This window comes from Vibrio sp. 10N.261.51.F11, assembly GCF_041471665.1.
Classification (GTDB): Bacteria; Pseudomonadota; Gammaproteobacteria; order Enterobacterales; family Vibrionaceae; genus Vibrio; species Vibrio crassostreae_C.
Map to the genome: position 1 here is coordinate 1 of NZ_JBFROW010000037.1, position 57,671 is coordinate 57,671.

The window sequence follows — 57,671 nt, forward strand, 5'->3', positions numbered from 1 at the left end:
GTGCTTATTATCCATACAAAGCATTTAAGAGTGATTCCCAACGCTTGGCATTTTTCATTCCATCGTTGGGTTTTGTGTTTACGGTGGTATGGTTGGGTTTCGTGGTTGCGTTGCTCACACCTTAACAGGGCGATATGACCCCCTCTGTCAATAAGAGCGTAGAAGTTTCTGCTCCCGCATTTATAGAGCCTTTCTTGTTATTTAAGGGATAGTGTTATTACATAGATGAAGCAAGTAATGTCGTCGGTTCTCATGCTGATATACGTGGATTGCTCATCGTTTGATGAGTAGAGCCTACCTTACTTGTTCCGTCGTAGCACCTGTCTTCAGTCTATGCTCGTGGTTCAATATAGCCGAAGCTATATTGCCTAGCTTGTGTTCTAAGTCTTCCGTTACATTGGGTTTATGAAAGTCTGAGTCGTCCATCGAATAGTCGTGTAACAAGGTCATTTCTCATGCCGTATTTTTGGTAATTAGTTCTTCCTGTCGATTATCGAATTTGTCCTAAACCCACTATTAAGGCAGGGAACCCCAATGAATAGAACACTATGGTTCGCACTCATTTCGCTTTTGTTTTCAATGACAATGGTATTTTGTACATACAGTTATGGCATAGAGAGCCACGTTGAAGTAATCACACTCACTTTAGTACTGTCTGGCCCTCTGATTTTTACCTTTGCGCTTGTTGTCATTTTTTGTGGCGCACCAGTCATTAACAGGTACAAGTTACTTGGAACCGTCGCAATTTGTGTGCATGGATTTACAGCCTCACTGCATGTGCTGTGGAACGGATTTATGTTCGTCGATGTGATTAATAAACAAGGCTTAGGTCCGGGACAAGGTTATTCTGGCTTGATACTTTGGGTTGGTAGTATCAAGGCGATGCTACTTGGTTTGGTTGTGGGAGTATGCCTGCATTACTTGCTACGATTATTTAGAAAGGCCGCAGTAAGATAGCTGTTGGCTAGTTAATGGGTTGTTCGTTGTCTATAGGAGTTGTCGCTGTGTTTTATAGTAAGGAATTCAACAAGGGATTGCTGCTTATCCTCGTTGCGATAAGTGCTTTCATTGTCGTTACCTCTGATAGTAACCCTGGGGCATTAATCGCTCACGCCATCAATGGTTTAATTGCTTTGCTCTTTTTCTCTATGACCATTGAGGTCAAAGACAATGTACTAAGCTGGTATTTCGGCTTTGGTTTTTGGCGTAAGAATGTAGAAGTGTCAGGCATTACCGAGACATCGTTCTATCAAAGTAAATGGTATCAAGGTATTGGCATCCGAATGCTGAGCGATGGCTGGTTGTATAATGCATCGATAGGTTCAGCGCTGAAGTTAAGCTTAAGTAATGGAAAGCATGTTTACATTGGTTGTAAGGATACGGACGGTTTAAAGTTGGCCTTGCAAACCGCTAACGAACAGATAACTCAAAATTGATTTACGAGGCTTGGCACTTTTCGTTTCAAGTTGGACTAATGTTTCAGGTTCTATGCTTTAAGTGAGCTGGACTTTAATATCACAACAAATGAATCGGAGGTTGAATGGACAGAGCAATCAAAACACATTTCGACGAGTATCCCGATGATGTTCGAGCTCGGCTTGAAGAGTTGCGTTCATTAATCTTTGAGCTTTGCTCTGATTTGGATTTAGGTGACGTCGAAGAGTCTCTGAAATGGGGCGAGCCGAGTTACAGCGTTAAGACGGGCAGTCCAATTCGAATCGATTGGAAATTAAAATCGCCAAACAACTATTACTTGTTCTTTAACTGCCAAACGAAGCTAATCGACACATTCAGAGAATTGCACGATGGCACATTGGTATTTCAAGGTAATCGTGCAATCGTCTTGAAACTGACTGAACCACTTCCCAAGGCACCAATCAAGCAGTGCTTGGAGTTAGCCTTAACTTATCAGCAACGAAAACATCTCCCACTTCTTGGCGCGTAGTTCTTATATGTTGTCATTATATTTCTTAAACAGGTTTTCTGTGTTCTAGCTATCACTCTTTAAAGTGCTAAGACTGTACCATCTTGATTAGTATCAAGAGGCTAGGGAATCTCTATAACCAACGCTGATTGTATTGCTTACCGTTTAAAAAGGTGTTCTAGTCACCTTGTATTTCAAACTTAAAAGGAAGTTGTATGAATTTAGATAAAGCCAAAAAACGTATCGCAAAGCAGGTTAAAAAAGGCGACCACGGATACCCAAAAATCACGTTAGCGTATTACGGGACGACCAAAGATCTCGCAACGGAAGTCGCGGTTCAATTTATGCTGGGTGAGGGCGATGGTGTTCAAGAAGAGCGTTTTTCTTGTGAAACCGAAATCCGAGATAATGAATTAGTTCAAACGACGTTACTCAAGATAATCGAGCGAGCAAATGTTAACTCAGTGATTGAAGTTGAAGGCGTGGCTGTTCTTTAGTTTGCTTTAGCCTGGAAACGAAGCCAACACGAGAACTCAGGTGTATAATCCACATTTTTATCGAATTAGGCAGGACACATGGCGATCTCGTTTGAAACTCAAAGACTAAAAGTAGAAGAAGTCGCAGGTGAACTTACTGTTCCTGAACGTTCGGCTCTGCTTGAGCGAGTACCTGGCATTCTAATCCCGTCAGTCGTTGAAAACCTTCCACCATACTTTCACGGTATTGTGTCACGTGAACTGGCTGAAATCTGGCTCGATCGAATGTTGTCGGGGAGCCGCTTACTTCAAGTGAAATCCAACGATAATCAATTGATTGGTTTTCTGTTCGCTTATGTAGAAGACGAAAGTGATGCTCATATTGGCTACTTGCTTGCAGAAGAGTTTTGGGGCAAGGGTTTAGCGAGTGAGTTACTGAAGAGTTTCATCACAGAAGTCGCAAAAACGGAGTCATGGTCAACACTGATTGGCGGTGTCGATCGTTCAAACATAGCCTCTGCCAACTTACTTAAAAAGCTAGGTTTTGTTGAGCAAGCCTCTGACGAAAGTGCTGTGGTTTTCTATGAATATAAGCTTTCTCGTCTTAACTCTTAATTCTTAACTCTGAGCTCTCAGCTCTTAATTTCTAATCCCTAACTCAAGCCACATCTGCGTTATACATTCATTGCCAATGTTTACGTCAATTGATAGGGAAGAAACCTTATTACACCATTCAACTGAGAACCGAGAGCAGCGAGTCTAGTTAACGTGGGCTAATTCGGCACTCTGTGTTTCATTAGCGACTTTCCAATCGCCCCCTAAGGCTTTATAGAAAACAGGCTTTGTATCCACATTAGACCATACTGGTTTAGCGACCTCTACCATCTACCATTACGATGATTGTTTTAGAGATGATGCTGAGATCAGCGGCAATCCAAGACTTAACCGAACATAGGCTTAGTGCATAACTGTGGTCAAAACCTACTTTACGACGTACATCATCAATACAGGTGTCGTAACCTTGATTTACTTGTGCAAGCCCTGTAATACCAGGCATTACACCGTATGTGCGGTCGGCAAAGTAAGGAATTTCGTTCTCTAGTTTGGTGTAAAAAGTAGGGCGTTCAGGGCGCGGGCCAATTAGAGACATTTCACCTTTCAGTACATTGATCAGTTGTGGCAGTTCATCAAGACGTGTCTTTCTCAAAAAGCGGCCAACAGGTGTGATTCGTGGGTCATTCGCGGTAGCCCAAACTGCACCAGAGCGAGTTTCTGCATCCTCGTACATGCTACGGAATTTCATGATCTCAAAGATTTCCATTTTCTCCGGTGTCGATTTACCAACGCGCAATTGACGGTAGAAAATAGGGCCACGAGAAGTGAGTGCAATCGCCATCGCAATCAACGGAAATACGGGCGCTAGCAAAATCAAAGCAATCAGTGAGCTTACAAAATCGAAAGTACGTTTAGCACGTGAGATTTTGTATTGGTATAGGTTTTGGGTAGATAGCTGTTCGATGTTCATCATAATAAGTCCTTAATGATTTGCTCGTGTCCAAGGTGAGTTTTCTAGTCCGATTAGGTAACGAATGCCACCAATGAAGTTGGCGTAGTGTCCAACTATCAAATAAGAGATTAATGAAATAGGTTTGTTTACTAGACGCTTTGGTAAGATGCAGCCAAGGACGCCAATGGTATAAACGGCAACTTGAGCCCATAACAGCGCTTCAAATACCAAGTAGTTGCTAAGTAAGATTGAGCACACTAAGCACACAATCATTAAATATGGAGTGAGTAGGCGAAGTCCTTTTCCTGAAAAGAACGCAAACGCGATGCCTTTAAACTTCGGGCTGAACAAGGCAAATAATCGAATCGCTTGTTGCATGTTGCCCGCTGAAATACGAAGTCTTCTTTTGAAGTCTGTTTCTAGGTTCGATTCTTCTAGCTCTAATGCAACCATTTGGGTTTCGTATTCGGCGATGTAACCTTGTTTAACGATTTGCATCGGTAAGATGAAATCATCATTAATAGTGTTGAGTGGAAGCAGTTCAAACAGGTGTGTTCTAAACAAGTAGAAAGCGCCATGAGAACCCAAGCTAGAACCTAACGAAGCCTCAGACTCTTTAACCGCGGTTTGGTACTGCCAATACGTGTTTTCGCCTTCATTGCCTGTTGGACAAAGTTGATACGTTGCGTTTACCACTCCAACCTTGTCACTTTCAAAATGAGCGGCAGCTATAAGCAAAGCATCCAATGAAATAAGGGCAGAAACATCACTCATCGCCGTGATATCACTGGTTATACGTGTCACTTCTTCATTAACAACCGCGACTTTACCTCGGTTTACTTGATGGTCATGTATCTCAAAATAGACATCACTGCACATCGCTTCTTGTATGGTCATTTGTGCAATGGCGACTGTGTTATCAGTGCAACCATCGCAAGCGATAATGACTTCCAACTTCTTTTTTGGGTAATCGAGTGAAGCAAGGTTACGAATCTTGTCTGCGATCCACTGTTCTTCGTTAAATGCAGGAACAAGAACGGTGATGGTCGGCAACGTGCAATCTTGCTGTTCCTCTTTGTAGCAACGATGACTCTCTTCAACTTTGCGTGCGGGGTGGCTTTTCGCATACCAACGCAGTAACAAAGGGTAGGCTGCGTGATGATAGACAATCAACGCACCTGAAAACAAACAAAGTCCCGCAAGCAACCAATCAATCATGCGTAAGCTCCTTCTGATATATCGTTGTAAGACGAAACCATTTTGATGATGTCGAAGTTTTCGAGTACGTAACGACGAGGTGACAAAAAGCGTTCATTTTGCTTTTCTAATAGCGCACTAGCTAACCCCACAATGCTGCCGCTTTTGACGAGGGCGCCGCTGACTGGACATAAGGTTTCATCGACGGCACCAACGTCCATTGCGACGGTTGGAATATTGCATGCTTGAGCTTCAAGTGTAGAAAGCGGCAGCCCTTCGTGGCGTGAAGGTAGGCAGAACGTATCCAACGCTCCGTAAAACGTGGTCATGTCTTCAACTAAGCCAAGAAAGATGACTCGGTCACTCAGATTCAAGCGGCTAGTCAGTTGCTCTAGTTGATTGCGTTTAGTACCGCCGCCAGCCAATGCGACAACCATGTTTGCAGGTAAAAGAGTCAGTGCTTTAATAAGTTGGTCTTGGCCTTTGACATGTTCTAGTCGACCTGCACAACCGATGATGTGTTTGTCTGTCGGCAGGTTTAGTTTTGCTCTCGCGTGTTCTTTCGACATTGGCTTAAACTTCTCACAATCAACGCCATTTTTGATGGTAATGATGTTCTCATAAGAAAAAGCAGTGCGTAGTTGGTTATAAACACGTGTCGCGTCGGCAACTAACGTTGGTTGAGCAGCTTTTAAAGCAAGCGCTTGTAATCGACGACGTTTGTTGTTGTTCAGATGCCAAGCGTCATGTTCGGTATGGATTCGAGTTGGAACCCCGGTTACGCGAGCGGCATAACCAGCGTATAACAGTGGGCCAATATGATGGGTATGAACCACATCAGGGCGAATCGCATTGAAGGCTTTAATTAGCTTAATAATGATATTGAATTGTACGCCTGGTGCTTTATCCAAAAAGACGATTTGCTTTTTGTATGGCTCTAGCTTCGGCCAGTTGTTTATAGACTCTTGTTTAGTACCCTCTAAACTGACAATCAACACTTGGTCTGTTGGTTTAGCAAGGCGCAGCAAATCCAGAGTTAGGGTTTCTAATCCACCCGGTGCAAGGTGCTGAACAACGTGTATGATCTTTTTGCCATGCTTCGTTAAATGCGTATTCATAATTTGGACCCTGCCTTTATAATTGTTGTTTCGCCTTTCTGACGTTTCTCTTGAAGTAACTTCTTTAAAACGTTTAACTACACAAGGAGATTGCAGGAGTTGTGCCAATTAAATAACCGTTATTTTTCAGTTGTTTAGACTATTTAATTCTAGGGCAGTTTTCATTTCTCAAAATGGGAATCAAAACAAAATACAATTGAATGGCAGTTTGAATCATAGGGCTTGGGTAAATCGAAAGTAGCATTAGAACTTGGGGCTCTAAATAAACAAAACGCCAACCGAGTGTTGGCGTTTTGCTCTAGGATGCACGAAGCTTGGAAACTAGAAAGCTGTGAATCTAGCAAGTCAAAAATGGCTTTGAGGCTGACTAGCTCATTTTAGGGATCACCGTTATCACAGGGACACCCAAGATATCTTCGATTTCGTCTTTGCGTTTGATTGAAGAATCAAACAGTTCAAACAATACCGCTAAACCAATACCCAAACCGATACCTGCAACGAATCCAGCCAGAATAAAAACAAAAGTCGGCATGTTAGATTTGACACTCGGTGTGAAAGGCAAATCGATAATCTTCACACGTTTGTTTTGCTCGAATACACCAAGCGAACCCGTTAGTTGAGCCATTTCATAACGCTCTGTCAGTTCATCATATAGTTGACGTTTGATTTCAACTTGACGTTTAAGGCGGTACATCTCTTTTGCATTTTCGCCGAAGTTATTGGCCTTGTGTTCTAATTCGAAAATCATAGTTCGAAGGCTTTTGGTCTCTTCAGTTAAAGACTCAAAGCGAGCACGAACCAGCTGTAGGCTGTGTAATTGAGTGACCAGAAGAGGTTGGGTATCAGAAAGTTTGTTCAGTGTCGTACTACTTGCGATGTCCCAAAGCTGGTCGCTGTTCATCGTTGGCTGGGTTACCTCGAGCAAACTCTTACGTTCATTCTCTAGTCTGTCTAGCTCACGCACTTTAGCTTGCACAACACTGTGCTTGTCCGTGTATTTAGCTTGTAACAAGGTAAGGTCGCTACGAATGTCGATGATCTGGTCTTCTAATTTACCGATCACAGGGTTGGTTCTTGAAAGTTGTTGGTCGATTGACCCTAAACTTTTTTCGACACCCGATAACTCGGCCTCTTTTTCTGCCAGTGTTTGTTTGAGTGAAGCTAAGCGATTCAAACTTTGGCTCTGTACCTCCGGTGTCGACTGGACGTTTTCGTTCATGTATGCAGCTAGCGCTTCTTCTGCTTCTTCAAGTTCCACACTCCGTTTGTCGATATGAATTTTTAAGAAGTTACTTGAGTCTTCAATTGACGAACGTTCCGGCGCGAGCAACTGTTCAATGAAATGTTCACTCACCGAGCGCAGCGTTTGTTCCATTCCATTTGGTGTGTTCGACGTTAGACTTATCTTCAGAAAATCTTTTCCAAGTTGAGTCACCGTTAGACGTTGAGACAGGTCAGTAATGATCTCTTGTTTCTCAATTTCAGGCATATCTGGCGTGGTTAATTGCAGTTCATCAGCGACCGAGTAAAGCACATGTCGACTGTGAAGCAGTGTTCTCAATGCGTTAAGTCGATCTTTGAGCATCGTCGAAACGGCAATGTCTTCCAAGAATGGATTCATCTTGGCCGTTTCTTGAATCAACATACTGGTATGCGCGTCATATTTAGTTGGAGCCAACTTGCTCACACCAAAACCTACAAAGGGCAAAATAAGCATTGGCAGAACGATAACGTAGCGTTGGCGCCACATCGCATTGATGATGACTAATAACCGCAATTTCAGATTATTCATAATAGCTCCAACATCCAATGTACAAAGTTACCACGGTTCTCCCAGCTCTCTTGTTCGACGACAGAGATAGGTGAATTGCTTAGTTGGCGCGCATGATCAAGCGCCCAAATCATTTGGTTCGCACTGCCAACCGTGGTCACGTGCTCTTGGTATGGAACCAAAGCAGGGAACGGTGTTGTGATAATTGGTGTGCCCGCCGCAAGGTATTCCATTAGTTTGAGTGGGCTACACGCTCGGATCTGCTCATTATCAACAAACGGCAACAAGCTCACATCCCAGTGTTGAGAATAGCTTGGTAGTGTGTGGTGTGGACGAGGGCCAAGGTAATGAACGTTACTCAACTTAGGCAGCATGAGCGTATCAAGCTCGTTTGGACCAATGAAAACAAAGTCCCATTCCGGCATCGCATTCGCAACATGATCAATCATTTCATAATCAAGCCATTTAGAAAGACTGCCATAAAAACCAGCAATAGGGCGGTGGTTGCTTGGTAAATCTTTTGCTCTTGGTGCGGGTGTTGAAAACAGGTTTACGTCGACACCATGTGGTAGCAAGTGAGCTTTATGCTTTGGAAATTTATCCATCAACTTTTTGCTAGCCGCGAATATAAGCGTCGATTTATCGATCAGTTCCGATTCGTGCTGTGCAACGGTGTCATGATCAACACCAGCCAGCGCGCTAAAATCATCGCCGCAGTAATAAACCACAGATGACTCGCCTAAGTGCCCGCACAGATCAACAGCGGTCGGAAGAGAAGTCCAAAGGATAGGCGCTTTTAGATTAAGCTCCGCAATAACGGGTTTTAGTTGGTGCAACATCATTTGCTGAGCCAACTTTCTAGAAAATTTAGAAGCAGGCGCAGGGATTGTCTTTAAGTTAACGATAGTAATGTTGTCGTGTCCCTCAGAGTCGAGCATGTTTTGAGTTACGGCCTTGGTTTTACCAAACAACTTGTTGAACGCTCGGCTAACATCTTTGGCGGACAGCTTCGGTTGTCTTAAGCCAATAGAGTTGATCCATAAGACTTTGTGTTGCTTAGCAAGGTGACGAACTAAATGTTGAGTCGATGAAGGTAGGCCACCAAAGTCTTCACCAAATACGATTAAATCACGCATGGTCACCTCCATGAGTCTCTAACGAATCGAACATATCGGATTCTGTCACTTCAACGGGTTTGATGTGACCGACAACTCGAGCTGGGTTGCCACCTGCGATTGCGAAGGCAGGAATATTCTTTGTTACTACGCTGCCTGCGGCTATTACGGCACCTTCGCCGATGGTTACGCCACCTTTGACTGTTACATTCGTGCCCAGCCATACATCGGGTTCAAGAATGATGTCACCGATTTGCTGAGGGTCGTCACCTTCACCTAGCGCTCGGCGTTTTGCATCAAGCGGGTGTCCAGAGTATCCAAATAGAAAAGCGCCGCCTGCGATTCGTACGTTGTCAGAGATAACCACTTTACCTCCAACAGCGATAGTCGACTGCCAACCAATGTCGACGTTGTTGCCAATCGACAATAGTGGGTGTTCCAAGCCTTCAAGTGGCTGAGTACAACCAGAGAATGTCGTGTGGCCAGAGATACGGCAGTTGTCGCCAATCGTAATTTGCACCGGACCGCTGACGAAAGGCAGTCCACCATACAAATACAGGCGTTTGCCACATTGAGCCACACGACCTTTGAAAGCCGGAGTCCAGTAGAAGAATCGCGTAAAGCCAGAAACCAGATTCACCACTAGCTTGTGCGCTTGATATAGACAGCGATTAAATAGTTTAGGGGTAGGTAGCTCTGCGCTTCTGATGTTTTTCAAAATGAAAAACACATTTCTAATTCGAGAATTAGGATGAAACTTAAGCCAATGTTTGAATTGATGTATAGATACTGACGTCATAATGAAAATCCTCTTTTTTGTTATATAGAAGTACTTTCATATATTGTGCCATCTGATAAATATAATATTTTCAATAGGTTAAAATGTGTCTTTTAGGTTTTCTCATTTTGACAGGCAGTTTGAGATACATTTGAGACGCAAACTGTGAGTGCTGCGAGGATATAAATCGGCCAGTTGAAGCCTTGAGTCAAAAATGTACCCGACACGATTGTTCCAATCAGACCTGCATAGATCGCATAGGCGACCGCATTGAGTTCGGGGGCGATTTCTGTGGCCGAGTTTTTTAACCTCGTTAGCGTAGAGCGAGAGGTTTTGATCAAAGCAACGATAAGGCAGACAAAAATGATCAGACCAATAAAGCCTGTTTCTGCCAACACACCAAACCAGGTACTGTGAACGGCGTGATTCAGTCCGTCCCAATGCGAACTGTAAAAGAAGTAGTTCGAGAAGAAGTTGTTCAACCCTACGCCGGTCAGTGGATTCTCAACTGCCATCTTTATTGCTGCTTCCCAAGCATAGATTCGACCCATTGCAGATTCATCGATACCTTGTTCAGCGGCACCACCAGAAGATCTGTCTGAGATACCAGCAACTAAATAGAGCACCACGGCCGCGACAGTTCCCACTGAGATTAAGAGAACTTTAGAGCGCACTAGCTTCCACGCAAAAATACCAATCACCGCAATACAACCCAGTAATCCGCCACGGCTTTGAGTGGCAATAATGGCGGCGAGCAGTAACAGACAAACTAAGGCACTGATTAAACGTTTGGATCGTGAGATGCCAGTCGTGGTGGCTTGGCTTATTGTAAAGGCGAGTGGGAACATCAGTACCAGTGCTAGGTCGTTCGGGTCACCTAACATAGAGCCAAAATCGCGGCCAATAGTCACGCGTGAGCCCTCGACAAGCCCAATACCATTTACTGAGTTGTACACGGCAATAGAGCTGACTAAAGCGCCAGCGTAGATAATCGTCATCGCGGTTTTTGCGAGATTTTCCGTGGTGTTTACTAGCCAAGTAATCGCAAGCGTCATCACTATAATTTTCCAATAAACGCCCTTGAATTCTGCTAGTGCTATTGGCCTATTGGACGCGAAGATAATACCAATGAAAACCAATACCCAAAATATGGCGAGCCAATTTAAACAAGGGTGCCAGAAGATTTTAAGTTCTTTACTGATTAATGCATGCCATAGAAGAGCCGACAGAGCGCCTAATGAAAGCATCAGCGGTATTTTTAGCGAATAGAGCTGAGGTATAGCTTCGTGAATTCGGAAAAATGAAAAGACAACGAACAATAGAACTAACCAGAATGTTTTGTTTAACACGAATAACCCGGCCAATGGCACAAGAGCGAGCGCCACAATGACAGCAGGGTGAGGCACAAAGTACCAAACAACACCAAGCCCAACACACAAGGTGCTGATCGTGATGATGACTGGCAATCTATTGGCTTCAGGGTTGACCATTGTGACCTCTATTGGCAAATAAACTCTTTAGGACTCGGCTCGTAATCTTTTTAAGACGTAGTTACGCCTGATGTTAAAGATTGCAAAGTGAGTGCCAGTTATGCATTTTATTTAACTTACTGATTTAATGTTGGATTATTAAGTGAGGGCGTAGCCTTGAGGTGAGTTTTGTCATTTTGAGAATCAGTATAAAACTGACTAAAGTACTTAAATCATCAAGCCCAAATAACCAGTTATCGACTAAGGCTAGAATTAACGGTCGAGTTGATAGATTTCCAACAACTGCGGGACAACGGCTTGTGGAGAGTATTGGTTTTTCACGGTTTCTATCGCATGACTCTTGAGAGAGTTACGTTGCTCGTTCGTCAATGACATCCACAAAGATAAAAACTGTTCTAGCTCAGCTTCTGAATTTGCAAGGTAGCCGTTAACTTGATGCTCGATGAGTTGAGGCAAGTTACCAACTGAGGTGGCGAGAACGGGAATGCCACGAATCATGGCTTCTAATGCCGCCATAGGTAAGCCTTCAAAGCGAGAAGGGATGATTAACAGATCGATTTGGCTCCAGACGTCGTCCATATTGGTCTGATGCCCATGAAAGGTCACATTATCAGGCTGCGATTTAACTAAGATGTCCATTTCTGGCCCGTCACCAAAAAGCTCAAACCGAACATCAGGAAACTGTTTGGCTAATGCAACAAATCGATCAGGCGCTTTTTCATGGCTCAATCGCCCCACAAAACCAACATGGAATGGGCTTGATGAAGGGGAGCTTGTTAACCCGGTTGGCATTTTAACAAAGTTATTCAATTGATGGGTTTGACTCGGCACTTTCGCTTTAATCTTTTCACTGACCACGAGCGACTGATCAGAAAGAAAACTGCTGTAACGGTCGAGCCAATCATAAAGCCATACTTTGCCTGTTGGGGTTTCACCTGCGTGATAAGTGGTGATTTGCTTTGTGTTGTTGAAACGAGGCGGAAGCTTGATTAATTTGCTGACCAAACTGGCTTTGTAACCATGAGCATGGATAAGCCTTGGTTGATAATGTTGAACTGCACGTTTCAGCTGTGTCGCGCTATTGCCATTTGAATCTACAGAACATGAGGCTAAATCGGAGAGGTAACTAAAAGGGATGTTCAGCGCATTCAACTTTTCAACGATGATCGCTTCAGGATTAAACTTAGTCAAAAGAACGATACGAACAGCCTCTGAATACTGAGCGCTTTCCGATATCAGGCCTTGTGCTAATTCTAAAACATGCGTTTCTATGCCTCCAAAAGTTTGGCTGTCGATCAACAGCCAAATCTCATGAAGGTTTATGTCGAGTACACCTTGGTTAGGCTTGATTGTACTCATCTTCCGATTCCCAAGCCTGTTTCTTACGATAAACAGTAGAAGGGCTAAGTTCTAACAGCACAGCAGCGTTTAACACATTCCCATCGCAATGATTGATGGCATGTTGAATGGCTTCACGTTCTATTTGCCACATTGGACGAATAGCACCTTCGCTTGTGGTAAATGCAGGCGTCATCGGCTCGTTGTGAGCTTGAGCAACTGACGATTGTTCCAACTCTTCCGGAGTAATCGGTGGCAACTTAGCTTCTGGTGCTTCAACAACTGCAGGTTGAGGCGCAGTTACTCGAATTGGTGTCACTGATTTAGATGATGGAGCGGCATCTACTTTATTAATCGGAGGCGGTAACATGTCTTTAGTCACGCTCGTTTCATTGTTCAACACCACTATGTTACGGATGATGTTTTGCAACTGACGCACATTGCCTGGCCACGCATAACGTTTAAGTAGATTCTGCGTTTCTTTGTCTATTGATTTAAACTTCTTCTTATCTTGCTTCGCGTACAGCTTCAAGAAATGATTGCAAAGAGTGACAATGTCACTCCCTCGCTCGCGAAGCGGTGGCATCTCGATAGGCACAACGTGAACACGATAGTAAAGGTCTTCTCTAAAACGTCCTTCTTCTACTTCAACCAGTGGATCGCGGTTGGTCGCACAGATAATTCTGACATCCACTTTAATCTCGCGGTTGCCACCGAGTGGAGTAAACGTACCAGTTTGCAAAAATCTGAGGAGCTTCTTCTGCATCTCCAGTTCCATTTCACAAAGCTCATCGAGAAATAGGGTACCGCCATGCGCTTGCATTGCTGCACCTTTACGGTCGGTTGTCGCACCGGTAAACGCACCTTTAACGTGACCGAAGATTTCACTCTCCATTAGGTCTCGAGGGATAGCGCCGCAGTTAATGGCCACGAAGGGTTTACCATTACGCTGACTCTCTTGGTGAATCGCTTCCGCACACACTTCTTTACCTGTACCACTTTCGCCGTTAATAAACACGCTGGCAGTGGTTGGTGCTACCGAATCAATGATCTTGTAAACCGCCTGCATGGGTAGGCAAGAGCCAATGAAATTATGAAAACGATCACGATCGAATTTGCTTTGCATGTTATCGACGAGGTTTTCGAGTTTCGCTCTTTTTAGATGCAAGCTAACAGAGGTCTTGAGTCGATCGGCTTGAATGGGTTTCTCTAAGAAGTCTTCTGCACCGCGTTGGATAAGGTCTACCGCGATGTTTACTGAACCATGCGCTGTCGCGATGATGACAGCGGTCGGTATTTCGTTAGCAGTAATCCAATCTAAGACTTCTTCGCCTGGCATGTCAGGAAGCTTAAGGTCGAGAATCACAAGCTGTGGAGAGTGCCTTTCAATGAAGGTCTTAGCTTCCGCGCCGGTTTCGACGTGGAAAATATCATAGGGCTCGTCTTTTACGTACTGCTTGTAGAGTACAGCGAGTGAGGTGGAGTCTTCAACTAACAATACCTTAGGGCGCATTGTGTATTCCTTTTGAAACTTTATCCTAACCAATCAATAACATAGTGATATGCAACCATCAATACGAGTCTTGTGTATTTGTTATCTACCACATGCAATCTTTTAAGAAGCGGCCTGTATAACTTCTCGCATTGCTGTTCATGATGGAGCCCATCTTATGGCGACTATATTAATAACGACTGTTTTGAGTTTTTAATCTGATACCGATAATGAACATGCAAAGCTAGCTGAAGCCTGCCTCTTTCCTTTCAAGCAAGGCTTTTATTGAACGCTCTGCGAGCTCTAGTAATTCATCAACTTGTCGAAATGCCGCATCATGACTCTGTTCTAAACATAGCTTTTCTAAAGCTCGAGCTAATTCACCCAAAGGGCGATTACCTAACGAAAGCGCTGTGCTGCCGAGAGTGTGGACCTCGAACTCAAGTGTTTGAGCGTCTTTCTGCGTGACTGCCTCTTTTATAGCGACCAAGCGTGTTTGTGATTCTTCGACATAATGGTCGATCAAGATAGGGATAATGTCCGCACTTGTATCGCGAATCATTTGCTCCAGAACGCTTTCATCGACAAGCTCGCTCACTTGTTGTGAGTTTAGATTTGTAGCTGCGTCTGACGCTAAAGTAGAATTCATCAAACTAAGTCCTTTTATTGAGCTTAATATCTGTTAATACTATTAAGTTTTAGTCATTTTCTAGAATAATTTCAACTGGTTGCCGTACAAATAGAGCATTTAATTGGCATCTCACTCATCTTGCTATTGGGTTTGTGACAAACCTAACGGACTGATTTTATTTTGTTTTCTCTTATGAAATATAAACTTAGGTGCCTATAAAGCCTAAGGTGCGGGTAGATCTCAGAAGAAAACGAGCCCGATACAAATAAAAAAGACCACTGCAGTGAATTAACAACAGTGGTCTTAGAGCGGGGTAAGCAGTTTGGGCTAATCTAAATAGCGATAACGCAAATAGCGATAATTTAAACAGCCGAGCTTTAAATCACGAAAAGTAGGACTACGAAGCTTTATCAATCTTTGGCTTTGGGTCGGCTTCTACTTCTTCCTCGCTACTTTCTGAGAAGATATCAGCAACAGCGCTTCTCTCGAGTTCACCTTTTAGATTACCGTCTTCATCAACAACTGGAAGAGAGTAGTCACAAGACATAGTGTCCGGTAGCACTTCTTCAATCACCGCATCTGGTAAGACGGCAGGGACTTCTTCGTATATCTCATCACTAAAATCATGTACCGATGAATCTTCAACTGCGTCTTGTAGGCTCTCTTGTGTGACTAGGCCTTGATAGCCGTCATCCGTTACGTGATAAGCGTAATCGTTTTTCAGCATCTTCATCTGTGCCAGAGCACCTTCAATCGTTTCTGATGTGATTCGATACAGAGGAGGCTGCATAACGGTTTCAACGGTCAGTGCACGAGCACGGTTTACGTCTTTCACGAACGCTTCCACGTAATCATCGGCTGGATTTAACAGAATCTCATGTGGTGTGCCTTGTTGTACTAACTCGCCGTCTTTCAAAATTGCGATTCTATCGCCTAGGCGGAGTGCTTCGTCCAGATCATGAGTGATGAAAACAATCGTCTTATGAAGCTTCTCTTGAAGTTCGATAAGCTGATCTTGCATTTCACTTCGAATCAAAGGGTCGAGTGCCGAAAAGGCTTCATCCATTAACAAGATTTCAGCGTTAGTACACAGAGCGCGAGAAAGGCCAACACGTTGTTGCTGACCACCTGAAAGTTGCGCAGGGTATTGCTTGCCGTAACCTTTCAAGCCCACGGTTTCTAACCATTCGTTGGCTTTTGCTAAACGGTCTTCTTTTTTGATGCCTTGTACTTCCAACCCGTACGCAACGTTTTCAACCACAGTGCGATGAGGCATTAAGCCAAAGCGTTGGAATACCATCGACATTTTATGACGACGGAACTCTTCTAGCTGTTTAGTGTTGAGGCTCATCACATCAATGCCTTCAACCATGATTTTACCTTGAGTCGGGTCAATCAAACGGTTGAAGTGGCGAATCAGCGTCGATTTACCCGAGCCAGAAAGCCCCATGATAACGAAGATTTCACCACGGTTAATCTCAAGGTTGATCTCTTTTAAACCAACGGTATGACCCGTATCCGCAAGAATCTGATCTTTGTGTTCGCCGTTTTGAACTCGGTTCATAACAGACATTGGTTTCGGTCCAAACACCTTGTACAGACCACTAATTTCAATCAATGGTTTAGTCATGCTTGAATCCTCCTAAATGCGCATTAGTTCTTCTTGCGTACGCCTGAGAAGCGCGGTCAAAAAGGATTGCGAGGGCAACGATGGCGAAACCATTCATCAAGCCTAATGTGAAGTACTGGTTAGTAATCGATTTGAGAACCGGTTGTCCTAGGCCTTTCACACCAATCATGGATGCGATAACAACCATAGACAGTGCCATCATGATGGTTTGGTTAATACCCGCCATGATCGTTGGCATTGCTAGAGGAAGTTGAACACCCCATAAGCGTTGCTTTTTGCTCGCACCGAAAGCGGTAGCGGCTTCAAGGACTTCTTTATCAACTAAGCGTATGCCTAGGTTAGTTAGACGAATTACAGGTGGGATCGCGTAGATAACCACGGCGATTAGCCCTGGAATCTTACCGATGCCCAGTAGCATTACCACTGGAATCAAATAAACGAACGCAGGCATGGTTTGCATGATATCGAGCATCGGCGTAACAATTGACTGAGCTCGATTTGAACGAGCCATCGCAATACCAATCGGAATGCCCAAGAATATTGAAACCAAGGTACATACAGTGATGATACTGAGCGTCCGCATGGTGTCTTCCCACATTCCAAAGTAACCAATGAGAAGTAGAGAAGCAACACAGCCTAGAGCCAGTTTCCAAGAACGGCTTGCTGCGTAGACAAGGCTGGTACACACAGCCAGGACTATAATCCAAGGTGTTGAGATAAGGAGTTTTTCAAACCAAACGAGGAATGAAAGAAGAGGGTCAAAGAGAGATTCAATCATTTCGCCGTATTCACGGGAAAATTCACGGTATGCGCCATCTAGCGTCTTTTTTATGGTTCGTAAATCACCGCGTTCCATCTCTGGAAAGCTTGATAACCAATTGCTGTCAGCCATTTTATATCCTTATAGTTCGGAGCCACTTGTCCATGCGATAAGAAAATCGCTAATGAAAAGGGCTCCGAATCATGAATAACATCAAGTATAGCGACGTTATTTCTGTTTTATTGTTGAAGCGTAATTACTTGTTATTAAATCAAGCTCTTACAGCTGAGCTTCAACTTTCTTAGCCACTTCTTCAGAAACCCATGGGTGCCATACTTCTGGGAATTCACTTAAGAAATGCAGACTCGCTTCTTCGCCATCAGCTTGGTTGTCTTCCATCCAAGCAAGTAGCGAGTTCATTTTGTCGTTTGTGAAACCACGTTTAGTAAAGTAGTCGTACGCTTCAGGAGCACGTGACGCAAAACTTTCAGTGGTAATCGTGTGGACAGGTGAAGGCGGGTACATGGTTGCTTTTGGCGATTCACAATCTTCTTTGGTGGTACAGTTAAGGAACTCTTCCTCATTAACGCCACTGCCAAAGTCGACTTTAACCATGTCGTATTTACCTAGAACAGCGGTCGGTGCCCAGTAGTAACCAAACCAAGCTTCTTCACGTTCATAAGCTTTTGCGATAGAGCCAGATAAGCCGGCACTCGAGCCTGGATCAACAATCGTGAAACCGCTGTTTTCTAGCTCAAGAGCATTAAACAAGTTTCCGGCGCTGATCTGACAGTTCCAGCCTGCAGGGCAGCTGTAGAATGCAGATGTATCTGGGTCTTCAGGGTGTTTAAATAAGCTTGCGTTTTTGCGTACGCCTTCGATGGTTGCCATTTCAGGGTACTGTTTTACTAGGTAAGTTGGAACCCAAAAGCCTTCTTCGCCGCCGTTCACAAGTGCTTTACCTGCGTAGCGAAGACGTTTTTCTTCAACACCTTTATCTAATGCGTCTTTTAAGCTGTTGCTCCAAAGTTCAGGTGCAACATCAGGCTGGCCTTTTTCGATCATAGACGTGCCTGTTGGCATAGTGTCGCCAGGGATAAGTTCAGCATCACACCCATAACCATGTTCAAGGATGAATTGGTCGATATTGGCGATCAGTGTTGCAGAGTTCCAGTTCATATCTGCGATTGTTACGCTGCCACATTCTCCAGCGTTAGCATTACCGCTGGCTGCTGCTACTAACAAAAATACGGAGCTTAACTTGTATTTCATATTGAGTTTCCTTTCTCTTTAATAATACAACTAAGGTAACCAAGGTAAATTGATTATCTAAATTGCTCGATGGTGATCCTTTCCGTGTATTTGAACCATTTGAGCAGAAGGAGGGATGGGTGAAGTTTGAATAGATAAACGTGCAAAGTCAGTGAAGTGTGATTTGCCAATTCATCCACTGTGTTTCAACAGCCATCGGATAACTTTGTCAAACTATTACAAATTCGTCAAAAACCACCTCTATTTATAATCTTAGGGAATAATCGTACGAATTCCATCTTTGATGCGATTTACATGGCACTTTAACCGTCTGTGTCACATTACCGCTAAAGTTAGGTGTGGGGCTGTTTATTTTTGAAGGGATTTAAAGGTGGTAAGACCATGAATGACGTGTGTGAAATGCGTTGAATGGTTTTTAAAATCTTATTTTTAATAACAATTTCGCCAAAAACACCCAATTTGGTTTTGGGGTGTTTGGGCGTAAAGTCCAATAGGAGCGGTGGCTGTCAGGGTTTAATGACAGCCATACAGCTGCACAAGAAAGCTATAGTTGTACAAAAAAGCTATAGTGGCACAGAAAAGTTACATCGGTAGGTTTAAAAACTCATTTTGGTAAAGCTTATTGGCCAAGCTATTGCGAAGTTTAGTTGGAAGGAATTTCATGCGATTGATTTGTCTTACCAACTCTTGTGCAAAGCTAGGTGTTTGTTTCATGTTCATCACACAACCCATAAGGTTGATACTCTGCGCATCAAGCAGGTTTTTCGCTTGCTCTAGGTGGTGACTAGAGGTTTCACCATAGGCGACAACCATCAATGTACTATCACAAGCACTCGCGACGGATTGCGCCGGAATGTTGCCTTTGTTTATGTTGAGAAGCGGTGAGGTATCAATGATGACTCTGTCGTATTTCTCTAACCATTTGTTGACCACTTTTTGTAACGTTGTCGGATCTTTATAAGCCAATTGCGTTGAAGCAACTTGTGGAGCAGGGACACCGATAAACGTACGCTGAGATTCAACATGTTCTATCAGTTGACCTTGCTGATTATCTTCTAGCATATTCAAATCTTTGAAAGCAGGGTTGAATAAGTTGAGATCAACATAAAGCGTTGAATGACCCGCAAGAAGAAAACGCTCGGCTAATGCGGTTGCAATAGATGTTACGCCGTCACCTGAATGGCAGGCGGTGACGCATATTGATTTTTGGCCGTTAAGTTCAGAAGCTAAATACAGTTGCTCGACTTCGGCATGGGTCGCTGAAATTGTCATTATAAAGCTCCTATTAATACGATGGTGGTGGTGATACGCAGTATGTCATCAAGTCCGACGCGTGCTTTTTCAATAAAGCTTTCGCGACGGTCTGGGATGTAAATCGTGTCACCAGCGCGTAGCACCGGCAAGTTGTAAATGTTCGCCGTTTTGCTGAATTCAACAAGGTCAAAAGTACGAGCCTGACCTTGGCAGCAAGACATATTGACGATGGTAATTTTTTCTACATAAGCATTGTCGGTAGGTCCTGCTGCTTCTGCCAGAATATCTAGAATGGTCATGTTGTCGTTGAACACATAACGCCCCGGATTGTTAATCGCACCAAGCACACGAACGGTTTCTTCTTTCGGTGTATCTAACCAGTTTTTGCCTTTCTCTGGGATGTAAATCGTGTCGCCAGTGGTTACGTTTGGCAGTAACGATTCGTCACCGGTTTCGAAGTACAGTGATAAGTTAAGTTTGCTTACTTGCGAATAGGTTTTGTCACGATGCGTTACTCGAACGTTGTGGATGTCGGCATCCTTTGTTGGACCGTCAGCCGCAGACAAGATATCAAGGAAGTGCATGTCTTTGGTGAAGCGGTAACGACCGGGTGCATTCACTTGTCCAAAGATGTAGATCGAAGCATCAGAGCTTTGACGAACCCATTGTGATTTATTGTCTGAAGGATCTTGTGGCAAGTCGTGAACACGCACGATAGAGCCCGCTCGAATTTGTGGCATTTGGTCACGTGGCGCACCATTTCGAATAAAATCATCAAGGTTAAACACAACTAGCTTTCTACCAGTAACAACTTCGATTTTCGATGTGTCAGCGCGTAGCGTAGGGCCACCGACGTGTGCCAATAATCCCATGAAATTCATTTCATCTGACCATTCAATACGACCAGGTCGATTCACCTCACCAATCACGTTAACTGCTCTGTCTGGCGTGATTTTCAACCAAGACTTCTCGTTCATGTCGGTTTTCTCGGGAACGAAAATCGCGTCACCAGCTTTGATGCTAGGAGGGTTAGAGTTAGGTAAGCCTTCAGTGTAAGCCGCTAAATCGAATTTAAGCACTCTGCCATCTGCTTTGATAACACGGATTTGTCGTGACTCTGCAAATCGAGTTGGGCCGCCCGCATTCGCCAAGATATCCATAAAGGTCGCGTCTCTTTTGCCTTCAAAAGCACCAGGGGCTGCGACTTCGCCCATTACGTAAACCATGTTGGCGCCGGATTTGATCTCTTCTTCTTGCTTGGGAACGAAAATGGTCGCACCCGGGCGTAAAATTGGAAGCAGACTTTCGTCACCAGAATCTAAGTAACGTTTTAGGTTGAATAGCGTTGGGGTGTTGTTCGAAATCACTCGGATTTGCTCAACACTGGCATAACGAGTTACGCCGCCCGAACGCATAAGTACGTCGACAAGGTCGGTGTTCTCTTTGTAAGTGAACGAACCCGGCGCGTTCACCTCACCAAACACTTTGATGGAGTTACGAGAATCAGCACTGTCACCTGAGTTAGCAAGCTTTGCTGCGTCAAACTCTTGCTCGATGTTACCGACTAATGGAGAAGCTGGAACGAATAGTGAATCCAGTGATTGAAGAGTAGGTAATGCTGACTCGTCTCCTGAATCAAGGAATCGTTTGTAGTTAAACTCTTTCTTATCTGCGCCTCGCTTAAGAATCAGCTTATCCAGTTGCGCGCCCGGGCGTAAACCACCCGCAGCGTAAAGTGCCATTTGGATGCTAGAACCTAATGAGAGCGTGTATTCGCCAGGCTGTTCTACATAACCTTGCACGTAGATGATGATTTGCTGCTCTTTTACATACACTGAAGCGTTCGAAAGATCTTTGTAAGCGGTTGCCAGCGACCCTAGAACGACTTTGTTAAGCTGTTCGCTGTCGTAACCTGCAACAAACACAGCGCCTACTTCTGGAAGAGTAATACGGCCACGCTTATCCACTTGGAACCCCGTGTTTAAGGTACTTTCACCGGGTACGTTAACTTGGATTAGATCACCGACTTGAACCGCATCTGAAAACTCGTCGTTAGCATTGACAACATTCGCAAAGCATAACGATAGGGTGATGATAAAAGCGATTAAGGATTTCATATTCCACCTCCCATTTTCTCGGCATTCTTAGGCGAGATAATTTCAATACTTACTCGGCGGTTCGTTAAACGAGTTCCGTCAGATTCACCTTCAAAAAGAGGGACGGTTTCGCCAACAGAGACGGCTTTGATTCGTTGAGCGCCTAGTCCAAAAATAGTCAGGTAGCGTTCGACTTGTTTCGCTCGTCCAAGCGCTAACTTGTCGTTGTATTCTTCGGCACCCGTTGCATCAGCATGGCCGGTAACAACAAGGTCTAGGGATTTGTGTTCTTTAAGTAAAGTGGTCGCCTCGGCCAGTCTTCCCATATATTTAGGATTTACTTCAGTCGAGTTTTCCGCAAATTGGTTGTCAACATTAAGTAGGTCATACAACTGTTCAATAACCGACAGTTGCATTCTAAATTGATTTTCATTTTGTGGTGGCTCACAGCGGGCTTGTGAAGTTACGTAATCCAGTTGGACCTCAAGTTCATTTAGGCGTTTTCTTTGGATCACTAAGTCGTTGGCTGCATCCAGTAGTAGACCGCCTTGAAGTTCACGAGCAATACGATTTTGCTTTTCGATTGCTTGAACAACAGCAGCGGGGAAACACCAACGAGCACCTTCTTGGATCAAAGCATCAAGGTGCAATTTAGCGAGCTGCCAATCAAAGCGTAATCCATGTTCCGGACCAAGAGGCTCGTCTGGCATGACAGGAGAGAAGTCTGAGTTTTGATAGTTAATAGAATCGTAACTTTCAGCCAAACCCCCTGTGCCTTGTTCAGGATAGCTAGTACAGCCACCCAGAACGAGAGCGGACAGAGAAAGGGCTATGTAGTTTTTCAGTATTTTCATGCCAACGTCCTATGTTTCTAATTTTTCTTATTATTTTTTGTTACTTCTAGCTTAGTGGGTCTTCATGAATTTGCAGGATTTTTTGAGTTTACTGGGATAGCGTGGCCAATACGCAGCAAGTTCATAATTTCAAGCGGTTGCCCCGTCACATTTTCAAGCCGCATATTGCGCTCGCGTTCAGTCAGACGTTTGAACATATAAACAATCGCGCCCACCCCAGATGAATCTAAAAACTCAACCTGGCTAAAATCAACTTCGATTTCAGGGTGACCATCGTTAGAAATCACATCATCGATGTCGGTTTGTGCATCACGACTGCCTGCTGCATCCAGATCACCGAAAATAGAAAGTGTCAGTGTCGTTGTGTTTAAATCAATCTTACGTAGTTCCATAGCGATATCTCCTTTTAAGTATGTATGGACAATTGCACTGAATGTGCCAACTTTTATATTGTTATTTTTCAATGGCTTATATTTCTCATGAATTCCTATCTCAAATTGAGAAAAGGCATTTCTCAATTTGAGAACTAAAAACGGCGGACCATATGAGAGCTATAAGTCATTAATTTAATGAATAAATGCAAAGATTAGATAAGGTTGATGAGTGGATCGCATCTTCTAGCAAAGGTTGTCTACCTACGTGTCAGAACGCTTAGGATTAAAGGCGTTTGTTGACCACTACAGATATTAATACGGAGCAGATGATGAGATTAACCAAACTGGCTTTAGCCACTCTATGGGCGTGTTCGCTTTCATCTCATTCATCCTATTTGCCTCCTGACCATTTGGTGCTTGCAAACTCCTACCAGCAAGGCATAGATGTTTCTGAATACTGGAAGAGTGAAAAACTTGATGGGATTCGGGCTCTATGGGATGGACAACATCTTTATACACGCAATGGTAATCGTATTTACTCACCGAAGTGGTTTACGGAAAACTTACCTAAGGTCCATCTCGAAGGAGAGTTGTGGGCAGGAAGGGGCAAGTTCCATCTCGTTCAATCTACCGTTCTCGACCATACGCCGAGTGACACAGCATGGCGCCAAATCGATTTCATGCTGTTTGATATGCCAGGCGCCGCAGGAGATTACCAAAAGCGCTATTACAACATTTTGCATTGGGTAAGCGTGATTGGAGAATCTCATGTCAGCTACATAGAACATGTACCAATTCACAGTGAAGAGGCTTTATTTCATCAACTTGATAATGTCGATGAGCGTAATGGCGAAGGTTTGATGCTTAGAAAGATCACCAGTCGTTATCAAGCAGGCCGAAGTAATGACCTGTTAAAGCTCAAAAGGCATCACGATGCCGAAGCCACAGTTATTGGCTACAAGAGCGGGACAGGGAAGTACAAAGGGATGATGGGGTCAATTTTGGTTCACACAGAAGAGGGTGTGGAATTTTATATAGGCAGCGGGTTCAGTGACCAAATGAGACTCGCACCGCCAGAGATCGGAAGCCGTATTACCTTTCGCTACAATGGTTTTACTCAAAACGGAAAACCCAAGTTTGCGCGCTTTGTTCGAGAGAAGAGTGAATACTAAGGCAGATGCGATCTACCTGACCATTAAACGAAAAAGAGCCCTGAAAATCAGAGCTCTTTTTTTTATTCGAAATCAGATAGACCGACTTAGCGAGTACGAATCTAGCGAGAACTAAATTCTAACTGAACGTCATCGTCCTGCTTGTGCATCCAGTGTAGACGCATACCCAGCATAATCGCGGCTGACGTTAGACCGACGATGAAACCAATCCAGAAGCCGTGCGCACCCATAGGGTCAACAATCCAATCTTTCATACCCAAGATGTAACCGATAGGAAGACCAAGCAACCAGTAAGCCACAAAGGTGATGTTGAAGATTGAACGCATGTCTTTGTAGCCACGCAGAGCACCCGCAGCGATAACTTGGATGGCGTCAGTACATTGATAAACCGCCGCGAACAACAGCAACTGCATTGCAACGGTAATTACCGCGGTGTTCTCTGTGTAAAGTAATGCAACCTGTTCTCTGAACAGGACAGTTAACGCCGCTGTCATTAAGGCTGTCACTAAACCAACAATGATACCCACGTGTGTCGCTATCTTAGCGCCTTCGGTGTTGTTTTCGCCCAACTTATGCCCAACACGAATACTCACGGCTGCCCCGATACTCATCGGAATCATGAAAACCAGCGAAGAGAAGTTGATCGCGACTTGGTGCGCGGCAACAATCAATGAACCTAATGGTGCAACTAACAGAGAAACCACCGCAAACAGAGTTACCTCGAAGAAGATAGCGGCCGCCACTGGGAAACCAAGTCTAAACAGACGAATTTGAGCTTTAAGTTGCGGCTTATGGAACGTACCGAAGATGTTGATTTTCGATAACCGTTTTGAAGTTAAAACGTAAGCGAATAGCAGTGCAAACATCACCCAGTATACGATAGCCGTTGCAACGCCACAGCCAACACCACCCAATGCAGGAGCACCAAGTTTTCCGTATACGAACATCCAGTTAAGCGGGATGTTTAATAACAAGCCAATAAAACCAATCACCATTGCAGGCTTGGTTAAAGACATACCATCGGTAAAACTTCGCAATGTTTGGAACAACAAGAAAGCGGGTACAGCAAACATCACCGCATTCATATAGCCGATGGTCTTTTCCGCCATGAGTTGTTCAATGTCCATCCACTCCAATATCAATTGTGTCTGGAACAGTACGCCAATGATTGGAAGGGAAATGACGAGCGCTAAAAACGCTCCTTGTTGAATCTCAAATGGAATTTTGACTTGTCGACCAGAACCATTCAGCTGTGCAACGACAGGAACCAACGCCATCAACAAACCGACACCAAATAAGATTGATGGTAGCCAGATACTTGCTGCAATCGAAACCGCCGCCATATCGATAGCACTTACGCCACCGGCCATTACAGTATCAACAAAACCCATTCCAGTTTGTGCAACAGATGCGATCAAAACTGGGGTCGCAAGTTTGATTAGATTCGAGGATTCTTCTTTGTAACGATGCACAAACAACTCCAAATAAGAGGGAAAATTAGAATAATAGTGTAGGAAAGGACATTCTGAAGGAATCAGAGACAATGATCTTAAGCTTCCACTGGACGAATCATAAAGAAATGTCACAATAACTGCTATGTAAAACTGTTATTAGGGCGTGTTGATCTTTCGAGCTGATTTTTGCAGCGAGTTGCTGGGCCTTTATACAGGCAGAGGCTTTGATGTGTAGCTAGCCTACATGAGAAGCCGATAACGCAGTAGAAATGGCCAGCAAACGCTGCCCGAAGGGTTCAGCTAAAAGCGTTTTACTCTTTGTTGAGGGGGATTTGCTTAGAGTGATTAGGCTACTTCCCCCTCGCCGCGATTAAAACGCTTTTGACTAGGCGTCCCCATCCGAACAAAATTTAACCACGAAAGGTCAGCACGCCCTAGAATGCTAAATAGGAATCTTATGTTTACAGGTATCGTTCAAGGCATGGCAACACTGGTTGCTATAAACAAAAAAGAGTTGTTTCAAACTCATACCATTGAGTTAAGTGACGAAATGGTTGAGGGGTTAGCAATTGGCGCTTCAGTAGCTCATAACGGTTGTTGCTTAACGGTAACGGAAATTTCTGGCAACCAGATTGCTTTTGATTTAATGCAAGCAACATTGCGATTGACGAACTTAGGTCAGCTGAATGTTGGTGACAAAGTGAATATTGAGCGTGCAGCAAAGTTTGGTGACGAAATTGGTGGGCATAGCATGTCTGGCCACATTACTCTGATGGCTAACCTAGTCGATGTGATTAAAACAGAAAACAACCGTACGCTTTGGTTTGAGCTGCCTCAAGAATCAATGAAGTATGTGCTGAGTAAGGGTTACATCGGCGTTGATGGTTGTTCATTGACGATTGGTGAAGTGGAAGAGAACCGTTTCTCTGTTCACCTGATCCCAGAAACACTGAATCGTACTCTGTTTGGCGGCCGTGAAGTAGGCGACCAAGTAAACATTGAGTTCGATCCACAAACGCAGGCAATTGTTGATACTGTCGAGCGTGTATTAGCGAACCAGAAATAGCCACTAAGCGCATTGAATCGGTGGCAATAAAATCACACCGATGACCAAATTAAAAAAGAGCACGTGAGGTGCTCTTTTTTGATCATGGTTTAAACGAGAAACTGATTGTCAGAATACTTGTTCATCATCGGCATCAATCGAAAGGTTGATTCTGTCTCTTACTTCGTCAACCTGCATATCCAAATGAATGGCATTGCAACACGCTGGACAATCATCATAGAAGTCTTGGCTACCATTAGATGCATCAAGCGTGATGTTAATACCGTGCCCACAATGCGGACAGGAGACATGTTTCTCTGTGTATTTATGCATGGCAAATTCTCCTCACTGTAACTGATACCAATCGTATTCGGTTATAAACAGCTGTAATTGGTATTAAACGGCCTGTATCTTCTGAATGCATGCTTCAGTATGTGCTAAATATTCGCCGCCAAATTGATTGCAGTGGTTAAGAAGATGGTACAAGTTGTAAATGTCTTTCCGATCAGTATAGCCAACGTCGAGTGGATTGACGCTCTGGTAACCTTCATAAAACTCTTTAGGGAAACCTTCAAACAATTCAGTTAACGCCAAATCACACTCATGGTCCCCCCAGTAACAAGCAGGGTCGTAGCAAATTGGGCCAAACGCAGAGTTAGCAACATTGCCATTCCAAAGATCCCCATGAAGCAAAGAAGGGCGAGGGTTGTGGCCAGCAAGACGCATATTCACCACATCAACGATGTCATCGATATCACCAAACTCGATGCCTTTCTCTTTGAGCAGTTGCAGTTGGAAACCAATGCGTTGCTCAGAGAAAAAGCGACCCCATTTCTTATGCCAAGGGTTGGGTTGAAGTGTGCTGCCGATATAGTTGTCTTGGTCGCAACCAAACTCTTTTTGCTCGCCCCATTGATGAAGCCGCGCAAGCTGAACGCCGAAATCGAAGCTATTGTTGCCCGTCTCGAGCGGTTTGGTCGGCAAGTAATTCAGAATAATGAACGAGCACTCTTTGGTTTTGCCAATAAGCACCAACTCAGGAACGTAAACAGTGGAGGTTTCTCTTAACAAGCGTAAGTTCTCAGCTTCAATTTCAAACTTAGGTAAAAATTCTCGCTGATTCACTTTCACAAAGTAACGCTCATTACCATCGCTGATCATATAGCAATCGTTAATGTCGCCACCAGAAACCTTGGTACGTTCAGTAATCTGAAAGTTAAATAGAAGAGTATCTGAAAGTTGTTGAGAAATGGCCTGCCACATAGGAAATCCTCAAAGACTGAAAGTTAAAAAGATTGAAGGTTAGAAATACTGTTTGTTTAATAGCAATAGTTTAGGATAAATCTGAACAATTTATAGACGCACTCGTCAATGTTCTTAGCTCTTCTTCATCTTACGTAGAATCAATTGGCCGAATTGTGAACTCGAACTGATTCAAGCTCTTTGAAATACAAACATAAATTGAAAACCTGACGTGATGAAATAGTTTGGAACTGGTCTCACAATCGAAACGGTTTTGAACGCCACAAACTGGAAAAGAGGTTTGAGCTTGTTATTGTCTAGCGACTAAATCAAATGAGCTTTTAGAGTAAGTTGAAAGGGCTATTGTTAACTGGCGCAATACTTTGCTTCAAAGTTTGTCTTACACTTCTTTAGCGTGAATTTACTTATGTCGTAAGTAGGCAGGTATACCACATAAAGCTATATCGATTTAATTTTAAGCTGAAATACTAACTAGGATCATTTAAATGTGGTTTTGGGCAATAAAGTGATGACAAATAGCTTCATTTACATAGTATTAGGCAAGTACGTATTAATCTGCTCTAGAGCTTAAAACGGAGAATTATTGTGGTTGTAGAAACCGATGGCTATTTGGCTTTAATCGAGCACCTATCATTCAACCTTGATGTGTTTACCAATAGTAATGGTGATACTGGAAACGAAAGTGTCGAAGACATTGTTACCGACATGATTTCAACAAACATCATGGCTATTTTCGAGCAAAACCCAGAGTTGCATTCGAGCGTTCGTTTTCAACTTTTGAAAGAAGCAGATGCCGTAGTAGCGGATCTTGGTGAAGTATTAGCGGGTGTGTGGGCTAAGAAAGCGACTAACGAACAAATTGTATTCCTCGATGAGTACATCGCGTTAGTGAAGAACCTGTTTGATACTGCTGTTGCTAAATACGATTAACGGTTTGTTTGCTCATTTATCGTCGTAATTAATCAGCATAATAACAACGGGCGTTTAAGTCGTATCTTTCTAGAGTTACCTCGCTCAGCGGTTTATCTTTCGAACCGCTATAAACGCCTAAAGTGCCAAAACTTGGATGCCCAGTAAGGGTTATCTAACCTAGAAATAATGACACCTTTCGATGTCGAGGCATGTAGAAATTGGTTGTTTCCTAAATAAACGCCTACATGTCGCACCGTCATCGAAGTCTTGAAAAACACCAAGTCACCACTTGTTGCCTGCCCATACGCAATTTCTTTTCCCTTTTTACTCTGGTCTTTTGTGGTTCTTGGTAGAGCTTGTTGAGTCGCATTTTGCACGGCGATTTGAACAAAAGCAGAGCAATCTATACCTCGAAATGAGGTCCCACCGAAATGGTATGGCACGCCTTTCCACTGTTCATACACGCTCATATAAGCGTTTGTAGTCAATTGTTCTGACTTTGATAGGGGTTTCTGTGCGGTTTGACTAAGCTGAGAAGGCGAAGGTGACGAGCTACAAGCAGCCAATGTTGCTAAAGTTATTGTAACTACAGCCATTTTTCTGATTTTCATATGTAACTCTTCTGACAAAAAACTGAAATAAAAACGTCATCAAGGACTTCTAGTATACGACCTAACTTAAGGATATCTCTTTTCGTAGTCAAACTGGATTTCACATGCCCGACACAAATTTATCAATAAAACCCTCACGTTATACATTCTCGCTCATTCAAACCGTCACTGCTGTATTTATTTCCATTCTTTTACTTGTTACTTTTTTATCAATGGTTAGCATTCGGGGCGTTGAACGGGTCGGGGGACATTTTGATGCACTCTCGGAACAAGCATTACCCCTTGCTCTACATAACGCCGAATTAACGCAAAGCGTATTAGAACAAGTAAAACTTCTCACTTACAGCACCCAATCAACCGACTTAGATACACTGAATGCCACAAGGGGCTCAATTGACCAACTCGCGACAGAGAGCAATACCACGCTAGAGGAACTTCTTTTTATTTCCCAATCTTTTCCTGATGCGATCTCTTTAGAGCAACAACAAATCCTTGTCGATGACATGGCGCAACTGCAAGCTATGACCAACACGGTACTGCTGGCGCAGATTGAGATTCAAAGTAAGCAAAATCTGATCGACAGTAAAATGGGCGAGTTCCGTTATGGCGTTGGATCTATCGGACCAGAAATGAATCGAATCAGCTCATTCTTGGTTGAAGACAACCCAGAAGCGAGCGATGCAGCGAACCGATTTACATCCAGCGCGTCTGCTATGGCGAACACCTTCTTGATGCTGATGATGCAATCTGACATTGATAAAGCACAAGACGAATACCGTCAATTGAGAAACCGAATCGCAGGTCTGAACTTGGCTTACAGCGATTTTGCCGATTGGCACCCAGACATCGCTGAGTTCGCGAGCTTGACGGCGCCTTACGAGATGGTGAAAGAAGGCTTTACCGAAGAAGGCGTAATCAAACAAATCCTCTTGAAACTCGAACTGGTTCAGCAGCAAGAGCAAAACTTAACGCAAGTCATTAACTTAGCGAACACCGTCATTAGCACATTGAATCAGCTGTCTTCCACCGCTTCCCACCTGATTGATGAAAGTGAACTGGTTGTAAATCAAACCATTACCAATATTGATCGTGTGTTGTTTATCAGCGGGCTAGTGATTGCCGTAATCATTGTGATTTCATGGTTCGTGTTACGCCGTTGGATGAATAAAGGGCTTAAAAACATAACTCAACAGTTGAGTTCACTGGCAGATCATGACTTCTCTAAACAGAGTGAATTACTGGGGCCGCTAGAGCTGCAAGTTATTACTTCAAAACTCAATACGGTCGTTGATTCAACCGCAGATTCGGTTCGTTTAGTAACGCGCAACTGTGAGACGCTTTATCAAACGGCAGAAGTAAGCCACGACGCTGCAGAGCAAACCAATTCGAGCTTGAACGAGCAGAACGAATCACTTCAGAATATGATCACCACCATTACGGAGCTGGAAGCATCGATTGGTGAGATTGCTCGTATCTCTAACGCATCGAACGACGATGCTCAAATAGCAGAAGATGAGTCAGTGAATGGCAGCCAAGTGGTTGGCCTTAACCAACAACGATTACAAGCGCTTGAGCACTCTCTTAGCATGAGTGAAGAGTCGATGGCTGACTTGGATGGTCGAGTGAAACAGATTCGTGAAATGGTCGACATGATCAGTGGTATCGCTGAAAACACCAACTTATTGGCACTGAACGCTGCGATAGAAGCGGCGCGAGCAGGTGAACAAGGTCGAGGTTTTGCGGTAGTTGCAGACGAAGTGCGTAAATTGGCGAGCGGCACATCCCAGCAAACCACCAATATTCGTAGCATGATGAACGAACTAGTAGCGGCAGCCGATCGCTCACGTGCTTCTGTAACGGAATCGAGAAGTGAGATGGCCAATGCACTGGAAACTAGTGGCGATGTAAGACAAGCCTTCGAGAAAATCGAATTTGCGGTTAGCCAGATCAAAGGGCGTGTTGAGCAAATCATGGTGGCTACCGAAGAACAAGCTCGTGCAACTGTCGATGTTACCCATTCAATCACTCGAGTATCTGAGCAGGGCGAGAATACTAAGCTGCAACTTGAATCTATGATCGAGAGTTCAGAGCAAGTCGGAGAGATAGCAGGGCACCAACAAGCCATGCTTCATAAGTACGTGCTGAAATAGACGAGCGTGATAGTTAAGCTAGTGTGCGAAAGAGTTTAAGCACTAGCAGTACTTAATCATTAACTACGCTTATAACGACTATCGATACAGAAGCGCCCTTAAATTCTCACAAGAATCTAAGGGCGTTTTGTTTTCGGATTAAGATAACTTTGGTATTAAACTAAGGTTGGTCTCAATATAAACTTGAGACTCAACTGAATTCGAACCTAGTCTTTCGTTGTCTGGAATCGTGCAAATGGCTGACGCAGCATCAAATCCAACCGTTGTTCTTTACCATCTTGAATCTCGGGAACACCAATATGCACCTTATCATGGCCAAGCTTGGGTTGGGCGCGGTAAGTCTTAAACCAGATGTCCCACACAGATAAAAAGAAACCAAAGTTTGAATGGGTTTCTTTCACAATGACCGAGTGATGAACGCGGTGCATGTCTGGTGTCACAATCACTTTTCTTAGTTGCTTATCGAACCATAGCGGAAGACGTGCATTGCTATGGTTAAACATTGCGCTCGCGTTAAGTACAATTTCAAAGATCACGACAGCAATGACAGGCACACCAAGCGCGATCACCAAGCTCACTTTGATAAGCATTGAAAGAATCATCTCAATAGGGTGAAAGCGCGTTCCGGTTGTGACATCGATATCGAGGTCCGCATGGTGAACTCGATGTAGCTTCCACAACCAAGGAACACGGTGAAACACCAAGTGCTGTAGGTAAATGGCACAATCCAAGAGCAATACACAGATCAGAATGGTCAATTCTTTCGGAAGTGACAGGGTATTGAACAGACCCCATTGGTTTTCTTGTGCGATAACCGCCGCTTGAAATGCTGCGATAGGAATTATAGTGGCCAATAGAAAGCTGTTCAAAGCGACTAACGCAAAGTTGTTTCCCCAGCGAAACCATTTGCTTTGAGTCAGTGCTTTACGTGGAAAACGGTATTCCCAAAGCGCACACAATCCAAAAACGATAATAAAACAAACAAGGCGAAGCAGTGATGGGTCTTGCATGGGAATTCCTTCTATCATTCTAGGGACACTGTAAGTACAATCGTGCCACTTTTCTAGATTTATCGTTATTGTCCATGAGAATCCACGCTTTTCACCGTTTATATCAACACCGTTTGTCTCTTTCAACCAAGCCGTTTAACGCGCGCGGGTGTAAAGTGGTTCGATGTCAGTTCTGTAAAATCAAACAAGACAGCTGTATCTGTGAACATCAACCAGACGTAAATACGAACGTCGCGACCATGTTGATCTTATCGGACAACGAAATACTCAAACCAAGTAATACCGGCCGTTTAATCCTTGATACCGTTAAAGACAGCTATGCCTACCTTTGGCACCGCACTGAACCGAATCAAGAGATGCTTGATGTGCTGAAAGACGATAAATATCAGCCAGTCGTGGTCTTTCCTGAAGATTATACCGATGACAAATCGCGTGTGGTTGCAGATCTTGCTGAAATGCGAGATTCGAACAAGACGTTGCTGCTGATCTTTATTGATGGTAGTTGGCGTGAAGCACGACGTATTTTCCGTCGTTCAGAGTATCTGCAAGACTTACCGGTGTTGTCGATCGAACCAGAATCGGTTTCGCAATACATGATGCGTAAGTCAGACAACGAACAACATCTCTCGACTGCAGAAGTAGCGAGCTTGGTTTTGAAACAGGCTGGTGAAGAGCAGGGCGCAAAGACTTTACAGCTGTGGTTTGAGACATTTCGTGAAAGCTACATGCTAAGTAAGACGCGTTATAAGTCCGATCCAACCAAACCAAGCCTGAACGCTTTCATAGAGCACACTAAAAATGAGACGTCACTCTAACCTTTAACCGCTTTGTGCTGACTTGTTGTTCAAACAGATTCGAACACGAGATAAGTTTGTTATCCATCACGGTTTGTAGGGGGGGTGTTATGGATAATGCGTCCTAGATGTTTAATTTGAAAAATTTATTTGCCCGAATTTAGGGAAAAATTGGAGAGATTTCATGTATTACGGCTTCGATGTTGGCGGCACAAAAATTGAATTTGGTGCGTTCAATGAAAAACTTGAGCGAGTAGCAACAGAACGCGTACCAACGCCTACTGAAGATTATCAACTGCTACTTGATACGATTGCCGGTTTGGTGAAGAAGTACGACAGTGAATTTTCTTGCGAAGGTAAAATTGGTCTTGGTCTTCCTGGTATGGAAGATGCTGACGACGGCACAATGCTGGTTGTTAACGTGCCAGCTTCAACGGGGAAACCACTACGTAAAGACCTAGAAGCACTTATTGGTCGTAGTGTGAAAATTGAAAATGATGCGAATTGCTTTGCGCTTTCAGAAGCGTGGGATGACGAGCTTAAAGACGAACCATCAGTAGCAGGCCTAATTCTAGGTACTGGTTTTGGTGGCGGGTTAGTTTACGAAGGCAAAGTGTTCTCTGGTCGTAACCACGTTGCTGGTGAACTGGGCCATATGCGTCTTCCTATTGATGCTTGGTTCCACCTTGGCGACAACGCACCGTTACTCGGTTGTGGTTGTGGCAAGAAAGGTTGTCTAGACAGCTACCTATCAGGTCGTGGCTTTGAATTGATTTACGAGCACTACTTCGGCGAGAAGAAGAAAGCAATCGAGATCATTCAAGCGTACAACGAAGGTGAAGCAAAAGCGGCTGAGCACGTTGATCGTTTCATGGAGCTATTGGCTATCTGTTTCGCGAACCTGTTTACCGGTCTTGATCCACACGTAGTTGCATTGGGTGGCGGTCTTTCAAACTTCGAACTTATCTACGAAGAGATGCCAAAGCGTATCCCTAAATACCTACTGTCTGTAGCGAAATGTCCAAAGATCATCAAAGCGAAGCATGGTGATTCAGGCGGCGTTCGTGGCGCAGCATTCCTTAACATTAAGTAATCATTACTTACCGTTAAGCTAATTAAGGTTAGATAGTTAAAAGCATAAATAAAAATGCCGTAATCTCAAAAGAGGTTGCGGCATTTTTTATTGTTCGGTGCTTTCGTTTCTTTAGCTGTTAGCTGTTAACTACAAACGAAAAGCTAGAAACGACATATCAAGAAAAGAGCCAAGAGGGCTTACTTCTTCTTTTTACCAACACCAAGATTGTCTTTTTGCTTCAACGTAAGCTTAGTAAAGCCAAGCTTGCGGAAGTAGTTGTCTTGGTAGTTGCGAACCGCTTTAGTATCAGAAATCAACTCAAGCTGTTGCTCAGTTTTTAGATACTCAGAGATATCGATGCCTTCAGCTGCAGCAACAGCTTCTTGGATCGTGCGGTGTTCTTGTTTTGAAAACAGTAACTCTTTGTCTTCGTCTTTGTAAGTGTACAGAATGGTACGAGCCATGGTTGCTCTCCAATAGAATTATTACTTTGCGCGCACTCTACATAAAAACCGTACGTGGCTCAAGGTAATGGTAAGAAATCTTAAGATTATCGTTCTAAACGTTTAGCGTAATTTAAGCTATTTGTCTTTTAGGAAACGAACAGGTTGTTTTTTCACGAAACGAAAAAAACAAAAGCCCCTTAACATTGAAAAATCTATATAGGGGCTTCGTTTATGTTTTGGCGAAGATCTTCCAAATCATTTAAAAAGCAGCTAAGTTAATTAAAAAGCTGCTAAGTCAATTTAGGTGTTTGTTTTGAATCAAACGCGACCTTGCAGAGGAATGATCGTCACTGTCTCGCCAACTTTCACAGTATCAACTGCTGGAGAGATTTCGATTAAGCAGTTCGCTTCACTCATTGAACGCAGAATACCTGAACCTTGCTTGCCCGTTGTTTTCACTTCAAGCACGCCAGATTCATTCATCGAGAACACACCACGGCTAAATTCAGTACGGCCTTGGCGTGAGCGCAGTTGTTCAGTTGCTACAGCATTTGCTTTTACTGGTGTCCAGTTCGTTTGACCTTGTAGCTTACGGATCGCTGGCTCTACAAAGTTAATGAACGACACCATCACAGCAACTGGGTTACCCGGTAAACCGAAGAAAGGTTTGTCTTCAATTTTGCCGTAAGCAAGAGGGCGACCCGGACGCATATTGATACGCCAGAAATTGATTTCACCCAGCTTATCTAACGCAAGCTTGATGTAATCCGCATCACCGACAGATACGCCACCAGAAGTCAGAACCATATCGGTTTCAAGCGACGCTGAATGCAGAACATCCATCATCTTCTGCTCATCATCTTCAATGATACCGTAATCAACGATGTCACAGCCAAGCTTTTGAAGCATGCCGATGATAGTAAAACGGTTCGAGTCGTAGATAGAGTTTGGTTTTTGCTCGCTGCCCGGTGCTTGAACTTCATCACCCGTCGAGAACACACCCACTTTAACTTTACGCAGAACAGGGCAGTTGCCAAAACCTAACGACGCCATCATGCCCATTTCTGGCGCTTCGATGCGTGTTCCACGTGTAAAGACAGGTTGGCCGATTTCTAAATCTTCACCAGCCATACGGACATTTTGTCCTACGGAGATTTTAGCGTCTGGGAAGCTAACTGTGTCGCCTTCTTGAACGGCTTGCTCACGCATCACAACCACATCAACACCTTCAGGCATTGGTGCACCCGTCATGATCTTAACGGCTTCACCTTGTTGAACGGTTTTGTCGTAGCTGTGACCAGCCATAACTTCAGCAACCAGTTGGTAACTATCCAGTTCTAAATCTTCGCTACGAATTGCGTAGCCATCCATTGCTGAGTTGGTGTTTTGAGGCACATTGATTGGCGAGATCACATCTTCAGCCAACACACGACCGTAGCCCTGCAATAGTTCAACACTCTCTGTTAGGTCAAGTGCGTCAATACTATCCACAATCTTTTGTTGGCCTTGAGTAACGGTTAAACCAGCAGGAGAGAACGAATCACAACACACTGCGGGTGTGTTGTCTTTTGAAGACGAACAAGAAGCGGTTTCGCTTATTTTCGAGGAACCGTCAAACGACTGAGCATATTCAATAATGAAATCACGAATCGCTTCTAAGTCGCTGATCGTCATTTGTGGCAGCTCGGATTCCACTTGGCTGTCTGCCGCGATAGCAATAATGTTGTTATCGTTTGGATATAACCAAGGTTTGCCCACTTCATCTCGGTGCAGTTCAATTTTAGGGAAGGCGATGTTCTTACAGCCTTCAACCAAAATCAGATCAAGGGTGTTGGTATCAAATCGAGTCAGCAGGTAATAAAAATCTGCTTCGGCTTCTGGTGTTTCTGTCATCATCACGTGACGATTACGCGATGCAATCAACATTTGGTTCGCGCCCGCTTTACGTAAGCGGTAACTGTCTTTACCCGGCTTATCGACATCAAAATCGTGGTGAGCATGTTTTAACACGCCAACTTTTAAACCCGCATCAGTCAACAGAGGAAGCAGGGCTTCAAGTACGGTCGTTTTGCCTGTACCGCTATAAGCAGCAAAGCCCAATAAAGGAAGGTTAGGGCGTTGTTTAGAATCTTTCATTATTGAAGCGTTCCGAATTGGGTGAGTTCTTCTGGCGTGTTGAGATTAACAAAGCAGTTAGGAGAATCGCTGAAATCAACGTATTCGGTAACACACTCTTTGTATAGCAAGATGATTTTACGATCACCACGTTCCAAAAACGCTTCTAGCTTTGGCAGAACACGTTTGTGGAATAGGGTGAATACAGGTTGCTTAAATTCGCCATCATGCGCGACAAGAATGTCACTGTCTTCTTTAACTGCAGAACAAAAACGCTCAACAAGGTCGTCACTGATTTGTGGGCTGTCGCAAGGGACAAAGCCGACCCAGTCTGTACTCGCGTTTTTAAGGCCAGCATGAATGCCGCCCAATGGACCTGGATAGTCAGGGAAGGAATCGGAAACAACCGGAGCAAATGCTTGGTAACTGTCTAAGTTACGGTTGGCATTGATGGTGATGCTGACATCTTGTTGTGACAGCTTGTTTATAACGTATTGAATAAGCGGAGAACCGTTGAGCTCAACAAGTCCTTTATCTTTTCCGCCCATGCGGCTGGCCTGTCCGCCAGCCAAAATAACCCAACTAGTTTGCGTTGGAAGCAGCATAAATATTCTCTTGTGCTTTATCTTTCTGAATAACTTGCAGAAGCGGCGATTCGGTCAAAGTATTGTCTTTGATCCACCATTGCTTCTTACATAAGTCGGTTAACGCGTTAGTTTGGTGACTAGTGATGACTAAACTCGCGCCTCTTTGAAGAAGATCTTCGGCCATTATCACCAATCTTTCAATAGATTCTTTGTCTAAAGAGGCACTTGGTTCATCCATTAGCAAGATTGACGGCTTAAGAATCCAAGCTCGAGCCATTGCTACGCGTTGACGCTCACCGCCAGACAACACAGAAATGTGCTCATCTGCCAGGGTTTCTAAACCTACCATTCTCAATGCATTAATTATTTGAGCTCGCTTATCTTTTTGGCTCTCTTTGTTAAAGCGAATGCCATAAGCGACATTTTGGTACACCGAGCCATCAAAAAGATAGGGGGTTTGATGCAGGTAGATGATGTCTTTGAACTTGAGCCGTGGGAATAATCTTTGTTGCCAGCTCTGTGTTGGAGATTGAATGCGGCCAGAGCTCGGCTGAATCAATCCAGACAATATTTTAAGTAGGGTCGTTTTACCCACACCATTATCTCCTTTGAGATAAATGGCATCGTTGGGGCCGATCGACAATTCGGGAATATGGAACAAAACACGCTCTTTGTAGCGCATTGAAATTTGCTGCGTTGTTATTTTTATACTCATGACAGCGTTCCTAAGTTCTTAAATAGCCTTTTCCTCTCACACTGGAAAGGAAAAAGTTAAGGGCTAATGCCAATGCTAATAACACCATACCGAGGGCGACGCCTTGAGCGAATGCGCCTTTGTGGCTTTCCATAGCGATAGCTGTTGGGATGTTTCTTGTCATCCCCATAATGTTGCCACCGACCATCATTGAACAACCAACCTCAGTGACGATACGAGAGAAGGCAGCGATAGTTGCAGCTAAAAGAGGGAAGCGCGTTTCCCAAATTAACGTACACGCCACACGAGTCGTTGATACGCCAAGTGTGCGCGCTGTTTCTACCGCTCGGCGGTCACTGGCCTGCAGAGCACCGTGCATCATCGCAACTAGGATAGGGAAACAGATCACCATCTGACCTAGAATCATCGCCTTTTGGGTGAACAGCAATTGCCAATCACCTAACGGGCCAGAGCGAGAAAGCATCATGTACATCAACAAACCGATAACCACAGTAGGGATCGCTTGCAGGGTGTTGATCACTGAAAGCAGAGCCCATTTCCCGGGGAACTCGGTGTAAGCCAATAAGAAAGCCATAAGGATTGCAGGAACAATCACCAATGAAATGGCGGACAAAGATACGCTGAAGGATACCGCGACGATTTTCCACAATTCGTGGTCAAAACTCACCAGTAGATTCATTGCATCAATCGTTGTTTGCCATAGGGTCATGAAGTATCTCGTGTAAATCGATAATAGGTTTTATCGGTAGTGACTGATGTTAATCATAGCTGACACTAACTATTTGAGTGTGTATTGGTCAGCTATTGTTCTTAAGCATGGTTGCGTTTCTAAACATGAATGTGTTGTTAAGCGTGAACGATATTAAAGTGAGACAGCTTTATAGCGAGTTGCTGTAAAAACAAGACAGTTTTTAAAGCGACATTGCTTAGGTGCTTCGTTAACTGTTTAGTTAAGCGTAGCGCTAATTGATTCGGGTTGAACCCTTAGCGCTACTTTTACTTACAGAAAACGACGGTTCACTTACAACAAACTATTCTGCGCTTGCAACAAACAGTTGTTTTCCATGCAGTTTAAAGTCGTTAATCAGTTTCTGACCTTTAGGGTTAACCAACCAATCACTGAATACTTTCGCAGCTTGGTAGTTAATGCTTGGGTAGCGCTCAGGGTTAACCAGAATCACTTGGTAAGGGTTGAAGAGGTTCTTGTCACCTTGGAAAAGGATTTTAAGATCCAATTTGTTTTGGTAAGCCAACCAAGTACCACGGTCTGTCATGGTGTAGCCTTGCATCTCTGACGCCATGTTCAGAGTAGGGCCCATGCCTTGACCAACACTGCGATAACCACCGAAGTTTGGTTCCATTTTAGTTTGTGCCCAAATACCCATCTCTTTCTTATGAGTACCAGAGTCGTCACCACGAGAAACGAAGGTCACGTTATTGTTCGCGATTGCTTTGAACACATCAGTCACTGCTTTTTGAGATTCGATCTTCGCTGGATCGCTTTGAGGACCAACAATGACAAAGTCGTTGTACATCAGCTTGCGAGGTAGAACCCCGTAACCTTGTTCAACGAAATTCGCTTCAGCCTTTGGTGCGTGAGTCATCACTAGGTCTACATCGCCATTCTCACCCATGCGAAGTGATTTACCTGTACCCGCCGCTAAAACATCAACTTTGATACCAGAATCTTTTTCGAACTCAGGTAATAAGTAGTCCAGTAGACCAGAGTGATAAGTACTTGTGGTTGTCGCCAACTTAATATGAGTGGTGTCTTCCGCGCTGCTAGCCGTGTAACTGACGATAGATAGAGCTGCAATAGTTAGGGGAATTGCTTTCATTATTATTATGTCCATTCTGTTATAAATGAATGACATGCCTTCAGTTTTAAAGGGCTCAAAAAAGGGCATGTGCATAAGACGCTAATTGTTGTAATTAGAAATCTACACCTTATAAGCAATCTTAATGCCAATAAATCATGCATCAGATCTCATTAAATTGCTGTTATTTCGGACAAAACTGCGTCATTTAGCCCTCTAAAATGAATCAAAACATGAGCTAGGACAAAATGTCGCACATTGTCCCTGTTGGAGAAAAGGTTAATTGGTACACTCTGTCCCAACTTTTCTCACCGGCTAATCATTATGTCTTTACCTAGTTCATCTGCATCCAATCTCAACCCGAACACATTGACTCAGTATCAGGCCTTTTCCGTTTTGGTCGTCGATGATGAATTGGGTATGCAGGCTATCTTAAAGAAAGCACTAGGTAAGTTCTTTGGCAAGGTGTCGAGCGCAGGGTCGGTTGAAGAGGCTGAAACGCTGCGTTCAAGCGAACATTTTGATCTGATTGTCCTTGATATCAACCTACCAGGCCGCTCTGGCATTGAGTGGGAAGAGGCGTTTAACGACAACGACAAACGCGCCGATGTGATTTTCATGACGGGTTATGCCGATCTAGAGATGACCATATCCGCGCTTAAGCTTGGTGCTTCAGATTTTATTCTTAAGCCGTTCAACCTCGAACAGATGATACAAGCGGTTCTGCGTTGTATGGATAAGCGACTTGATCAAAGAATGCAGTACGCGTTGAAGCGTGATGTTAGCCGTCATATCAAGACCGAATTGATCGGCAATTCAGACAAAACTAAACAGCTTAAATTGCTGATCAGTCAATTTGCACCGTCAAGAGCATCCGTTCTTATAGAAGGTGAGTCAGGTACGGGTAAAGAGTTAGTTGCTCGTGGTGTACATGAAGCCAGTAAACGCACAGGTCCATTTGTGCCAATCAACTGTGGTGCGATTGCTCCAGAGCTTCTAGAAAGTGAACTGTTTGGACATACATCAGGCGCATTTACTGGTGCGAAGAAAAACCGTGAAGGTCTTTTCCGAGTCGCAAGTGGTGGCACCTTGTTCCTTGATGAAATCGGTGAAATGCCACTGCCAATGCAAGCTGCATTGTTACGCGTGTTAGAGCAAAGAACCATTCGTCCAGTCGGTAGCGAGAAGGAAATTTCCGTTGACGTACGAGTAGTGGCGGCGACCAACCGAAATCTTCAAGAAGAGGTCGATAAAGGACACTTCCGTCGCGATCTGTTCTACCGACTCAATGTACTTAAGATTGATGTGGTGCCATTGAGAGAGCGTTCATCAGATTTAATTGAGCTTGTTCCATACTTTACTCGTCTTTTATCGAGCGAGCTTGGCATGCCTGTTCCTAATTGGGCACATGAAGATATCTTGGCGATGAACGAATACGAATGGCCGGGAAATATTCGTGAGCTTAAAAACTTAGTCGAGCGATGCATTCTTTTAGACAAGCCACCAGCACACTATTGGCGCGAGATCAATGGCGATCCTGTTCCTGCTAGTATTTCAGTGACGGTGTCACACGGTGCAGAGATGCCAAACTTGAATAATGCAGATGTTGCCGAGGGTTATCCAAACACTTGGACACTCAAAGAAGTGGAAAAATCTCACATAGAACAGCTTGTTAGTTTCCATGATGGCAATAAATCGGCAGCTGCAAGAGATCTTGGCGTGGCACGTAAAACGCTAGAACGTAAATACAAAGATTGGAACACGGAAGGCTCTGAATATGCCGATTAGACGTCGTTGGTGGTCAAAGTGGGCGTTCCGATTCAAAACCATGGTTCGCTACCGCTTATTATTCCTGACATCTGCTCCTATCATTCTGACCTTGTGCGCGCTTGTGGCTATCACACTGTATTGGTCAATCCATTACACGTGGCAGGGCGCTCTGATTGATGTTGATGAACGTTTGGATGTTGCCGATAACAGTATTCACCTGATCCAAAATCAGCAAGCATACAACGTTCGTGCGTTTGCCGAGTCTTATAACTTTCGAACCAAACTCGCGAGTGAGCTTTCACATGAAGAGCTAACGCGCTGGGTGTCTGAAAACAAATCTCGCTATGAGCTCGATTTTCTACGTTGGCGCAGTGTCGAGAGCATGGAGAAGAAACTCGAGTATCTAAACTTAACTCACAAGTCTTCGTTTTTCAGTGTCTTAAGCCGTAATGAACTCAATTATCTCGATCGTGACCTCGCTAAAAAAGCGGAAGTTCCGATGCTCAATGGGCAAGAAGTTGAGACCCGCGGATTGGTAAGCCGAACCGTTGTATCCATCAAAGACGAACATGATCATGTGATTGGTTTTCTGGATGGTGGGATCTTACTGAATAACAGCACTCAACTTGTCGATCAGATCAGTAACCTTATCTATCCACAACGAGAAGGTTTTAATCGTCATATTGGTACGGTTACTGTTTTCCTTGATGATCTTCGTGTTAGCACCAACGTGCCTTTGAGCAGTGAAGACAGTGTAGGGCGCGCCATTGGTACGCGTGTCTCTCACGAGGTGCACTCGAAAGTCTTGAATGAAGGCAAAGAGTGGCTAGATCGAGCGTATGTTTACGATGCTTGGTACATCACAGCTTACCAACCAATCCATGACCAGTTTAATAATGTGATTGGTATGCTTTACACCGGTTATTTGATTTGGCCGCTGATAGAAACCTACTTGACCAACCTTGGCGAAATCAGCATTACCATTGTGTTGCTGCTGTTGGCATCCGGTTTGATCGTTCACCGTGGCGCGCGTGATCTTTTCAACCCAATTGAACGCATCCATAAGGTCGTCAAGCTAGTCCAGATGGGACAAGACAAGCGAATTGGTACGCTAGGTTTGGATGATCAACACGAACTGACACTGCTCGCTAAACAGTTCGATAAGATGTTGGATCTACTGCACGAGCGTAATCAAGAGATTCAACAAGCGGCATCTGAACTTGAGTGCAAAGTGCATTCTCGTACCGCGAGTTTGAAAGAGAAAACCGAAGAGCTCGAACTGCACATCAAGCTTCTCAATCAAGCCAGAGATAAGCTGGTGGTCAATGAAAAACTGGCCGCATTAGGTGAATTAACGGCGGGTATTGCTCATGAGATCAATAACCCAACCGCCGTGATTCTTGGCAACGTTGAGCTGATGAAGTTTGAACTGGGCGATGAAGTGAACCGTGTAGACGAAGAAGTTCACGCGATCATGGAGCAGATTGACCGAATTCGAAACATCACACGAAGCCTGCTTCAATACAGCCGTCACGGCGGCGTACAAGACGAAATTACGTGGCAACATATCAATCCAATTGTCGATGAAAGTATTACGCTCGTAAAAACAGGCGCGAAGAAGAAAGGCATTGTGTACGTATCACAGCTGAACGCTAAAACTTCAGTCGAAGTGAACCGAAACCAATTACTGCAGATTCTGGTTAACCTACAAATGAACGCCATTCATGCAATGGAAGGACAGGGCACGTTAACCATTTCGAGTGAAGACTGGGTTGAAAATGGTGTGTCTCATGGCGCTATCGTTCATGTTCAAGATGAAGGCTGCGGTATTAAGGAAGAACAACTGAAACGCATCTTCTCGCCTTTCTATACCACCAAACGTGATGGTACGGGATTAGGTTTGTCAGTCTCTCAGAGTATATTGAGCCAAACTGGCGGCGAGATCCGAGTTGAATCGGAGGTAGGTAAGGGGAGCTGCTTTAGTATCTATCTTCAACAGAAAGCGACACCTCAATTGCTAGTATCAAACCTATAAGTTCTAAGAACTTATTCACCGACATTATCATCTGATAATACTTCTAACGCGCTTGGGCTATTACACGAACGTTTTAGCCCAAGCACGAAAATCCCGCACTACTAATCTATCGCAAACCAAATCTCAACCTCTGCCGGTTTGACGAGCACCTCTTTTTGGTTATGTAACACAGTGTATATCCTTTGATCTTGATGCATATCATCTGAACTGTACGAAATTTTGATACCTTGGCCGAAAATCCATAATCAAAACAAATAATAAAGTCAGTCAGCTATGAAATTAAGTAACTTATCTATCAAATCAAAACTCGTCTCCATCGTCATTTTATCGGTTGTTCTATTGGTAATGGCGTCCACTTTTAACCTAATGCAGCAACGTGCTAGTTCCATGCAAGAGCGCCAAGATAAGCTCAGTGCTCAAGTCGAAACTGCGGTCAGCTTAGCGAGCTACTATTACAACCAACGCAGTGTGCTCGGTGAAGAGGTCGCAAAAAAACAAGCACTTCAAGCCATCGAAACCCTTCGTTATGACACCACCAATTACTTCTGGATCTTAAACCAACAACTCAACGTTGTTATCCATCCATTAAAGCCTGAACTCAATGGTAAGAACGCGGGTAATTTTAAAGATGGTGCGGGTAAACACCACTGGCGTGAGATGGTCACCATTTCTCGGACTCCAGAAGAGAAAGGCTTTCTTGATTACCAGTGGATGAGCCCGCAAGGTGAACTCAAAGACAAGATTTCCTACGTACAGCTGTTCCCAGAATGGAATTGGATTGTTGGCTCGGGCATCCTGGTTGCGGACATCCAAGACGCGTTCTATGCATTGGCGCTCAAAGAGGGATTGGTTGCGGTCGTATTGTCAGGATTGTTGTTTGCGATGGGTTACGCAATTTCCAATAACATCCTCGTGCCACTTAACAAGCTTATCGACAACACCCATAAGATAGCCGATGGCGATCTTCGTGTACGCATGAACATGACACGAAAAGATGAACTGGGTGATATGAGTCAGCAAATAGATACCATGCTCGACAAACTGCAAAGCACGCTTCGCACAGCCAATGAATCTGCGGACTTATCCAGCAACATGGCGAGTCACATTGCACAAGCCAGTGAAGAAGCAGCAACCAGTGTTAACTCACAACATGCACAGCTTGAATTACTATCGACTGCAATGACAGAGATGAGCGCGACCATTTCTGATGTCGCTGTGAATGCCGAAAATACCGCGGCTAGCACCAATAAGGTTGTCGACCACGCAAACCAGAACGACCGAAACATGCAAGTAACGTCTGATACTATATCTCAGGTTTCAGAGAACATTTCGATCGCGAACAACTTAGTCAGAGATCTGCAATCAGGCGTGACTGAAATAAGCCAAGTTGTTGGTGTGATTCGTGATGTATCAGAACAAACGAACTTGTTAGCGCTCAACGCGGCGATAGAAGCGGCGCGTGCAGGAGAGCAAGGCAGAGGATTTGCGGTTGTTGCTGATGAAGTCCGTAACCTTGCTAGCCGCACTCAGAATTCAACTAACGAAGTGCAATCCACGATTGAGAAACTGACTCAACAAGCAGAACGCACCTTTAAGGCAATGCAAAGCAGCAACGAGAAGGTTGATCACAGCGTTATCGCGTCTAACGAAACTCGCCAGCAACTCGATGTGATTGTGAATGAACTGCATAACGCTAATGACATGGTCGCACAGATAGCCGCAGCCTCAGAGCAGCAAAGCACGGTAGCCACTGAAATGAGTGAAAGTGTTACTGGGATTCATCTCGCTGCAAATGAGGTACTCCAAGCCTCACAATCGCTCGCAGAAGACAGTCAGAAAATGGCGAACACTACAGAACACCTTACTGAGCAATTGAAATACTTTAAGGTTTAGCATCAATAGGACTATTAGCTTAAAGATAAAAAGCTCATAAAAAACACCTCCGCACTTGCGATAAGTTCGGAGGTGTTTTTATTTATGGCTAGTCATTTGCTATAAGCAACAAACGTCTAAAGCATCAGCCTAATGCGCCGCTACTGAAATTTTCGGTGGGTTGATGTTGTGCTTCTTAAACTCTTTCATCACACGCAAAGTAATGTCGGTTTCAAACAGCTTCTCATACGCAGTATCCACAACGTAAGCCTTACAAGTTAGCTGTATTGCTAGGTAGTTATCGGTAATCGTCTGTTTAACCAAAACCGTTACAGGTTTCGGCAAGTGGATATAACGACTTGAAGACGCCGCTTCTTGAATCAGATCGCGGGCTAGGGTGATGTCTTCATCCATACCAACGTAAAACGGAATCACCACCTGCATGTCCAACGCACCGTAGTTACCACTGGTGGTCACTTCATTTAAGAACTTGTTGTTCGGAATGGTAATGATGTCATCGTTCAGGGTTCTCATTCGCACTGAACGCAAACCAATGGTAATGATATCACCGTAGTTGCCTTCGAACGTGACGCGGTCACCAACTTGAAAGGGCCTATCAATCATTACCGTGATGCCCGCGATGAATGAAGCTGCCAAATCTTTAAGCGCAAAGCCGACTGACACGGCGAGGGTACCACCAATCAAAGCCAGTATTTGGTCGTTGATTCTAAAGCTCATCATGAACACAATAAGACCTGTGCTCACATAGATAAAGAACTGAGTAAACGACTGCAGTTTCTGTAGCAGCATTCGGTATTGCACGAATTGGCTACCAAAACTGGTCACCATCGAGTTGATAAACTTAAGCAGTAACCACATCGCCGCAATAACGATCATGGAGAAGAACACGCCGCTCCATCGCACTAGACTCGCTATCTTTGAGATGTTTTCTACATTGGCTAACTCTTCCGTCGCAAAGATCGGGAAACTGACAGCACTTGCCAAGCCAACAAATAGTAGGATAAATAACTTCTTCATTTTACTTCACCAGTAGATGTTGACGGTCGAGAACGTTAGTAATGTGGCGGAACCAGTGCTCGGAAATTCGAGCCTTTTCTTCATGCCAACCAATATAACCACGGCTTTCAAAGTAACGCAGAATGCCGGTTATCTCAGCCGTGCTTAGCTGCGTACAATCAGACAAGACTTCCGGAGACGCGATTTCCAACTGCACGATAGAACGAAGCACAGCCAGCATAGGTTTTGGCATGTTTTCTAGTTCTTGTGCTTCTGGAACATGGAACAAGCGCACCACGGCTTGATCGGTATCTTTGTTTCGATTCAATGAGAGTCGGAAGAAGCGCAACGCAACGGTAGGGTTACCATCAGAGTAATGCCACAAGATTCGGTAGAAGCCTTGGCGTGCGCGATCTTCCTCGCTCATGTCATCTTGGTCCCACTGTTTAGGCACCACCAAACCATCAAACGATAACGGCTTCTCAAGCTCCGTATTAATACGGCTATTTAGAAGCTCACCGACTTGTTTCTCTGTCCAACGCGGAAGGAAACACACCAAGTCAAACAGCAAACGTTCGCCACGCGCTCGATCGACAAACCGCCAGCTTGATTTGGCGATCGATATCACGACACGGTGGTTCTTTTTAGAACGACGCAGTAGATTGGTTAAACGTATCAGATCAGACAAGCCGCCAACCATTGGCTTAACTAGACGTTGTGCATTATCGATCGCAATCAAGTACGTGGTCTTGCTTTTACGAAGGTGAGCCAAGATCTGAATCTCAGTCGCTTTTTCTTCCAAGCCGATGCTCACCGCTAGATGCGCTAACAGCTCTTGATAACCAGCGTAAGGGCAACTTACGTAGACAGGTTCAGCGTTAGAGACTTTGTGCAGCAGTGTATAAAGCAGCGTTGTTGCGCCCACACCACGTTCACCTGAAACAATACAGATAGCAGGGCTGTCTGACATCAAGTAGCGAGACAGTTGCTTAACCTCATCACCGGCGTAATCAATCAGCGTGCTGTCGATATTACCCGGAAGAATGTATTCATAGGTTTGATCGCCTTTGATTCGAACCAAGTTTTGCTGATTCTTGTCAAGGTCAGACTGCTTAGCCACTTCAATTCTAAACAGGTACGCCAAAGCTTGGCTAAACAGTGTGTAATTAGACAGTAAGGCCATGATGCGGTGTTGGAAGTTGTAAACACTCAACCATACGATGCCAATGGCCGTCGCCAATATATTAAGTAAGAAGGTATCCTTGCGGTTTACTGCCCAGTTCACCCATACCGGACGATCAGAGATGTGTTGCAGCGTATCGAAGACTTTCGCTCGCCATAATCTAAGTACCGATATCGTGACCAGCACGAACCAGAAAAACAGCGCACTGTAAATCCAGCTGTAAATGGTGCCTTTACCCAGTGTGATGCTCGATATCTGCAAAGTCAGACCTGCAACAATAATACTCCAAACATAGCGACGAATAGTCGATAGTCTCAGCGCGATGACTTCTTGGTTTGATGTGCGACCCAAGCGATACGCAAATTCAAGAATAAAGCTGATAGCAATCGAACCACCTAGAATCCACCACGTGAATATTTCTAGGAAAATCAGGTGCTGCAGGCTAGGGATGCTAGAAAGCACTCTCAAAGAAAGTGTGATAGCGATTAACCAAGCAATCGCACGCTCAGCGCGGCTGATATACCAAATCACACGAACCAAAAAAGGAGGGTTCGTTTTCGCTTCAAGAAAGTTAACTCGAAACAACTCAATCAAGCGAGTGCTGTTGGCAAGCCACCATACTAAACCGAAGTAAATAAACAGCACCTTTAGAGAAGCCCAAATGACAGGCACTGGAGAAATGAAAATGTCTTTAACTAATGCTTTAAAGCTACGAATTTGGAAGTAAACAAGATACTCAATATTGAGCTTGGTTAATTCCCACTCTTGTTTAAATTGAGTCACGCCGTATGGACCAAAACCGGTTAAGCGCTCTTTATTCGCGGAGTTTGTCTGCTCTAAAAGATGCTGTTTACTTGCGTTCAAGCTATTCAAAGTGACGTAGCTGGTCTGCACGGCAAACCATTGATCGGCGTCGTTGTTCGCTCTGTAGGCTTTTATCTGTTGCTCGAAGGTTTTGATTTCCTGCTTTTGAACTTGTAGCACTTCAGCGAGCAATATATTGACTTGGCGTCTGTCCGACTGCTCCATAAAGAGGGGATCAGGTAGGGAATCAATACGCTTATCCAGATCTACAGCACTATTAGATACCTGAGGCTGAGATTGTAAGTCATATTCCAAGTTGGCATGACTCGGCCAAGAGAGAATGGCCAAAGTGAAGATTAAGAAGCGCGAAAGTGAACGCATAAAAGTCTCTTAGAATTATGAGGTTAGGATTACTATAGTTAGTTAATCTTACTTTGTGAAATCCAACCCCGTATCGGGGGCGAGTACTTTATTCCCGTTTTGGCTGATTTTGTCATGAAATTGTCAGATATTAGGCTAGTCTTGCCTATGTCTGTTGTTGCTTTGATCGGGTTAGTTTTACTGTGACCAATCAGCATACGATATATTCAATGGTTGGCATGATTTGGGACGTTATATACCGCCCATTATGGGGTGCTGTTCGATATTTTGTTTTTCCTGAAAGTAGATGGTTTTTTAACGACAAATAGAAAATCAAAAATGTGAGTCAGCTCAAACTATGATTTGGCTAGGTTATCACTCACTTAATGGCGAGTAATTGTAATCAAGACTTGCAGTTAAAGCCCCGAAGAAGTAACGTTGCGGCGTTTTTCACATTAAAAAGGTAACGGCATTGATCTCCACAGCAAATATCACCCAACAATTCGGCGCTAAGCCACTTTTCGAAAATATTTCAGTTAAGTTCGGCGAAGGCAACCGCTACGGTTTAATCGGCGCGAATGGCTGTGGTAAATCGACGTTCATGAAGATCCTTTCTGGTGAACTTGAGCCAAGTGCTGGTAACGTAAGCTACGATCCAAATGAGCGCGTTGCTAAGCTAAACCAAGACCAGTTTGCTTATGAAGAATTCACGGTAATCGACACGGTTATTATGGGTCACAAAGAGCTTTGGGCGATCAAGCAAGAGCGTGACCGTATCTACTCTTTGCCTGAAATGAGCGAAGAAGACGGCATGAAAGTGGCTGATCTTGAAGTTCAGTTCGCTGAAATGGACGGTTACATGGCAGAAGCGAAAGCAGGTGAGCTTCTTCTTGCGGTAGGTATTGAAGAATCACTGCACTTCGGTCTAATGAGCGAAGTGGCACCGGGTTGGAAACTTCGTGTTCTGTTGTCTCAAGTACTGTTTGCAGACCCGCATATCATGCTTCTTGACGAACCAACGAACAACCTGGACATGGACACCATCAAGTGGTTGGAAGATACGCTAAACCAACGTAACTGCACAATGATCATCATTTCGCATGACCGTCACTTCCTAAACTCAGTTTGTACACATATGGCTGACCTTGATTACGGCGCACTTCGTCTGTTCCCTGGTAACTACGATGAGTACATGACAGCAGCGACACAAGCTCGTGAACGTCTACTTTCTGATAACGCGAAGAAGAAAGCACAAATTGCTGAACTTCAAACGTTCGTTTCTCGTTTCTCTGCTAACGCATCTAAAGCGAAACAAGCGACATCTCGCGCTAAACAGATCGACAAGATTCAACTAGATGAAGTAAAAGCGTCTAGCCGTCAAAACCCATTCATCCGTTTCGAACAGTCTAAAGAGCTATTCCGTAACGCGCTTGTGGTTGAAAACCTATCTCAAGGTTTTGAAGAAGACCTATACAACAAGTTCGATGGTATTTTCGAAGTTGGTGAGCGTGTTGCTATCATCGGTGAGAACGGTGTGGGTAAAACAACACTACTTAACACACTAGCGGGTGCTCTAGAAGCGCGTACTGGTGAATATAAGTGGTCTGAAAACTCAAACATCGGTTACTACGCTCAAGATCACGCACATGATTTTGAAGAAGATCTAAACCTATTTGACTGGATGAGCCAATGGCGTCAAGAAGGCGAAGACGAGCAAGTTGTTCGTAGCTTCCTAGGTCGTATGCTGTTTGGCCAAGACGACATCAAAAAGTCGGTAAAGGTTATCTCTGGTGGTGAGCAAGGTCGTATGCTTCTTGGCAAGATCATGATGCACAAGCCAAACATCCTGCTAATGGATGAACCAACAAACCACATGGATATGGAATCTATCGAAGCGCTTAACTTGGCTCTTGAGAACTACAAAGGCACATTGTTCTTCGTATCTCACGACCGTGTATTCGTAGACTCTCTAGCGACTCGTGTTCTTGAAATCAAAGACGGCAAGATCAACGATTTCCGCGGTACTTACGCAGAATTCTTGAAAGCACGCGGCTAAGCTTTAAGTTAGCCTTAGTTTTCAACTCTATGCGTTGGAAATTAAGCTATAAATTGAAAATTAAAAACGCCGTCATACTAAAAAGCATGACGGCGTTTTTGTATCTAGCTAAGTTTCTATGTATTTATCCTTGATGGGTCACTAACTATTTACATCAGAACTTTACAATTAGAAGCGGTTAGTGAATCACCAATCAAACCTACGCTTTTTTCCGACTGCTGATTATTCACCTTTCACATCAAAGTCAATCTTGTCTGCACCCGTGAACACTTGGAAGCGTAAACCTTTAGCGCGAGCAATCGTAGTGATGCCGAACTTCTGCGCTAAATCTAAGCCCATTTGTGTAACGCCAGAGCGTGACAGTAGAACAGGGATTCCCATCTGCGCAACCTTAATCACCATCTCAGACGTTAAACGGCCTGTGGTGTAGAAGATCTTATCTTCACCTGTCTCTTTGTTAAGCCACATCTCACCAGCCAATGTATCAACGGCATTGTGTCGGCCAACATCTTCAACAAACGATAGAACCTTGTCGTCTTTGCAAACAGCACAGCCATGAACCGCACCCGCTTTCTTGTAGGTGTCGTTATAATGAGTCAGCGCTTCTAGAGCCGTATAGATTTCAGATTGCTTAATCTTGGTTTGAGGCACTTGGTAATCTTCCAATTGCTTCATCACGTTGCCATACATGGTACCTTGGCCACAGCCAGAGGTAACTGTCTTCTTCTTAAGCGCTTGCTCAAGTTGGCTCGTATCTTCTTTGGTGATAACCGCTGCTGAGCTGGTTTCCCAGTCGATGATGATTGATTCAACGGCTTCTGGATCAGAAAGGAAGCTTTGGTTTTTCAAATAACCCAAGACTAATGCTTCCGGGCGTGAACCCAATGTCATTAGAGTTACGATCTCTTTCCAGTTCAACATCACGGTAAGAGGGCGCTCACACGCGATCTGTTTCGTTAGCTTTTCGCCATATTCATCAAACACTTCAACTTCGATTGTCTGAAGAGGGTTCTCACTGGTTTTTATTATGTTTGGTTTTACCACAGTCATTTCCTACTTAATGAGATAGCGATTTTATGAGATAAGAAGTCAACAAGAGCAATAAGGCTCTCATTCATTAATGCGCTAGTTTGTTGATTCGCTATGGCCTAGATTTCGATTATCGTTCTCGAACATGCCATAGATCTGTGAATACATAGCTCTGTGAAGAACATTAGCGAATTAGCTAAAGCAAATCTTATTCCAAAATAACGGGGATTGATGGAAACATGAAGCATTAGATTAAAATAGCGCAAAATATGAGAGTTCACCGGGTGGAGTTGTCTGAAATAACCAGTATCGACTAACGTTATAGTGACAACTTGATAACGAACGCTATAGATACGCTCTCGCAGTTAATCCGTATTGGCGTGTTTATTGCTTTATGGGGTGTATATGAATGCACACAGTACAAAATGTCCTAAGTGCATTCAGACCAAAGAAAATCAATTGGGTGAAGTATGTCTGAGATAAAAGAATTCAAAGAACAATATGAAAAAACAGAAGCAGCTTGGCCAATCGGTGTCCAAAGAATAGAGAAAGAGATCAAAACTGGTATTTGGGTAACAACTCAATGGGAACTCATCGGTTTTGAATTATCACCTGAACATGAAACCCCAGACGTATGTTTGCTTCAGTTGCACAAAGACGAACGTACCGACTACCGCTTCAATCTAAGCTCTCAGCAACCTAAGCTATTCTTAGTTATGGATAATGTTGACTCCGGTAAACCTATTATTCAATTACTGACAGCATCACAAACAGTCGCAGGCCAATACATGGACGGAGATAACCAAGTATTGTCTTACGACATGCCATTGCCTGTACAAGCTTGGATGGAAGCATTCATCGGTCGTCATGGCGAGTTATTAGAAGCAAGACGTAAGAAACGTAAAGGCGCGGGTCGATCAAATGGCAACTAACTTTTTTAGCCGTTGGTCTCAACGAAAGCTTGATGAATCAACCGACCAACCTTTAGAAGCGCAACAAACGCTTGAGGAAACTGAGCTTACTTCCACTGAGGCTTCGTCTGCTGCTTCATCTATAGACGCAGAAACATCGGAGTCACTAGAACGTGGAACTTTGGAAAAAGAGTCTCCAGAACACGCTGTCGATTCTCAAACTATTGACTCTCAGGAGATAGCATCAGAAACGACTGAAGACTTGTCTGTTGCTCAATTATTGGTGTCAGAAGCTTCAGAAAGCGTAAAAAAAGCGGCATTGCGTAAATTATTCCTCTCAGAAGAATTCAACGTTCGTGATGGTTTAGATGATTACGACGACGATTACAGTAATTTGAAGTCTCTTTCTGAAGGGGTTGCGGAAACCTTGCGTGATTGGGTTAAAGACAAAAAGGAAGAAGAAACTGCGCCAGAAGAAGAGCAAATCATTGATAATAAAGACGAAGGTGAAGTTTTAGAAAATTCTGAAAGCGATCTTGAGGTATCTGATAATAAACTTGAAACGTCAGAAAGTGCCGAAATAACCGAACAAGAAAAAGAGCTGTATAAAAACACAGTATCGGATAATAACGCTACAATGTCAGACGAAGCAGACCTGAAAGAGGTGGGACAAAATATACCACACAAAGAATAGGTACATTTTGACTAAACACTCAATGAACCGCTTGCGACAAAATGTCCCAAGCGGTTTTTTTATACGCACAATAAACGTTATACAGGATTAAATCACTGAAATATAAGGCATATTAAATTGGCATGGCATTTGCTAAATAACGTTCATTATCAACTTTTTTGTAGATAGACGAGTTCACGGTCTGACGAACGACACACTGGCTAAAGGGTTAGTTGTTAACGGATTACTCAGCAAGTTCTCTCTCGCTTACTACAATAAAGGTTGAACAGATTATCCATGTCCAAAGATGGAACTGAGCAATGCTTAAACAATTATTAGAACAAGCAAATTCAAATAACGCTAAAGCAAGACTGTATGCATTTGAAAATACAGTTGAGTTAACAAATCTGATTCCACCTACTGTTAGCTACGAAAGCGGCGGTAATACACTTGTTATTGGTCCAACTGCGATCATTGAAAGTGCTGCGGCTCAATTACCTCAGTTAACAAGCCTAACACTGCTTTCGACAGATGGTGTGAAGGCAACGAATACTGAGTCAGAGCTTTACTACGCAAATGCTGTTCAGGTTTCAGGGTTCCTTGGTACGTTCGAAGTTCTAATCGAAAACAAAGGCCTAACCAATAACCTTGCAAAAGTAGCAATCAATCATGACTGTTTTGATGTGGTTTTGGACTTATGTCTGAATAGCTGCATGACTGAAGAAGTGCCTGTTCCTGGTTATTACCCAGTAGGTCGTGGTTATCCAAAACTGGCTGAAGCGTTAGAAGAAATTCCTACGTTAATGGGCACGTTTGATAAGCCTAAGTTCTTCCGTTTGGACACAGACCTATGCGCGCACAGTTCTCGTGGCGTAAAAGGCTGTGAGCGTTGTGTAGATGCTTGTCCTGCTGGCGCACTATCAAGTGAAGGCTCTGATAAGACGGGTCACAAGATTGAGATTAACCCTTACCTATGTCAAGGCGTTGGTACTTGTGCAACTAGTTGTCCTACAGAAGCGATTACCTATGCGCTGCCAAACCCTGATGACACTCAAAAGTTTATTGAACGTACGCTAGCTAATTATGAGCAAGCGGGCGGTCTGGATCCAATCGTACTTATCTGTAGCTCTCGTCATGAGACTTACAATGTAATGGCGCTAAAAGCACTGCCAGATAACGTGATTCCAATTGTCGTAGAAGAACTGCCATCTATTGGTATCGATACTTGGTTTGCAGCTTTAGTTAATGGCGCAACTCAGGTTCTGTTTGCCGCATCTCGCTTTATGCCAGAAACGATCATTCGTGTTCTAAATAACGAAGTAGGGATTGCTCAAGAACTACTAGATCAAATCGGTATTCCAAAAGAAACCATCGATATTCTGTACTTAGAATCTCTACGTGAATGTCCTCCAACACTTTGTGTGGATTCATTCGACCTTGCACTTGGCGATCTTCAAGGCAACAAGCGCCAACGTCTATTTACAGCACTTGATGCGATGTCTTCAGCTCGTATTCCTGTTGAAAATATTGTTGAGCTTCCGTCAAACGCACCTTACGGCAACGTTTCGTGTGATAGCAAAGATTGTACGTTATGTATGAGCTGTGTGGCTGTGTGTCCGACACGTGCACTTCATACCGACGGGGCTTCTCCATCACTTAAATTTGTAGAACAAGACTGTATTCAATGTGGCTTGTGTGAAAAGGCATGTCCTGAAAATGTTCTGACTCTTACGCCTCGTATGAACTGGGTAAAAGAAGAACGTCAAAAAGCAGTTGTGATTCATGAAGAGAAAGCTGCGGAATGTGTACGTTGCCATAAACCATTCGCACCTCAGTCTATGATTGACATGTTACAGAACAAGTTACGCGGTCACTCTCACTTTTCAGATGAAGCAGCGATTAATCGTATTGCTATGTGTGAAGACTGCCGTGTGGTGGATATGTTCGATTCAATGGCTCAAGACCCATTGAAACAATTGAAATACTAGGAGTTAGCCTTGGAAACGAATTTGGATCAGGCACAAGAACAGACACTAAGAACTGAGATCTATTTGGTTCTATCCGCACTGTTTCGCAGCGCACCTTCTGAAGAGGTGATCGACTTTCTAAAAACACTCGATATTGAAGCGTCTGAAAGCGCAATGCAAAAGGCTTGGATTGCCATTCAACAAGCGGCAACAGAATCAAACCGTGAAGCTCTTGAAGACGAATATCAAGATTTGTTCATCGGTATTGGGCGTGGAGAAGTCGTTCCATTTGGTTCTTGGCATCGCACTGGCGCCATGATGGAAAAACCATTGGCAGAGATTCGTCATGACTTAGAGCTTTTAGGCATTGAGCGTGACGATCAAGTGAAAGAGCCGGAAGATCATATCGCAGCACTGTGTGAAGTGATGGCGATGCTAACGGCTGAAGAAGAAGCACTGCAACAGGCGGTATTCAATAAGCACCTTGGCCCTTGGTTTAACTCTTTCACGCGTCAGCTTGAAGGGGCAGAAAGCGCGAACTTCTACAAATCGGCCGCTCAACTGTGTGAAGCATTCTTAACGTTAGAACAAGTGCGTTTTAGCGTGAATACAAAAAGCAGTAAGCACAAATTAAAGATTGATGTGAAAAACGTCACTGATTACGAGTAATCGAGCAGTACGCGATTATATCGATAGAGGGGCATTAAGCCTCCAAAAAAAGATCTACCGTAAGGTAAGGAAGCAATGATGAAAGATAATAAAGATATAAATACAAGCCGTAGGGATCTACTCAAAGGCTTGACGACTGCAGCCGTTGCTGGTGCCGTTGTCGCTGGTACAACTAAAGTGGCAACCGCTTCAGAAACTGTTGAAATTTCGAAAGAAGACGTGAAGAAGACAGGGTATCGTGAGACGCAACACATTCGCGATTACTACGACACACTTTAGGAGATAACGGATGAAACTTGTCAAACGCTCCGATAGTGTGAGCAAAGAAACCAATCAGCTAGGTGTGTCTCGACGTGCCTTCATGAAAAACACTTCATTAGCTGCTGGTGGCGCAGTGGTAGGCGCAAGTCTATTTGCACCAGGTATGATGAAGAAAGCACAGGCTAAATCAGTCGATCCAGAAGCGAAAACAGAAGTGAAACGTACTATCTGTTCTCACTGTTCTGTGGGTTGTGGTATCTACGCTGAAGTTCAAAATGGCGTATGGACAGGTCAAGAGCCTGCATTCGATCACCCATTCAACGCTGGTGGACACTGTGCGAAAGGTGCAGCACTTCGTGAGCACGGCCACGGTGAACGTCGTCTTAAGTACCCAATGAAATTGGAAGGCGGTAAGTGGAAGAAGCTTTCTTGGGAACAAGCGATTGAAGAGATCGGTAACAAAGCGCTAGAACTTCGTAAAGAGTCTGGCCCTGATTCAGTTTACTTCCTAGGTAGTGCGAAACACAGTAACGAGCAAGCTTATGCATTCCGTAAGATGGCTTCGCTTTGGGGCACCAACAACGTTGACCACCAAGCACGTATTTGTCACTCAACCACAGTAGCCGGTGTTGCGAACACTTGGGGTTACGGTGCAATGACAAACTCGTTCAATGACATGCACAACTGTAAATCGATGCTGTTCATTGGTTCAAACCCAGCGGAAGCTCACCCAGTAGCGATGCAACACATCTTGATCGCGAAAGAGAAGAACAACTGTAAGATCGTTGTTGCGGATCCTCGTCGTACGCGTACTGCTGCGA

52 protein-coding genes (1 of these 52 running past the window's edge) are annotated in these 57,671 nt (G+C 44.0%); 21 read left to right on the forward strand and 31 right to left on the reverse strand.

The genetic code is table 11. The features are described from left to right. Window positions 1–534: 534 nt before the first annotated feature. The 5 genes from AB4351_RS12685 to AB4351_RS12705 all read left to right on the forward strand — a co-directional run bounded on the left by AB4351_RS12685 (window position 535) and on the right by AB4351_RS12705 (window position 3,015). The gene (locus tag AB4351_RS12685; protein ID WP_102450162.1) at window positions 535–957 is read left to right on the forward strand and encodes a hypothetical protein; all 423 of its coding nucleotides are present in this window, start codon (window positions 535–537) and stop codon (window positions 955–957) included. A 14-nt stretch (window positions 958–971) separates the two neighbouring features. Beyond that, complete coding sequence (locus tag AB4351_RS12690) at window positions 972–1,436, forward strand: hypothetical protein (protein ID WP_372126176.1); 465 nt, start codon at window positions 972–974, stop codon at window positions 1,434–1,436. A 104-nt stretch (window positions 1,437–1,540) separates the two neighbouring features. Next, entirely contained in the window at window positions 1,541–1,945 is a 405-nt protein-coding gene (locus tag AB4351_RS12695) for a DUF1801 domain-containing protein (protein ID WP_102393713.1), read from the forward strand. Between the two features lie 194 nt (window positions 1,946–2,139). After that, on the forward strand, window positions 2,140–2,421 hold the full coding sequence (locus AB4351_RS12700) for a hypothetical protein (RefSeq protein WP_017059577.1): 282 nt from the start codon (window positions 2,140–2,142) through the stop codon (window positions 2,419–2,421). 78 nt (window positions 2,422–2,499) lie between these two features. Then, complete coding sequence (locus AB4351_RS12705) at window positions 2,500–3,015, forward strand: GNAT family N-acetyltransferase (protein WP_372126179.1); 516 nt, start codon at window positions 2,500–2,502, stop codon at window positions 3,013–3,015. A 253-nt stretch (window positions 3,016–3,268) separates the two neighbouring features. Here the strand turns inward: AB4351_RS12705 and AB4351_RS12710 are convergent, their stop codons facing one another. The 17 genes from AB4351_RS12710 to AB4351_RS12790 all read right to left on the reverse strand — a co-directional run bounded on the left by AB4351_RS12710 (window position 3,269) and on the right by AB4351_RS12790 (window position 23,095). Further along, the gene (locus AB4351_RS12710; protein WP_017063903.1) at window positions 3,269–3,928 is read right to left on the reverse strand and encodes a sugar transferase; all 660 of its coding nucleotides are present in this window, start codon (window positions 3,926–3,928) and stop codon (window positions 3,269–3,271) included. A gap of 9 nt (window positions 3,929–3,937) precedes the next feature. After that, on the reverse strand, window positions 3,938–5,125 hold the full coding sequence (locus AB4351_RS12715; RefSeq protein WP_017059581.1) for a glycosyltransferase family 2 protein: 1,188 nt from the start codon (window positions 5,123–5,125) through the stop codon (window positions 3,938–3,940). Then, a complete protein-coding gene (locus AB4351_RS12720; protein ID WP_017070860.1) occupies window positions 5,122–6,222 on the reverse strand; it encodes a glycosyltransferase in 1,101 nt (366 codons plus the stop codon). The genes AB4351_RS12715 and AB4351_RS12720 overlap by 4 nt, the downstream gene beginning before the upstream one ends. A gap of 367 nt (window positions 6,223–6,589) precedes the next feature. Continuing rightward, window positions 6,590–8,014, reverse strand: a complete 1,425-nt coding sequence (locus AB4351_RS12725; RefSeq protein ID WP_372126181.1) for a GumC family protein — start codon at window positions 8,012–8,014, stop codon at window positions 6,590–6,592. Beyond that, window positions 8,011–9,129, reverse strand: a complete 1,119-nt coding sequence (locus AB4351_RS12730; RefSeq protein ID WP_372126183.1) for a glycosyltransferase — start codon at window positions 9,127–9,129, stop codon at window positions 8,011–8,013. Before AB4351_RS12730 ends, AB4351_RS12725 begins: the two co-directional genes overlap by 4 nt. Further along, entirely contained in the window at window positions 9,122–9,907 is a 786-nt protein-coding gene (locus AB4351_RS12735; RefSeq protein ID WP_017068359.1) for a DapH/DapD/GlmU-related protein, read from the reverse strand. The genes AB4351_RS12730 and AB4351_RS12735 overlap by 8 nt, the downstream gene beginning before the upstream one ends. Window positions 9,908–9,999: 92 nt before the next feature. Continuing rightward, window positions 10,000–11,376: an O-antigen ligase family protein gene (locus tag AB4351_RS12740; protein WP_136982666.1), complete on the reverse strand. Its 1,377-nt coding sequence runs from the start codon at window positions 11,374–11,376 to the stop codon at window positions 10,000–10,002. Window positions 11,377–11,628: 252 nt separating this feature from the next. Continuing rightward, on the reverse strand, window positions 11,629–12,735 hold the full coding sequence (locus tag AB4351_RS12745; protein ID WP_017063896.1) for a glycosyltransferase family 4 protein: 1,107 nt from the start codon (window positions 12,733–12,735) through the stop codon (window positions 11,629–11,631). After that, on the reverse strand, window positions 12,716–14,227 hold the full coding sequence (locus tag AB4351_RS12750; protein ID WP_136978470.1) for a sigma-54 dependent transcriptional regulator: 1,512 nt from the start codon (window positions 14,225–14,227) through the stop codon (window positions 12,716–12,718). The genes AB4351_RS12745 and AB4351_RS12750 overlap by 20 nt, the downstream gene beginning before the upstream one ends. A gap of 223 nt (window positions 14,228–14,450) precedes the next feature. After that, window positions 14,451–14,855, reverse strand: a complete 405-nt coding sequence (locus AB4351_RS12755) for an Hpt domain-containing protein (RefSeq protein WP_017059589.1) — start codon at window positions 14,853–14,855, stop codon at window positions 14,451–14,453. 379 nt (window positions 14,856–15,234) lie between these two features. Further along, window positions 15,235–16,467 (reverse strand): glycine betaine/L-proline ABC transporter ATP-binding protein, encoded by a 1,233-nt coding sequence (locus AB4351_RS12760; RefSeq protein ID WP_372126185.1) that lies wholly within the window; start codon window positions 16,465–16,467, stop codon window positions 15,235–15,237. Beyond that, window positions 16,460–17,359 carry a proline/glycine betaine ABC transporter permease gene (locus AB4351_RS12765; protein WP_017059591.1) on the reverse strand — a complete coding sequence of 300 codons (900 nt, stop codon included), beginning with the start codon at window positions 17,357–17,359 and terminating at the stop codon, window positions 16,460–16,462. The genes AB4351_RS12760 and AB4351_RS12765 overlap by 8 nt, the downstream gene beginning before the upstream one ends. A gap of 147 nt (window positions 17,360–17,506) precedes the next feature. Further along, window positions 17,507–18,499 (reverse strand): ABC transporter substrate-binding protein, encoded by a 993-nt coding sequence (locus AB4351_RS12770; protein WP_017070853.1) that lies wholly within the window; start codon window positions 18,497–18,499, stop codon window positions 17,507–17,509. Between the two features lie 582 nt (window positions 18,500–19,081). Continuing rightward, on the reverse strand, window positions 19,082–19,771 hold the full coding sequence (locus tag AB4351_RS12775; RefSeq protein WP_372126188.1) for a chromosome partitioning protein ParA: 690 nt from the start codon (window positions 19,769–19,771) through the stop codon (window positions 19,082–19,084). Then, complete coding sequence (locus AB4351_RS12780; protein WP_372099220.1) at window positions 19,771–21,870, reverse strand: SLBB domain-containing protein; 2,100 nt, start codon at window positions 21,868–21,870, stop codon at window positions 19,771–19,773. Before AB4351_RS12780 ends, AB4351_RS12775 begins: the two co-directional genes overlap by 1 nt. Continuing rightward, window positions 21,867–22,703 carry an OmpA family protein gene (locus tag AB4351_RS12785; protein WP_372099222.1) on the reverse strand — a complete coding sequence of 279 codons (837 nt, stop codon included), beginning with the start codon at window positions 22,701–22,703 and terminating at the stop codon, window positions 21,867–21,869. The genes AB4351_RS12780 and AB4351_RS12785 overlap by 4 nt, the downstream gene beginning before the upstream one ends. 62 nt (window positions 22,704–22,765) lie before the next feature. Beyond that, window positions 22,766–23,095, reverse strand: coding sequence for an STAS domain-containing protein (locus AB4351_RS12790; RefSeq protein ID WP_050621341.1), 330 nt, complete (start codon window positions 23,093–23,095; stop codon window positions 22,766–22,768). Between the two features lie 311 nt (window positions 23,096–23,406). On the opposite strand from AB4351_RS12790, the gene AB4351_RS12795 reads away from it, so the two are divergent. Then, on the forward strand, window positions 23,407–24,249 hold the full coding sequence (locus AB4351_RS12795; protein WP_372126275.1) for a DNA ligase: 843 nt from the start codon (window positions 23,407–23,409) through the stop codon (window positions 24,247–24,249). Between the two features lie 101 nt (window positions 24,250–24,350). Here AB4351_RS12795 and AB4351_RS12800 read toward each other — a convergent pair whose 3' ends face one another. Further along, a complete protein-coding gene (locus AB4351_RS12800) occupies window positions 24,351–25,721 on the reverse strand; it encodes an MATE family efflux transporter (protein WP_372055917.1) in 1,371 nt (456 codons plus the stop codon). Between the two features lie 439 nt (window positions 25,722–26,160). On the opposite strand from AB4351_RS12800, the gene AB4351_RS12805 reads away from it, so the two are divergent. Beyond that, window positions 26,161–26,769, forward strand: a complete 609-nt coding sequence (locus AB4351_RS12805) for a riboflavin synthase subunit alpha (RefSeq protein ID WP_146489770.1) — start codon at window positions 26,161–26,163, stop codon at window positions 26,767–26,769. A gap of 108 nt (window positions 26,770–26,877) precedes the next feature. Here the strand turns inward: AB4351_RS12805 and AB4351_RS12810 are convergent, their stop codons facing one another. Further along, window positions 26,878–27,081 carry a CPXCG motif-containing cysteine-rich protein gene (locus AB4351_RS12810; protein ID WP_017059600.1) on the reverse strand — a complete coding sequence of 68 codons (204 nt, stop codon included), beginning with the start codon at window positions 27,079–27,081 and terminating at the stop codon, window positions 26,878–26,880. A 63-nt stretch (window positions 27,082–27,144) separates the two neighbouring features. Beyond that, a complete protein-coding gene (locus AB4351_RS12815; RefSeq protein WP_017059601.1) occupies window positions 27,145–28,011 on the reverse strand; it encodes a fructosamine kinase family protein in 867 nt (288 codons plus the stop codon). A 585-nt stretch (window positions 28,012–28,596) separates the two neighbouring features. Here AB4351_RS12815 and AB4351_RS12820 point away from each other — a divergent pair. Next, a complete protein-coding gene (locus AB4351_RS12820) occupies window positions 28,597–28,941 on the forward strand; it encodes a DUF3802 family protein (protein WP_010440912.1) in 345 nt (114 codons plus the stop codon). Between the two features lie 107 nt (window positions 28,942–29,048). On the opposite strand, the gene AB4351_RS12825 is transcribed toward AB4351_RS12820, so the two are convergent. Beyond that, window positions 29,049–29,534 carry a C40 family peptidase gene (locus AB4351_RS12825; protein WP_017059602.1) on the reverse strand — a complete coding sequence of 162 codons (486 nt, stop codon included), beginning with the start codon at window positions 29,532–29,534 and terminating at the stop codon, window positions 29,049–29,051. Between the two features lie 104 nt (window positions 29,535–29,638). Between AB4351_RS12825 and AB4351_RS12830 the strand changes: the two genes are divergently transcribed. Continuing rightward, window positions 29,639–31,684, forward strand: coding sequence for a methyl-accepting chemotaxis protein (locus AB4351_RS12830; RefSeq protein ID WP_372126191.1), 2,046 nt, complete (start codon window positions 29,639–29,641; stop codon window positions 31,682–31,684). A gap of 206 nt (window positions 31,685–31,890) precedes the next feature. On the opposite strand, the gene AB4351_RS12835 is transcribed toward AB4351_RS12830, so the two are convergent. Then, window positions 31,891–32,694 (reverse strand): sterol desaturase family protein, encoded by an 804-nt coding sequence (locus AB4351_RS12835; protein WP_372055921.1) that lies wholly within the window; start codon window positions 32,692–32,694, stop codon window positions 31,891–31,893. A 68-nt stretch (window positions 32,695–32,762) separates the two neighbouring features. On the opposite strand from AB4351_RS12835, the gene AB4351_RS12840 reads away from it, so the two are divergent. Both AB4351_RS12840 and nagK read left to right on the forward strand, forming a co-directional pair. Next, window positions 32,763–33,509: a tRNA-uridine aminocarboxypropyltransferase gene (locus tag AB4351_RS12840; RefSeq protein ID WP_080582212.1), complete on the forward strand. Its 747-nt coding sequence runs from the start codon at window positions 32,763–32,765 to the stop codon at window positions 33,507–33,509. 163 nt (window positions 33,510–33,672) lie between these two features. Continuing rightward, window positions 33,673–34,581, forward strand: a complete 909-nt coding sequence (gene nagK / locus AB4351_RS12845; RefSeq protein WP_017068179.1) for an N-acetylglucosamine kinase — start codon at window positions 33,673–33,675, stop codon at window positions 34,579–34,581. Between the two features lie 179 nt (window positions 34,582–34,760). Here the strand turns inward: nagK and AB4351_RS12850 are convergent, their stop codons facing one another. From AB4351_RS12850 to AB4351_RS12875, 6 genes are all read right to left on the reverse strand, one after another. Then, the gene (locus tag AB4351_RS12850; protein ID WP_017063882.1) at window positions 34,761–35,027 is read right to left on the reverse strand and encodes a DUF2960 family protein; all 267 of its coding nucleotides are present in this window, start codon (window positions 35,025–35,027) and stop codon (window positions 34,761–34,763) included. 300 nt (window positions 35,028–35,327) lie between these two features. After that, window positions 35,328–37,145 carry a bifunctional molybdopterin-guanine dinucleotide biosynthesis adaptor protein MobB/molybdopterin molybdotransferase MoeA gene (locus tag AB4351_RS12855; protein ID WP_372126193.1) on the reverse strand — a complete coding sequence of 606 codons (1,818 nt, stop codon included), beginning with the start codon at window positions 37,143–37,145 and terminating at the stop codon, window positions 35,328–35,330. Beyond that, on the reverse strand, window positions 37,145–37,729 hold the full coding sequence (gene mobA / locus AB4351_RS12860; RefSeq protein WP_004733776.1) for a molybdenum cofactor guanylyltransferase MobA: 585 nt from the start codon (window positions 37,727–37,729) through the stop codon (window positions 37,145–37,147). The genes AB4351_RS12855 and mobA overlap by 1 nt, the downstream gene beginning before the upstream one ends. Continuing rightward, window positions 37,707–38,426: an energy-coupling factor ABC transporter ATP-binding protein gene (locus AB4351_RS12865; protein WP_017067175.1), complete on the reverse strand. Its 720-nt coding sequence runs from the start codon at window positions 38,424–38,426 to the stop codon at window positions 37,707–37,709. The genes mobA and AB4351_RS12865 overlap by 23 nt, the downstream gene beginning before the upstream one ends. A 10-nt stretch (window positions 38,427–38,436) precedes the next feature. After that, window positions 38,437–39,135, reverse strand: a complete 699-nt coding sequence (locus AB4351_RS12870; protein WP_017067174.1) for an ABC transporter permease — start codon at window positions 39,133–39,135, stop codon at window positions 38,437–38,439. A gap of 322 nt (window positions 39,136–39,457) precedes the next feature. Then, the gene (locus AB4351_RS12875; RefSeq protein WP_017077255.1) at window positions 39,458–40,264 is read right to left on the reverse strand and encodes a substrate-binding domain-containing protein; all 807 of its coding nucleotides are present in this window, start codon (window positions 40,262–40,264) and stop codon (window positions 39,458–39,460) included. Between the two features lie 303 nt (window positions 40,265–40,567). Between AB4351_RS12875 and AB4351_RS12880 the strand changes: the two genes are divergently transcribed. The 3 genes from AB4351_RS12880 to AB4351_RS12890 all read left to right on the forward strand — a co-directional run bounded on the left by AB4351_RS12880 (window position 40,568) and on the right by AB4351_RS12890 (window position 45,941). After that, on the forward strand, window positions 40,568–42,031 hold the full coding sequence (locus AB4351_RS12880) for a sigma-54-dependent transcriptional regulator (protein WP_372126195.1): 1,464 nt from the start codon (window positions 40,568–40,570) through the stop codon (window positions 42,029–42,031). After that, entirely contained in the window at window positions 42,021–44,048 is a 2,028-nt protein-coding gene (locus tag AB4351_RS12885) for a cache domain-containing protein (protein WP_372126197.1), read from the forward strand. Before AB4351_RS12880 ends, AB4351_RS12885 begins: the two co-directional genes overlap by 11 nt. A 273-nt stretch (window positions 44,049–44,321) precedes the next feature. Further along, a complete protein-coding gene (locus AB4351_RS12890) occupies window positions 44,322–45,941 on the forward strand; it encodes a methyl-accepting chemotaxis protein (RefSeq protein WP_372126200.1) in 1,620 nt (539 codons plus the stop codon). A 129-nt stretch (window positions 45,942–46,070) separates the two neighbouring features. Here the strand turns inward: AB4351_RS12890 and AB4351_RS12895 are convergent, their stop codons facing one another. Next, window positions 46,071–46,958 carry a mechanosensitive ion channel family protein gene (locus AB4351_RS12895; RefSeq protein ID WP_017059614.1) on the reverse strand — a complete coding sequence of 296 codons (888 nt, stop codon included), beginning with the start codon at window positions 46,956–46,958 and terminating at the stop codon, window positions 46,071–46,073. Between the two features lies 1 nt (window position 46,959). Further along, window positions 46,960–49,305, reverse strand: coding sequence for an ATP-binding protein (locus AB4351_RS12900; protein WP_372126202.1), 2,346 nt, complete (start codon window positions 49,303–49,305; stop codon window positions 46,960–46,962). Between the two features lie 451 nt (window positions 49,306–49,756). Between AB4351_RS12900 and AB4351_RS12905 the strand changes: the two genes are divergently transcribed. Beyond that, the gene (locus AB4351_RS12905) at window positions 49,757–51,340 is read left to right on the forward strand and encodes an ABC-F family ATPase (RefSeq protein WP_372126205.1); all 1,584 of its coding nucleotides are present in this window, start codon (window positions 49,757–49,759) and stop codon (window positions 51,338–51,340) included. A 222-nt stretch (window positions 51,341–51,562) separates the two neighbouring features. Here AB4351_RS12905 and AB4351_RS12910 read toward each other — a convergent pair whose 3' ends face one another. Continuing rightward, complete coding sequence (locus AB4351_RS12910; protein WP_017068189.1) at window positions 51,563–52,384, reverse strand: formate dehydrogenase accessory sulfurtransferase FdhD; 822 nt, start codon at window positions 52,382–52,384, stop codon at window positions 51,563–51,565. 455 nt (window positions 52,385–52,839) lie between these two features. Between AB4351_RS12910 and AB4351_RS12915 the strand changes: the two genes are divergently transcribed. The 6 genes from AB4351_RS12915 to AB4351_RS12940 all read left to right on the forward strand — a co-directional run. Then, window positions 52,840–53,301 carry a DUF3305 domain-containing protein gene (locus AB4351_RS12915; protein WP_017059618.1) on the forward strand — a complete coding sequence of 154 codons (462 nt, stop codon included), beginning with the start codon at window positions 52,840–52,842 and terminating at the stop codon, window positions 53,299–53,301. Further along, the gene (locus AB4351_RS12920) at window positions 53,291–53,974 is read left to right on the forward strand and encodes a DUF3306 domain-containing protein (RefSeq protein WP_372126207.1); all 684 of its coding nucleotides are present in this window, start codon (window positions 53,291–53,293) and stop codon (window positions 53,972–53,974) included. Before AB4351_RS12915 ends, AB4351_RS12920 begins: the two co-directional genes overlap by 11 nt. A 299-nt stretch (window positions 53,975–54,273) precedes the next feature. After that, on the forward strand, window positions 54,274–55,941 hold the full coding sequence (locus tag AB4351_RS12925; protein ID WP_372126210.1) for a 4Fe-4S dicluster domain-containing protein: 1,668 nt from the start codon (window positions 54,274–54,276) through the stop codon (window positions 55,939–55,941). Window positions 55,942–55,950: 9 nt separating this feature from the next. After that, window positions 55,951–56,589 (forward strand): molecular chaperone, encoded by a 639-nt coding sequence (locus tag AB4351_RS12930; protein WP_017059621.1) that lies wholly within the window; start codon window positions 55,951–55,953, stop codon window positions 56,587–56,589. Between the two features lie 78 nt (window positions 56,590–56,667). Then, window positions 56,668–56,868, forward strand: coding sequence for a twin-arginine translocation signal domain-containing protein (locus AB4351_RS12935; RefSeq protein WP_008217926.1), 201 nt, complete (start codon window positions 56,668–56,670; stop codon window positions 56,866–56,868). A gap of 10 nt (window positions 56,869–56,878) precedes the next feature. Continuing rightward, on the forward strand, window positions 56,879–57,671 hold the beginning of the coding sequence (locus tag AB4351_RS12940) for a formate dehydrogenase subunit alpha (protein ID WP_017063869.1). Its footprint extends 2,063 nt past the window's final position; 793 of the gene's 2,856 nt are visible here — the first part of the coding sequence; its start codon is at window positions 56,879–56,881; the stop codon falls past the right edge of the window.

Excerpts from the sequence above, each read along its gene's own strand:
- AB4351_RS12745 (WP_017063896.1), bottom strand. The coding sequence starts at position 12,735 with ATGAGTACAATCAAGCCTAACCAAGGTGTACTCGACATAAACCTTCAT.
- AB4351_RS12810 (WP_017059600.1), bottom strand. The coding sequence starts at position 27,081 with ATGCATAAATACACAGAGAAACATGTCTCCTGTCCGCATTGTGGGCAC.
- AB4351_RS12890 (WP_372126200.1), top strand. The coding sequence starts at position 44,322 with ATGAAATTAAGTAACTTATCTATCAAATCAAAACTCGTCTCCATCGTC.
- AB4351_RS12935 (WP_008217926.1), top strand. The coding sequence starts at position 56,668 with ATGAAAGATAATAAAGATATAAATACAAGCCGTAGGGATCTACTCAAA.
- AB4351_RS12710 (WP_017063903.1), bottom strand. The coding sequence starts at position 3,928 with ATGATGAACATCGAACAGCTATCTACCCAAAACCTATACCAATACAAA.
- AB4351_RS12715 (WP_017059581.1), bottom strand. The coding sequence starts at position 5,125 with ATGATTGATTGGTTGCTTGCGGGACTTTGTTTGTTTTCAGGTGCGTTG.
- AB4351_RS12865 (WP_017067175.1), bottom strand. The coding sequence starts at position 38,426 with ATGAGTATAAAAATAACAACGCAGCAAATTTCAATGCGCTACAAAGAG.
- AB4351_RS12750 (WP_136978470.1), bottom strand. The coding sequence starts at position 14,227 with ATGCGCCCTAAGGTATTGTTAGTTGAAGACTCCACCTCACTCGCTGTA.
- AB4351_RS12830 (WP_372126191.1), top strand. The coding sequence starts at position 29,639 with ATGCCCGACACAAATTTATCAATAAAACCCTCACGTTATACATTCTCG.
- AB4351_RS12790 (WP_050621341.1), bottom strand. The coding sequence starts at position 23,095 with ATGGAACTACGTAAGATTGATTTAAACACAACGACACTGACACTTTCT.
- AB4351_RS12755 (WP_017059589.1), bottom strand. The coding sequence starts at position 14,855 with ATGAATTCTACTTTAGCGTCAGACGCAGCTACAAATCTAAACTCACAA.
- AB4351_RS12920 (WP_372126207.1), top strand. The coding sequence starts at position 53,291 with ATGGCAACTAACTTTTTTAGCCGTTGGTCTCAACGAAAGCTTGATGAA.
- AB4351_RS12870 (WP_017067174.1), bottom strand. The coding sequence starts at position 39,135 with ATGACCCTATGGCAAACAACGATTGATGCAATGAATCTACTGGTGAGT.
- AB4351_RS12685 (WP_102450162.1), top strand. The coding sequence starts at position 535 with ATGAATAGAACACTATGGTTCGCACTCATTTCGCTTTTGTTTTCAATG.
- AB4351_RS12740 (WP_136982666.1), bottom strand. The coding sequence starts at position 11,376 with ATGGTCAACCCTGAAGCCAATAGATTGCCAGTCATCATCACGATCAGC.
- AB4351_RS12730 (WP_372126183.1), bottom strand. The coding sequence starts at position 9,129 with ATGCGTGATTTAATCGTATTTGGTGAAGACTTTGGTGGCCTACCTTCA.
- AB4351_RS12875 (WP_017077255.1), bottom strand. The coding sequence starts at position 40,264 with ATGAAAGCAATTCCCCTAACTATTGCAGCTCTATCTATCGTCAGTTAC.
- AB4351_RS12780 (WP_372099220.1), bottom strand. The coding sequence starts at position 21,870 with ATGAAATCCTTAATCGCTTTTATCATCACCCTATCGTTATGCTTTGCG.
- AB4351_RS12795 (WP_372126275.1), top strand. The coding sequence starts at position 23,407 with ATGAGATTAACCAAACTGGCTTTAGCCACTCTATGGGCGTGTTCGCTT.
- AB4351_RS12725 (WP_372126181.1), bottom strand. The coding sequence starts at position 8,014 with ATGAATAATCTGAAATTGCGGTTATTAGTCATCATCAATGCGATGTGG.
- AB4351_RS12900 (WP_372126202.1), bottom strand. The coding sequence starts at position 49,305 with ATGCGTTCACTTTCGCGCTTCTTAATCTTCACTTTGGCCATTCTCTCT.
- AB4351_RS12825 (WP_017059602.1), bottom strand. The coding sequence starts at position 29,534 with ATGAAAATCAGAAAAATGGCTGTAGTTACAATAACTTTAGCAACATTG.
- AB4351_RS12880 (WP_372126195.1), top strand. The coding sequence starts at position 40,568 with ATGTCTTTACCTAGTTCATCTGCATCCAATCTCAACCCGAACACATTG.
- AB4351_RS12770 (WP_017070853.1), bottom strand. The coding sequence starts at position 18,499 with ATGAAATACAAGTTAAGCTCCGTATTTTTGTTAGTAGCAGCAGCCAGC.
- AB4351_RS12695 (WP_102393713.1), top strand. The coding sequence starts at position 1,541 with ATGGACAGAGCAATCAAAACACATTTCGACGAGTATCCCGATGATGTT.
- AB4351_RS12925 (WP_372126210.1), top strand. The coding sequence starts at position 54,274 with ATGCTTAAACAATTATTAGAACAAGCAAATTCAAATAACGCTAAAGCA.
- AB4351_RS12720 (WP_017070860.1), bottom strand. The coding sequence starts at position 6,222 with ATGAATACGCATTTAACGAAGCATGGCAAAAAGATCATACACGTTGTT.
- AB4351_RS12690 (WP_372126176.1), top strand. The coding sequence starts at position 972 with ATGGGTTGTTCGTTGTCTATAGGAGTTGTCGCTGTGTTTTATAGTAAG.
- AB4351_RS12705 (WP_372126179.1), top strand. The coding sequence starts at position 2,500 with ATGGCGATCTCGTTTGAAACTCAAAGACTAAAAGTAGAAGAAGTCGCA.
- AB4351_RS12885 (WP_372126197.1), top strand. The coding sequence starts at position 42,021 with ATGCCGATTAGACGTCGTTGGTGGTCAAAGTGGGCGTTCCGATTCAAA.
- nagK (WP_017068179.1), top strand. The coding sequence starts at position 33,673 with ATGTATTACGGCTTCGATGTTGGCGGCACAAAAATTGAATTTGGTGCG.
- AB4351_RS12760 (WP_372126185.1), bottom strand. The coding sequence starts at position 16,467 with ATGACTAAACCATTGATTGAAATTAGTGGTCTGTACAAGGTGTTTGGA.
- AB4351_RS12735 (WP_017068359.1), bottom strand. The coding sequence starts at position 9,907 with ATGACGTCAGTATCTATACATCAATTCAAACATTGGCTTAAGTTTCAT.
- AB4351_RS12765 (WP_017059591.1), bottom strand. The coding sequence starts at position 17,359 with ATGGCTGACAGCAATTGGTTATCAAGCTTTCCAGAGATGGAACGCGGT.
- AB4351_RS12815 (WP_017059601.1), bottom strand. The coding sequence starts at position 28,011 with ATGTGGCAGGCCATTTCTCAACAACTTTCAGATACTCTTCTATTTAAC.
- AB4351_RS12785 (WP_372099222.1), bottom strand. The coding sequence starts at position 22,703 with ATGAAAATACTGAAAAACTACATAGCCCTTTCTCTGTCCGCTCTCGTT.
- AB4351_RS12895 (WP_017059614.1), bottom strand. The coding sequence starts at position 46,958 with ATGAAGAAGTTATTTATCCTACTATTTGTTGGCTTGGCAAGTGCTGTC.
- AB4351_RS12805 (WP_146489770.1), top strand. The coding sequence starts at position 26,161 with ATGTTTACAGGTATCGTTCAAGGCATGGCAACACTGGTTGCTATAAAC.
- mobA (WP_004733776.1), bottom strand. The coding sequence starts at position 37,729 with ATGCTGCTTCCAACGCAAACTAGTTGGGTTATTTTGGCTGGCGGACAG.
- AB4351_RS12850 (WP_017063882.1), bottom strand. The coding sequence starts at position 35,027 with ATGGCTCGTACCATTCTGTACACTTACAAAGACGAAGACAAAGAGTTA.
- AB4351_RS12700 (WP_017059577.1), top strand. The coding sequence starts at position 2,140 with ATGAATTTAGATAAAGCCAAAAAACGTATCGCAAAGCAGGTTAAAAAA.
- AB4351_RS12775 (WP_372126188.1), bottom strand. The coding sequence starts at position 19,771 with ATGACAATTTCAGCGACCCATGCCGAAGTCGAGCAACTGTATTTAGCT.
- AB4351_RS12855 (WP_372126193.1), bottom strand. The coding sequence starts at position 37,145 with ATGAAAGATTCTAAACAACGCCCTAACCTTCCTTTATTGGGCTTTGCT.
- AB4351_RS12915 (WP_017059618.1), top strand. The coding sequence starts at position 52,840 with ATGTCTGAGATAAAAGAATTCAAAGAACAATATGAAAAAACAGAAGCA.
- AB4351_RS12835 (WP_372055921.1), bottom strand. The coding sequence starts at position 32,694 with ATGCAAGACCCATCACTGCTTCGCCTTGTTTGTTTTATTATCGTTTTT.